At 73.8% G+C, this 48,450-nt stretch carries 48 protein-coding genes and 1 pseudogene; 26 read left to right on the top strand and 23 right to left on the bottom strand.

Annotated elements, in window-relative coordinates; genetic code table 11:
* From BLW04_RS17360 to BLW04_RS17375, 4 genes and pseudogenes are all read left to right on the top strand, one after another.
* Nucleotides 1-308 (top strand): annotated as a pseudogene (locus BLW04_RS17360) (hypothetical protein); the annotation flags it as partial.
* An 81-nt stretch (nucleotides 309-389) separates the two neighbouring features.
* Complete coding sequence (locus BLW04_RS17365; RefSeq protein ID WP_091544029.1) at nucleotides 390-1,355, top strand: NAD(P)H-dependent flavin oxidoreductase; 966 nt, start codon at nucleotides 390-392, stop codon at nucleotides 1,353-1,355.
* Between the two features lie 71 nt (nucleotides 1,356-1,426).
* A complete protein-coding gene (locus BLW04_RS17370; protein WP_091544032.1) occupies nucleotides 1,427-1,966 on the top strand; it encodes a hypothetical protein in 540 nt (179 codons plus the stop codon).
* Nucleotides 1,966-2,448: a DUF421 domain-containing protein gene (locus BLW04_RS17375; RefSeq protein WP_091544035.1), complete on the top strand. Its 483-nt coding sequence runs from the start codon at nucleotides 1,966-1,968 to the stop codon at nucleotides 2,446-2,448. Before BLW04_RS17370 ends, BLW04_RS17375 begins: the two co-directional genes overlap by 1 nt.
* A gap of 1 nt (nucleotide 2,449) precedes the next feature.
* Here the strand turns inward: BLW04_RS17375 and BLW04_RS28650 are convergent, their stop codons facing one another.
* The 3 genes from BLW04_RS28650 to BLW04_RS17390 all read right to left on the bottom strand — a co-directional run bounded on the left by BLW04_RS28650 (nucleotide 2,450) and on the right by BLW04_RS17390 (nucleotide 4,136).
* Entirely contained in the window at nucleotides 2,450-2,644 is a 195-nt protein-coding gene (locus BLW04_RS28650; RefSeq protein WP_139306886.1) for a hypothetical protein, read from the bottom strand.
* Complete coding sequence (locus BLW04_RS17385; protein WP_091544039.1) at nucleotides 2,641-3,678, bottom strand: cation diffusion facilitator family transporter; 1,038 nt, start codon at nucleotides 3,676-3,678, stop codon at nucleotides 2,641-2,643. Before BLW04_RS17385 ends, BLW04_RS28650 begins: the two co-directional genes overlap by 4 nt.
* 80 nt (nucleotides 3,679-3,758) lie before the next feature.
* A complete protein-coding gene (locus tag BLW04_RS17390; protein WP_091544043.1) occupies nucleotides 3,759-4,136 on the bottom strand; it encodes an FKBP-type peptidyl-prolyl cis-trans isomerase in 378 nt (125 codons plus the stop codon).
* A 139-nt stretch (nucleotides 4,137-4,275) separates the two neighbouring features.
* Between BLW04_RS17390 and BLW04_RS17395 the strand changes: the two genes are divergently transcribed.
* Nucleotides 4,276-7,080 (top strand): ATP-binding protein, encoded by a 2,805-nt coding sequence (locus BLW04_RS17395; protein ID WP_254781726.1) that lies wholly within the window; start codon nucleotides 4,276-4,278, stop codon nucleotides 7,078-7,080.
* 116 nt (nucleotides 7,081-7,196) lie between these two features.
* On the top strand, nucleotides 7,197-8,306 hold the full coding sequence (locus tag BLW04_RS17400; protein ID WP_254781728.1) for an MFS transporter: 1,110 nt from the start codon (nucleotides 7,197-7,199) through the stop codon (nucleotides 8,304-8,306).
* Nucleotides 8,307-8,329: 23 nt separating this feature from the next.
* Here the strand turns inward: BLW04_RS17400 and BLW04_RS17405 are convergent, their stop codons facing one another.
* Nucleotides 8,330-9,610, bottom strand: coding sequence for an acyl-CoA dehydrogenase family protein (locus BLW04_RS17405; protein WP_091544046.1), 1,281 nt, complete (start codon nucleotides 9,608-9,610; stop codon nucleotides 8,330-8,332).
* A gap of 115 nt (nucleotides 9,611-9,725) precedes the next feature.
* Here BLW04_RS17405 and BLW04_RS17410 point away from each other — a divergent pair, with 115 nt between their 5' ends.
* Entirely contained in the window at nucleotides 9,726-10,943 is a 1,218-nt protein-coding gene (locus tag BLW04_RS17410; RefSeq protein WP_091544051.1) for a hypothetical protein, read from the top strand.
* 9 nt (nucleotides 10,944-10,952) lie between these two features.
* Here the strand turns inward: BLW04_RS17410 and BLW04_RS17415 are convergent, their stop codons facing one another.
* Nucleotides 10,953-12,137 (bottom strand): amidase, encoded by a 1,185-nt coding sequence (locus tag BLW04_RS17415; protein ID WP_254781730.1) that lies wholly within the window; start codon nucleotides 12,135-12,137, stop codon nucleotides 10,953-10,955.
* Between the two features lie 89 nt (nucleotides 12,138-12,226).
* Nucleotides 12,227-14,221 (bottom strand): acetoacetate--CoA ligase, encoded by a 1,995-nt coding sequence (locus BLW04_RS17420; protein WP_254781732.1) that lies wholly within the window; start codon nucleotides 14,219-14,221, stop codon nucleotides 12,227-12,229.
* Nucleotides 14,222-14,326: 105 nt separating this feature from the next.
* Here BLW04_RS17420 and BLW04_RS17425 point away from each other — a divergent pair, with 105 nt between their 5' ends.
* A complete protein-coding gene (locus tag BLW04_RS17425) occupies nucleotides 14,327-14,770 on the top strand; it encodes a DUF1622 domain-containing protein (RefSeq protein ID WP_254781734.1) in 444 nt (147 codons plus the stop codon).
* The gene (locus BLW04_RS17430) at nucleotides 14,767-15,105 is read left to right on the top strand and encodes a DUF1622 domain-containing protein (RefSeq protein WP_091544059.1); all 339 of its coding nucleotides are present in this window, start codon (nucleotides 14,767-14,769) and stop codon (nucleotides 15,103-15,105) included. Before BLW04_RS17425 ends, BLW04_RS17430 begins: the two co-directional genes overlap by 4 nt.
* 27 nt (nucleotides 15,106-15,132) lie before the next feature.
* On the opposite strand, the gene BLW04_RS17435 is transcribed toward BLW04_RS17430, so the two are convergent.
* Both BLW04_RS17435 and BLW04_RS17440 read right to left on the bottom strand, forming a co-directional pair.
* On the bottom strand, nucleotides 15,133-15,897 hold the full coding sequence (locus BLW04_RS17435) for a CPBP family intramembrane glutamic endopeptidase (RefSeq protein WP_091544061.1): 765 nt from the start codon (nucleotides 15,895-15,897) through the stop codon (nucleotides 15,133-15,135).
* Nucleotides 15,894-16,832 (bottom strand): NAD(P)H-binding protein, encoded by a 939-nt coding sequence (locus BLW04_RS17440; RefSeq protein ID WP_091544169.1) that lies wholly within the window; start codon nucleotides 16,830-16,832, stop codon nucleotides 15,894-15,896. Before BLW04_RS17440 ends, BLW04_RS17435 begins: the two co-directional genes overlap by 4 nt.
* A 189-nt stretch (nucleotides 16,833-17,021) precedes the next feature.
* On the opposite strand from BLW04_RS17440, the gene BLW04_RS17445 reads away from it, so the two are divergent.
* The 3 genes from BLW04_RS17445 to BLW04_RS17455 are packed head-to-tail and all read left to right on the top strand — an operon-like array spanning nucleotide 17,022 to nucleotide 18,442.
* Nucleotides 17,022-17,453, top strand: coding sequence for a DUF2237 family protein (locus BLW04_RS17445; protein ID WP_254781736.1), 432 nt, complete (start codon nucleotides 17,022-17,024; stop codon nucleotides 17,451-17,453).
* Between the two features lie 36 nt (nucleotides 17,454-17,489).
* Nucleotides 17,490-17,981 (top strand): glutathione peroxidase, encoded by a 492-nt coding sequence (locus BLW04_RS17450; protein WP_091544064.1) that lies wholly within the window; start codon nucleotides 17,490-17,492, stop codon nucleotides 17,979-17,981.
* Nucleotides 17,978-18,442, top strand: a complete 465-nt coding sequence (locus BLW04_RS17455) for a nuclear transport factor 2 family protein (protein WP_091544067.1) — start codon at nucleotides 17,978-17,980, stop codon at nucleotides 18,440-18,442. Before BLW04_RS17450 ends, BLW04_RS17455 begins: the two co-directional genes overlap by 4 nt.
* Nucleotides 18,443-18,449: 7 nt before the next feature.
* On the opposite strand, the gene BLW04_RS17460 is transcribed toward BLW04_RS17455, so the two are convergent.
* The 3 genes from BLW04_RS17460 to BLW04_RS17470 all read right to left on the bottom strand — a co-directional run bounded on the left by BLW04_RS17460 (nucleotide 18,450) and on the right by BLW04_RS17470 (nucleotide 20,505).
* Nucleotides 18,450-19,403 carry an EamA family transporter gene (locus BLW04_RS17460; RefSeq protein ID WP_091544177.1) on the bottom strand — a complete coding sequence of 318 codons (954 nt, stop codon included), beginning with the start codon at nucleotides 19,401-19,403 and terminating at the stop codon, nucleotides 18,450-18,452.
* Nucleotides 19,404-19,458: 55 nt separating this feature from the next.
* The gene (locus BLW04_RS17465) at nucleotides 19,459-19,644 is read right to left on the bottom strand and encodes a VOC family protein (RefSeq protein WP_175484118.1); all 186 of its coding nucleotides are present in this window, start codon (nucleotides 19,642-19,644) and stop codon (nucleotides 19,459-19,461) included.
* A 75-nt stretch (nucleotides 19,645-19,719) separates the two neighbouring features.
* On the bottom strand, nucleotides 19,720-20,505 hold the full coding sequence (locus BLW04_RS17470) for an alpha/beta fold hydrolase (RefSeq protein ID WP_091544070.1): 786 nt from the start codon (nucleotides 20,503-20,505) through the stop codon (nucleotides 19,720-19,722).
* Between the two features lie 140 nt (nucleotides 20,506-20,645).
* On the opposite strand from BLW04_RS17470, the gene BLW04_RS17475 reads away from it, so the two are divergent.
* Both BLW04_RS17475 and BLW04_RS17480 read left to right on the top strand, forming a co-directional pair.
* Nucleotides 20,646-21,089 carry a hypothetical protein gene (locus BLW04_RS17475; RefSeq protein ID WP_091544074.1) on the top strand — a complete coding sequence of 148 codons (444 nt, stop codon included), beginning with the start codon at nucleotides 20,646-20,648 and terminating at the stop codon, nucleotides 21,087-21,089.
* Complete coding sequence (locus tag BLW04_RS17480; RefSeq protein ID WP_091544076.1) at nucleotides 21,086-22,348, top strand: glutathionylspermidine synthase family protein; 1,263 nt, start codon at nucleotides 21,086-21,088, stop codon at nucleotides 22,346-22,348. The genes BLW04_RS17475 and BLW04_RS17480 overlap by 4 nt, the downstream gene beginning before the upstream one ends.
* A gap of 11 nt (nucleotides 22,349-22,359) precedes the next feature.
* On the opposite strand, the gene BLW04_RS17485 is transcribed toward BLW04_RS17480, so the two are convergent.
* Both BLW04_RS17485 and BLW04_RS17490 read right to left on the bottom strand, forming a co-directional pair.
* Nucleotides 22,360-23,043: a DUF881 domain-containing protein gene (locus tag BLW04_RS17485; RefSeq protein ID WP_139306887.1), complete on the bottom strand. Its 684-nt coding sequence runs from the start codon at nucleotides 23,041-23,043 to the stop codon at nucleotides 22,360-22,362.
* Between the two features lie 48 nt (nucleotides 23,044-23,091).
* Nucleotides 23,092-26,466: a pyruvate carboxylase gene (locus BLW04_RS17490; RefSeq protein WP_091544084.1), complete on the bottom strand. Its 3,375-nt coding sequence runs from the start codon at nucleotides 26,464-26,466 to the stop codon at nucleotides 23,092-23,094.
* A gap of 145 nt (nucleotides 26,467-26,611) precedes the next feature.
* On the opposite strand from BLW04_RS17490, the gene BLW04_RS17495 reads away from it, so the two are divergent.
* Genes BLW04_RS17495 through BLW04_RS17505 form a run of 4 tightly spaced genes read left to right on the top strand, consistent with a single transcriptional unit; the run spans nucleotide 26,612 to nucleotide 28,764 of the window.
* Complete coding sequence (locus BLW04_RS17495) at nucleotides 26,612-27,547, top strand: SDR family NAD(P)-dependent oxidoreductase (protein WP_254781738.1); 936 nt, start codon at nucleotides 26,612-26,614, stop codon at nucleotides 27,545-27,547.
* Nucleotides 27,548-27,593: 46 nt separating this feature from the next.
* On the top strand, nucleotides 27,594-28,277 hold the full coding sequence (locus BLW04_RS17500) for a DEAD/DEAH box helicase family protein (protein WP_254781740.1): 684 nt from the start codon (nucleotides 27,594-27,596) through the stop codon (nucleotides 28,275-28,277).
* Nucleotides 28,274-28,432, top strand: a complete 159-nt coding sequence (locus BLW04_RS26865) for a hypothetical protein (protein ID WP_175484119.1) — start codon at nucleotides 28,274-28,276, stop codon at nucleotides 28,430-28,432. The genes BLW04_RS17500 and BLW04_RS26865 overlap by 4 nt, the downstream gene beginning before the upstream one ends.
* Nucleotides 28,429-28,764 carry a type II toxin-antitoxin system PemK/MazF family toxin gene (locus BLW04_RS17505; RefSeq protein ID WP_091544090.1) on the top strand — a complete coding sequence of 112 codons (336 nt, stop codon included), beginning with the start codon at nucleotides 28,429-28,431 and terminating at the stop codon, nucleotides 28,762-28,764. The genes BLW04_RS26865 and BLW04_RS17505 overlap by 4 nt, the downstream gene beginning before the upstream one ends.
* 59 nt (nucleotides 28,765-28,823) lie before the next feature.
* Here BLW04_RS17505 and BLW04_RS17510 read toward each other — a convergent pair whose 3' ends face one another.
* On the bottom strand, nucleotides 28,824-29,207 hold the full coding sequence (locus BLW04_RS17510) for a type II toxin-antitoxin system VapC family toxin (RefSeq protein WP_091544095.1): 384 nt from the start codon (nucleotides 29,205-29,207) through the stop codon (nucleotides 28,824-28,826).
* Nucleotides 29,204-29,440 carry a hypothetical protein gene (locus BLW04_RS17515; RefSeq protein ID WP_254781742.1) on the bottom strand — a complete coding sequence of 79 codons (237 nt, stop codon included), beginning with the start codon at nucleotides 29,438-29,440 and terminating at the stop codon, nucleotides 29,204-29,206. The genes BLW04_RS17510 and BLW04_RS17515 overlap by 4 nt, the downstream gene beginning before the upstream one ends.
* 118 nt (nucleotides 29,441-29,558) lie before the next feature.
* On the opposite strand from BLW04_RS17515, the gene ilvA reads away from it, so the two are divergent.
* Both ilvA and BLW04_RS17525 read left to right on the top strand, forming a co-directional pair.
* Nucleotides 29,559-30,809, top strand: coding sequence for a threonine ammonia-lyase IlvA (gene ilvA, locus BLW04_RS17520; protein WP_091544101.1), 1,251 nt, complete (start codon nucleotides 29,559-29,561; stop codon nucleotides 30,807-30,809).
* A 595-nt stretch (nucleotides 30,810-31,404) separates the two neighbouring features.
* Nucleotides 31,405-32,304 carry a hypothetical protein gene (locus BLW04_RS17525; protein WP_091544104.1) on the top strand — a complete coding sequence of 300 codons (900 nt, stop codon included), beginning with the start codon at nucleotides 31,405-31,407 and terminating at the stop codon, nucleotides 32,302-32,304.
* A 185-nt stretch (nucleotides 32,305-32,489) separates the two neighbouring features.
* Here BLW04_RS17525 and BLW04_RS17530 read toward each other — a convergent pair whose 3' ends face one another.
* Entirely contained in the window at nucleotides 32,490-34,286 is a 1,797-nt protein-coding gene (locus tag BLW04_RS17530) for a pyruvate dehydrogenase (RefSeq protein ID WP_091544107.1), read from the bottom strand.
* Nucleotides 34,287-34,416: 130 nt separating this feature from the next.
* On the opposite strand from BLW04_RS17530, the gene BLW04_RS17535 reads away from it, so the two are divergent.
* On the top strand, nucleotides 34,417-35,331 hold the full coding sequence (locus tag BLW04_RS17535) for an SCO6745 family protein (protein WP_091544111.1): 915 nt from the start codon (nucleotides 34,417-34,419) through the stop codon (nucleotides 35,329-35,331).
* 95 nt (nucleotides 35,332-35,426) lie between these two features.
* The gene (locus BLW04_RS17540) at nucleotides 35,427-36,653 is read left to right on the top strand and encodes a CaiB/BaiF CoA transferase family protein (protein WP_091544115.1); all 1,227 of its coding nucleotides are present in this window, start codon (nucleotides 35,427-35,429) and stop codon (nucleotides 36,651-36,653) included.
* A 40-nt stretch (nucleotides 36,654-36,693) separates the two neighbouring features.
* Here the strand turns inward: BLW04_RS17540 and BLW04_RS17545 are convergent, their stop codons facing one another.
* Both BLW04_RS17545 and BLW04_RS17550 read right to left on the bottom strand, forming a co-directional pair.
* A complete protein-coding gene (locus BLW04_RS17545) occupies nucleotides 36,694-36,963 on the bottom strand; it encodes a DUF2277 domain-containing protein (RefSeq protein WP_091544118.1) in 270 nt (89 codons plus the stop codon).
* 28 nt (nucleotides 36,964-36,991) lie between these two features.
* Nucleotides 36,992-38,170 carry an acyl-CoA dehydrogenase family protein gene (locus BLW04_RS17550; RefSeq protein ID WP_254781744.1) on the bottom strand — a complete coding sequence of 393 codons (1,179 nt, stop codon included), beginning with the start codon at nucleotides 38,168-38,170 and terminating at the stop codon, nucleotides 36,992-36,994.
* 126 nt (nucleotides 38,171-38,296) lie between these two features.
* On the opposite strand from BLW04_RS17550, the gene BLW04_RS17555 reads away from it, so the two are divergent.
* Nucleotides 38,297-38,887, top strand: coding sequence for a TetR/AcrR family transcriptional regulator (locus BLW04_RS17555; protein WP_091544124.1), 591 nt, complete (start codon nucleotides 38,297-38,299; stop codon nucleotides 38,885-38,887).
* 39 nt (nucleotides 38,888-38,926) lie between these two features.
* Here the strand turns inward: BLW04_RS17555 and BLW04_RS17560 are convergent, their stop codons facing one another.
* From BLW04_RS17560 to BLW04_RS17570, 3 genes are all read right to left on the bottom strand, one after another.
* Nucleotides 38,927-39,916 (bottom strand): acyl-CoA dehydrogenase family protein, encoded by a 990-nt coding sequence (locus BLW04_RS17560; RefSeq protein ID WP_217631092.1) that lies wholly within the window; start codon nucleotides 39,914-39,916, stop codon nucleotides 38,927-38,929.
* A gap of 37 nt (nucleotides 39,917-39,953) precedes the next feature.
* Nucleotides 39,954-41,690: a HAMP domain-containing methyl-accepting chemotaxis protein gene (locus BLW04_RS17565; RefSeq protein ID WP_091544132.1), complete on the bottom strand. Its 1,737-nt coding sequence runs from the start codon at nucleotides 41,688-41,690 to the stop codon at nucleotides 39,954-39,956.
* Nucleotides 41,691-41,857: 167 nt separating this feature from the next.
* Complete coding sequence (locus BLW04_RS17570) at nucleotides 41,858-43,561, bottom strand: BCCT family transporter (RefSeq protein WP_254781746.1); 1,704 nt, start codon at nucleotides 43,559-43,561, stop codon at nucleotides 41,858-41,860.
* Nucleotides 43,562-43,911: 350 nt separating this feature from the next.
* Here BLW04_RS17570 and BLW04_RS17575 point away from each other — a divergent pair, with 350 nt between their 5' ends.
* The gene (locus tag BLW04_RS17575; RefSeq protein ID WP_091544141.1) at nucleotides 43,912-44,799 is read left to right on the top strand and encodes a mechanosensitive ion channel family protein; all 888 of its coding nucleotides are present in this window, start codon (nucleotides 43,912-43,914) and stop codon (nucleotides 44,797-44,799) included.
* Nucleotides 44,796-45,314, top strand: a complete 519-nt coding sequence (locus BLW04_RS26045) for a hypothetical protein (RefSeq protein WP_139306888.1) — start codon at nucleotides 44,796-44,798, stop codon at nucleotides 45,312-45,314. The genes BLW04_RS17575 and BLW04_RS26045 overlap by 4 nt, the downstream gene beginning before the upstream one ends.
* 7 nt (nucleotides 45,315-45,321) lie before the next feature.
* Here the strand turns inward: BLW04_RS26045 and BLW04_RS17585 are convergent, their stop codons facing one another.
* Nucleotides 45,322-46,347, bottom strand: coding sequence for a zinc-dependent alcohol dehydrogenase family protein (locus tag BLW04_RS17585; RefSeq protein WP_091544148.1), 1,026 nt, complete (start codon nucleotides 46,345-46,347; stop codon nucleotides 45,322-45,324).
* Nucleotides 46,348-46,379: 32 nt separating this feature from the next.
* On the opposite strand from BLW04_RS17585, the gene BLW04_RS17590 reads away from it, so the two are divergent.
* Complete coding sequence (locus tag BLW04_RS17590; RefSeq protein WP_091544151.1) at nucleotides 46,380-47,006, top strand: LysE family translocator; 627 nt, start codon at nucleotides 46,380-46,382, stop codon at nucleotides 47,004-47,006.
* A gap of 19 nt (nucleotides 47,007-47,025) precedes the next feature.
* Here the strand turns inward: BLW04_RS17590 and BLW04_RS17595 are convergent, their stop codons facing one another.
* Nucleotides 47,026-48,168 carry a MalY/PatB family protein gene (locus BLW04_RS17595; protein WP_217631093.1) on the bottom strand — a complete coding sequence of 381 codons (1,143 nt, stop codon included), beginning with the start codon at nucleotides 48,166-48,168 and terminating at the stop codon, nucleotides 47,026-47,028.
* Nucleotides 48,169-48,450 lie beyond the last annotated feature (282 nt).

The following is a 48,450-nucleotide window of genomic DNA, read 5'->3' on the forward strand; positions in this document are numbered from 1 at the left end:
CAACACCTACCTCACGGCCGGTGCAGGCGGGGGACCGCCACCTCAACTTCCACGAGACCCGGGACAACCTCGTCCTGCCCGACGGCGAGGTCCTGCCGCTGTGCCGACTGCGCTCTGTCGGCTCGGCTACGGTCTGGGGCTTCGCGATCTACCGGGCCAGCCACGACGACTACGAAGACAACGTCCTGCCCAGCGGCTCACCCACCGGCACCGCCGAAGAGGCGCTCGACTGCGCCTGTGGCCTCTACCTCAACAACCCAACCGCCTGGACGGCGGACCCCCGACGTTCCAACGGCGGGGACCACTAGCCATGCCGGCAGTGACCGGGAAGGGGGACGACGGCGCGCCGACGTGCTGCGCGCCTGAGCTCTGGAGACCACCATGGTGCGGTGATCACGACCCCGCTCACCCGTTGGTTCGATCTGCAGGCCCCGGTTTTCGGCGCCCCGATGGCCGGCGTCGCCGGCGGTGAGATGGCTCGCGCGGTCTCGCTGGGCGGCGGGCTGGGGATGATCGGCGTCGGCAACCTCACCGACCCCGACTGGCTGACCGGGCAGGCCCGGCTGCCCGAGGAGTCCGACGTCTCCTTCGGCGTCGGGCTGATGGCCTGGGTGCTCGCCGACCGACCCGAGCTGCTCGCCGCCACCATCGCCGTCCAGCCGGCGCTGGTGTCGGTCTCCTTCGGCGACCCGGGGCCCTACGTCGGTCCGCTGCACGACGCCGGTATCGCGGTGGCGACCGCGGTGAACACCCGGGAGGACGCCGACCGGGCCACCGACGCCGGCGCGGACGTCCTGGTCGTGCAGGGCACCGAGGCCGGCGGGCACACCGGGCGCCGGGCCACGCTGCCCCTGCTGCAGGAGGTGCTGGCCATCACCGACCGACCGGTGCTGGCCGCCGGTGGCATCGCCACCGGGGCCGGGCTGGCCGCCGTGCTCGTGGCGGGGGCGGCCGGGGCGTGGATCGGCACCCCACTGCTGGCCTGCCCCGAAGGGCTCAACAACGCGGCTGCGCGCCAGCGCGTCCGGGCCGCCGGCGGGGACCGCACCGTGCTGACCCGTGCCTTCGACATCGCCCAGGGCTTGGCCTGGCCCGAGCGGTGGCCGGGCCGGGCGCTGGTCAACGAGTTCACCGAGACCTGGCACGGCCGGGAGGCCGAGCTGCGCGGCGACACCCGGGCGGCCGAGCAGGTGCGCGCCGCACGCCGGGACGGCGACCTGGACCACTCTCCCGTCTACGCAGGGGAGTCGGTCGGCCTGGTCACCGGCGAGGAGTCGGCCACCGACGTCGTCCGCCGGCTGGCCGCCGACGCGGAAGTCACCCTTCGGGGGGTGCCCCGGTTGCTCTCGACCTGACGGGTGCCGGCCGGATGTGATGATCACCTCCGGTCCGGCGCCGTGGACCACAGGCCGTCGAGAGGTCATCCGTGCAGAGCACCACCGCCGCACCCCCGAGCGACAGCTCACTGAGCGATGTCCGATCGCCGAGGCAGCAGCCGCCCAAGATCTGGGCACGGCGCCTCGCCATCGCCGTCCTGGTGCTGGTCGTGGCGGTCGGCGCGACCGGCTGGCTCGGCGTGCACAGCGCCGAGGTGACCGCCGAGGGCGGCGGCTACACGATGTCCGTCCAATACCCGCGAGTTGCCCGGGCCGGCTGGGACATCCCGTGGACGGTCACCGTCACCGCGCCGGGCACCTTCCCCGATGAGGTGACGCTGGCGGTGACGTCGGACTGGTTCGACCTCTTCGAGAGCCAGGGCATGAGCCCGCAACCGAGCGAGGAGTACTCCGACGCCACCATGTCCTACTTCGTGCTGGACACGCCGCCCACCGGGAACACGTTGACCTTTGACTTCGACACCTACGTGCAGCCCACGGCGCAGCTCGGCGCGTCCGCGGACGTCTGGCTGATCGTCGACGACCAACGGGTCGCCTCCGTCGAGTACCGGACCTGGCTGGTGCCCTGATGGAGGTCGTCGTCCGGGCGCTCGTCTTCGCCGTCTTCCTGTTCGTCGTCACCCGGGTGGTGGGCCGGGCCACGCTCAGCGAGCTGACGGCCTTCGAGCTCATCATGTACGTGGTGATGGGCGACCTGATCCAGCAGGCGGTGACCCAGCAGGACTACTCGGTGACCGGCGGCATCCTGGCGATCAGCGTCTTCGCGCTGCTCACCATCGCCGCCGGGTACGCCGTCCGGCGGTGGCGCCAGGTCCGGCCGACGCTGCACGGCGTGCCCTACGTGCTGATCCGCGGCGGCGAGCTGGTGGCGGAGACGATGCGGATGGAGCGGGTGTCGATGGACGACCTGCTGATCGCCGTCCGGCAGCAGGGCATCCTCCGCTTCAGCGACATCGACCTGGCCGTGCTGGAGACCAACGGCCGGATCTCCTTCTTCACCGGCAAGGGCACCAGCGACGGCGCCGCGGCGCCACCGGACCAGCTGGGCTGAATCAGACCGCGCAGGTGCCGTCCTCGCAGCCGCGGGCCTCCTCGGCGTCCAGCCCGGCCTCGGCGCCCAGCTCGACGAGGGAGTCGACGTCGAACACCGGGCGCTGCTCCTCGAAGTAGGCGTGCAGCAGCCGCCACGACGTCGGACCACACCTCGATCTGCCTGCCGCGCCCCACCGGACCCCGGCCGGGCTCATTCCAGCTCGCCGGCCTCCGGCGCCCGGAACCGCGCCTTCCCGTTCCCGGGGGTGGGGTCGAGGAAGACGTAGCGGACGCCGGGGTGCCGCGCGACCAGCCGCCGTTCGGCCTCGTCGGCGGCCCGCTCGATGTCGGCGACCGTGGCGCTGTCGGCGAAGTCCACCTTCGCCGACACGATCACCTGCCCGGGGCCGATCACCGAGGTGAGCAGGAACGGGACGTCGTCCACCAGGTCCATGCCGGCCAGCTCGTCCTTGAGCTCCTGCTGGGTCGTCCCCGGCAGGGACTGGCCGATCAGCAGGGACACATTGGCCTGCGCCAGGACGCCGGCCACCAGGATCAGCAGCAGGCCGATGAGGATGGCGGCGATGCCGTCCCACACCGGGTCGCCGGTCATCTGCTCCAGGAAGAGCCCGAGGGCGGCGAGGACCAGGCCGACGAGCGCGGCGCTGTCCTCGAAGGTGACCGCCTTGATGGTGGTGTCCGTGGTGTGCTGCAGGTACCGGCGGGACGTCGTCCCGTGCTCCTTCGCCTCGCCGCGGACCTGGCGCACGGCTTTCACCAGTGAGCCGCCCTCGAGCACGAAGGAGACGGCCAGCACGATGTAGGAGATCGTCGGCGAGCCCTGCTCCTCACCTCCCAGGATGGTCGTCACGCCCTGGTAGATCGAGAAGCCGGCGCCGACGCCGAAGGTGCACAGCGAGGCGATGAACGCCCAGAAGTACGTCTCCCGGCCGTAGCCGAACGGGTGCCGGGCATCCGCGGCCCGGTTCCCGCGCTTGAGGGCGACGAACAGCAGCACCTCGGTGACGGTGTCGGCCAGCGAGTGCGCCGCCTCCGACAACATCGCCGAGGAGTGGCTGATCAGGCCGCCGACGAGCTTGGCGACGGCGATGGCCAGGTTGACCGCGCCCGCCACGATCACGGTGCCGGTCGACTCCCCGCCGGAGCCCTTCTCCGCCTTGCCCCCACTACTGCCCCCGGTGGCCTCCTCGGCCAGTGCGTGCCCGGTGGTCGGAGCTGGTTGCGTCATGCGACCACCCGTGCCCCGCCGGGGGCGGGGGCAACCGCGACGTCATGCCCTCCTCGTCGGCGGGGGCAGGGGGTCCTTCGTCAGCGGACGCCGACGAGGTCGACGACGAAGACCAGGGTCGCGCCGGGCTTGATGACGCCGCCGGCCCCGCGCTCGCCGTAGGCCTTGTGCGCCGGGATGGTCAGCCTGCGGCGGCCGCCCACCTTCATGCCCTCGATGCCCTCGTCCCAGCCCTGGATGACCATGCCGACGCCGAGCTGGAACTCCAGCGGGTCGCCCCGGTCCCAGGAGGCGTCGAACTGCTCGCCGCCGTCGTGGGTGACGCCCACGTAATGGGCCTGGACCAGGCTGCCGCGGGTGGCCTCCGGGCCGTCACCCACCACCAGGTCCTCAACCACCAGGTCGTCGGGGACCGGTCCGGTCGGCGGTTCGACGTCGGGTCGGGTCAGCTCTGCCACGGAAGTGCTCCTCGGGTCGGTGCCGGGGCCGGTCCCCGGCGGCACTGGACCCATCCAAGCCGCCCGCGCCCTGCCCAGCCAGCGGGGGCCTGCCGCGCCGGGGTTCCGCAGGACCCGGCTGCACGGGACGGTAGGTTGCATGCGCGAGTGGGTCGACGCCGACCGCCGCCGGCGCGCTCGGCGAGCCGGACCGGGCCCGGTCCATGAAGGCGCGGCGATGGAGGTGGGTGTGGTCCCGGAGCTGCCCTCGGGACCCGCGGGCGACGACCTGTTCGCCGACGGCGGCGAGTGCGGCCGGCTGATGGCCACCCACGACTGGTCGGCCACCCCGATGGGCCCGGTGGCCTCCTGGCCGGCCAGCCTGCGCTTCGCCGTCCGCACGGTGCTCTCCTCCCGGTTCCCCATGGTGTTGACCTGGGGCCCCGAGTACCTGCAGTTCTACAACGACGGCTACGCCCCCTTCATCGGCGCCAAACACCCCGCCATCGGCGAGGACATCCGCATCACCCTGGCCGAGGGATGGGCGGCGCTGGAGGGGCCGGTCGAGCACGCCATGGCGACCCGGGAGGCATCCTGGCTGCCCCGGCTGCCGTTGCTCCTCGAACGCGCGGGCTACCGCGAGGAGACCTACTTCACCGTCTCCCACGCCCCGGCCTTCGCCGACGACGGGGCCGTGGCCGGCATGCTCGGCGTCTGCACCGAGGTCACCGGCGAGGTGCTGGGCGAGCGCCGCCAGCAGCTGCTGCGCGACCTGGCCACCGCCGGCGCCCAGCTGGGCGAGGAGAACCAGGTCATCACGGCGATGTGCGCGGCGCTGGCCACCGACCGGCTGGACATGCCGTTCGCCGCGGTCTACCTGCTGGACGCCGGCGACTCCCGCCTGCACCGGGCCGGCACCGTCGGCTGCCCGCCCGAGCTGCTGCCCGAGGTCTGCCGGACCTCCGCCGGGCTGCCCGACGACGTGACCGGGTTGGGCCTGCGCGGCGGCATCTGGGACGACGCCGTCACCGACGCCGTGGCGCTGCCGCTGCCGGCCGCCACCGGCGAGGAGCCGATCGGCTGGCTGCTGGCCGCGGTCAGCCCCAACCTGGCCCTGGACGAGGGCCTCCGCACCTTCCACCACCTGGTGGCCGGCCAGTTCGCCGGTGCCGTGGCCAACGCCCGGGCCTTCGACGCCGAGCGACGCCGCGCGGAGTCGCTGGCCGAGCTAGACCGGGCGAAGACCGCGTTCTTCTCCGACGTCAGCCACGAGCTGCGCACTCCGCTCACCCTGCTGCTCGGTCCCCTCAGCGACGTGCTCGCCGACGCCGCCGACCCGCTCCCGGCGTCCGCCCGCGACCAGCTCAGCCTGGCGCTGCGCAACGGCCAGCGGCTACAGCGCCTGGTCAACGACCTGATGGACTTCGCCTCGATCGAGGTCGGCCGGGCCAGCGCCGTCCGGGTGCACACCGACGTGGCCACCTTCACCGCCGAGCTGGCCGGCGTGCTGCGCGCGGCCGCTGAGCGGGCCGGGCTGCAGCTGCTCGTCGACTGCCCGCCGCTGGAGGGCCCCGCGTTCGTGGACCCGCGGCTGTGGGAGAAGGTCGTCCTCAACCTGCTGTCCAACGCGGTGAAGTACACCTTCGTCGGCAGCATCGCGGTGACGGTGCGCGCCGAGGGCGACCGGTTCGTGCTGACCGTCGCTGACACCGGCATCGGCATCCCGGCGGAGGAGCTGCCGTTGGTCTTCGACCGCTTCCACCGGGTCCCGGGCGCCGTGGCCCGCCACCGGGAGGGGACAGGCATCGGCCTGGCCCTCGTGCAGGAACTGGTCGGCCTGCACGGCGGCACGGTCGCGGTGGCCAGCGAGCCGGGCGTGGGCAGCACGTTCAGCGTGTCGATGCCCTACGGCAGCGCGGACGCCGTCGAGGCCGGGCCGGCGACGCCTTCGCAGACCGCATACGGCACCGCCGAGGCCTGGGAACGGGACGTCGCGCCGCGCGAGGACCCGCTGCTGGCCGCCGACACCGGCACCACCGTGCTGGTGGTCGACGACAACGCCGACATGCGGACCTACCTGATCCGGCTGCTGTCGCCGATCTGGGCGGTCCGGACGGCGACGAACGGCGAGGAGGCGCTGGCGAGCATCGGCCAGCACCGGCCCGACGTCGTCCTCACCGACGTGATGATGCCGCGGGTCGACGGCTTCGAGCTGCTCCGCCGGCTGCGGGCGGACCCGGCGACCGCCGGCATCCCGGTGGTCATGCTGACCGCGCGCGCCGGTCAGGAGGCCGCCGTCGAGGGATTCGAGGCCGGCGTCGACGACTACCTGGCCAAGCCGTTCCAGGCCGCCGAGCTGATCGCCCGGGTGCGGGTCGCGGTCGACCGGTCCGGCCGCGGAGCACCCCCGCGCCCGCCGGCCGCCGGGCGCGCCGCACCGCCGAGCGCCCCGCCGGTGCCCACGGCCGACGTCCGGACGCTGGTGCCGGCCAGCCGGCCCGCGGACTCCCTCCCCCCGCCGCCGGCAGCGCCCGAGGCGCCAGCGGAGCCGGTCCCGACCGTCCGGGAGCGCTGGCGCTTCGCCTCGACCGCCCAGACGATCCCCGCGCTGCGCCGGGCGCTGCGCCGGGCGCTGGCCGAGGCCGGGCTCGACGAGGACCAGGCCTATGACCTGCTGCTGGCGGCCTGCGAGGCGGCGACCAACGCCATCGAGCACGCCCAGGACCCCACCGAGCCGTTCTTCGACGTGACCGCCGAGGCGCTCGGAGGCGTCGTGACGATCACCGTCCGGGACTACGGGCAGTGGCGCGAGCGGGTGCCGAGCATGGACCGCGGACGCGGCTCCACGCTGATGAGCGCCTTCGCTGACATCACCGCCCGGCCCGGCCCGGAGGGCACCACCGTGACCATCCGGGCGCCGCGGGCGGCCGACACCGGCGACGGCGAGGAACCCACGCCGTCCTGAGGCGCGGAAACGTGCTGCGCCAGCCGGCCGGGAGGACTAGCTTTCCGGCCATGCCCCCCGATTGACCCACCGGTCCGCCCCCACCGCCGTTCACGGTCCGCTCGCTGGTCCGCCGCGTGCTGGCCTGGTCCGCCGTCGCCGAGTTCGTCCCGCTCTACCCGCTGTACGCGCTGCTGTTCGCCGACACCAGGCTCGACGACCGCGACATCTCGGCGCTGCTCGCACTCTGGTCGGCCACCGCCGTGCTCGCCGAGGTGCCCTCCGGCGCGTTCGCCGACCGCTTCTCCCGGCGCGGCGCACTGGTCACCGCGGGCGTCCTCCAGGCCGCCGGCTACCTGCTGTGGGCGGCGTTACCCGGCTTTCCGGGGTTCGCGGCGGGGTTCGTCGTGTGGGCGGTGGGTGGCGCCCTGGTGTCCGGGTCCTTCGAGGCGCTGCTGCACGACGGGCTGGCGGCGGCCGGGGCCGCCGGGCAGTTCGGCCGGGTGTACGGCTGGGTGAACGCCGTCGACCTGCTGGTGCAGGTGCCGACCGCCCTGGCCGCCGCCGCGCTGTTCTCCGTCGGCGGGTTCCCACTCGTCGGTTGGGCAAGCGTCGCGACCTGCCTGGCCGCCGCCGGCCTGGCGGCCCGGCTGCCGGAGGCATTCCATGGGACCGAGAACCCGGACGGCGACGGGCCGGGCTGGTGGGACATCCTGTCCGCCGGGGTCACCGAGGCCGCCGGCCGCCCGGCAGTACGGACGGCGGTGCTGCTGGTGGTGCTGCTCGGCGGACTGGACGCGATGGAGGAGTACTTCCCCCTGCTGGCCCGCGACTGGGGTGTGCCGGACGCGGCCAACCCGCTGGTCCTGCTGGGGGTGCCGCTGGCCGGGGCGGTCGGGGCCGCGCTCGGCGGGCGGGCGGCGTCCTGGCCTCGTTCGGCGGTCACCGTCGCGCTCGCCACGGCCGGTTTCGCCCTGGTTGCCGCCGCCGTGCTGGCCGTGCCGGCCGGCCTGGGCGCGGTGGCCGCGGGCTACGCGCTGTACCGGCTGGTGCTGGTGGTCGCCGAGACCCGGCTGCAGGAGGCGATCACCGGCCCAGCCCGAGCAACGGTCACCTCGATGGCCGGGCTCGGCGTGGAGCTCGCCGCGCTGGCGCTCTTCGCGGCCTACGCCACCGGCGGGCTCGTGCTGGTTGCCGGCGCCGTCCTGCTGCTGGCCGCAGCGCTCCCCCGGCTCATCCGGCCTTGAGCCCGGAAAGGTCCGGGGAGGGGTCAGCTCAGCGGGCTGCGCGGCAACATCGCATTGCTGATGATCCGCTTCTGTATCTCGCTGGTGCCCTCGAAGATCGTGGTCAGCCGGGCGTCGCGCCAGTGCCGCTCGACCTGGCGCTCGGTGGTGTAGCCGTTGCCGCCGTGCAGTTGCATCGCGGAGTTGGTGACCCGCACGGCCATCTCGGTGGCCTGCAGCTTCACCATCGCCGCCTCCCGCTCGCAGGGCACGCCCTCGTCGAGGAAGTGGGCGACCTGGCGGTAGAACGCGCGGGCCTGCTCCACCTGGGCGGCCATGTCGGCCAGCGTGAACCGCAGCGCCTGGAAGTCGCCGATCGGGTGGCCGAACTGCTCGCGCTCCTGCAGGTAGAGCACCGAGTCCTCGACCGCAGCGCGGGCCAGCCCGACCGCCCGGGCGGCGGTGTGCACCCGGGCGGTGTTCAGGAAGGCCTGCGCCTCCCGGAAGCCCGCACCCGAGTCCTCGCCGGCATCGGCGTCGCCGCCCTCCACGATCAGGTCCCCGGCCGGGACGCGGACGCCGTCGAAGGCGAGGTCCCAGGTCAGGAAGCCGTGGTAGCCGACCTTGTCGATCGGGGAGCCGGTCAGCCCGGCCGGGAACGACCCGCGCTCCTTGACGAGCAGCAGATTGCGCAGGCCGCGGGAGCGCGACTCCCCGGGCCGGGGAGCGGCCACCCGCACCAGCACCTGGATGAAGTCGGCGGCCTTCGCGTTGCCGCACCACCGCTTGTGGCCGGTCACCACCCACTCGTCGCCGTCCCGGACCGCCCGGGTCTGCACGTTCGCCAGGTCCGAGCCCGCGTCGGGCTCGGACAGCGCGACCGCGCCGATCCAGGAGCCTGCGGCGCTGCGGCGCAGCAGCTCGCGGCGCCGGCCGGCATCGGCCACCGAGGTGCCCATGCCCTGCGAGCGGGCCAGGATGCTGGCCACGCTCATCCAGGCCCGGGCCAGCTCCTCGCTGACCATGCAGTACTCGAAGACGCCCAGGCCCAGGCCGCCGTCCGCGGCCGAGATGGTGAGGCCGAAGTACCCCAGCTCGCCGAGCCGTTCCAGCAGGCGCTGCGGAATCTCCCCCTTCTGCGGGTCGAGCTCGTTCGCCACCGGGAGCACCTCGTCCATGGCGAACCGGCGGGCCTGCTCCTGCAGGTCAGCGCGCCCGGGCGTGTGCCACGGCGAGTGCAGGACGGGCGGCTCGGGCAGCCAGGTTCCGTCGGCGGGCCCCCCGGTCGGATCGGTCTCGGCGGGGCGGCTGGCGGGCGACGTCATCGTCGGGGCGCTCCTGAGGCTCGTCGGACCAGTTCGCACCTACTGTCCGGTAACCCCCTGCGCGGCGCACCCGCAAGTGATCCACTTAACACCGGAGAGGTCGCGAGGAGGGCCGGTGTCCATGGAGGATGCGTCGCTGCGTGGCTTCCGCCGGGGCCGCCGGGCCCGGCGGTACGCGACGGCGCTCCCGGCGGCACTGGGAACGGCGGCCGCGGCCGCCGCGGGGGGCGCCGTCTGGTGCGCCGCCCACGCGCAGGCACCTGCCACCGGGGCGCTGGCCGCCGTCGCGGTGCTGCTGGCCGGGCTCGCCTACCGGGCCGGCGGGCTGCGCGGCGCGGCGACGGCCGAGTACCGCTCCTGGCTGCTCGAGGCGGTCCGGCTGGCCAATCCGGGCGTGCAGTCCGTCTCCCGGGCGGAGCTGGCTCCCCGGGCCGGCGCGCACGGTGCGGCCGTGGTGACGCGGGCCGGAGTGGCCACCGCCGTCCGGCTGGAGCACCGCACGCTCGACTCTGGACCGCTGGTCGTGGGAACGGGCGGCCCGGCGACGTTCCTGCACCTGGCCGAGGACCTCAACTCGGCGGCGACAGCGCGGCGGTGGCAGCAGGCCGACCAGGTGCGCCAGCAGGCCGAGCTCGACGGGCTGCGGGCCGAGATCGAGCTGCTGGCGCGGCAGGTGCGGCAGCGGCAGGAGCTGCTGGAGAGGTTGGCGGCGGCGCTGACGGCCGGCCCGCTGTCGGCGGAGGTGCTGCGGCTCTACCGGGAGAGCCTGGCGCTGGCGCGCCGGCACCTCGCCGAGCGCCCCGGCGACCCGCTGCTGGCCGACGCCGTCACCCGGTACTCGGCCGCGGTGCGCCGCACGGAGCAGCAGCTCGCCGACACCGTCGACCCGCTGGCCTGCTACGAGCGGGAGCTGCGGGGGCAGCCGGCCGAGGACCTCGCGCCCGGAGAGCGCCACCTGTACTCGGCCGAGTGGCAACAGGAGGACGACGGATGGCACCGCGCGGCCTACGAGGGACGGTCGGTGGCCGGCAGCGACGGCGTCCGCTGGGCCACCACCCGCGCCGTCCTGACCGCCCTGGTGGAGAACTACATGACCGTCCACCGGCGCACCGACGACCCGGCCGCGCTCGGCCTGCCCCGGCTGCGGTGGGACGGCGACGACCTCGTCGTCGTGCTCGGTGACCGGGTGCTGTCCCGGAGCACGCCCGCGGAAGGGATGTACGAGGTGCCCCAGGTGCGCGGGCTCCCCTGGCACGTCCTGCCGGCGGGCGAGCGGGCCGGCACCGTGCATCACCTGGGCGTCGGAACGGCGCAGCCCCCGCCGGGGGTGTGACGGACCGGTTCAGCCCACCGAGCAGGGCGGCACCGCGGTGTGCCAGGAGGTGCGCTCCTGGAACCAGGCCCCGGCGTCCAGCAGCAGGTCCTCCCCGCCGACGGCGGCGGTGAGCTGGGCGCCGACCGGCATGCCGGAGACCGGGTGCCGACCCACCGGCAGCGCCAACGTCGGCCCGGCGTGCAGCGACCACGGCGCGGTGAACTGCCCGAGCCGGCGGGTCAGGGTCAGCACGTCGTCGCCCCCGGCGGCCCGGGGGACGTCGACCGGCAGGGTGGGGGTGAGCAGCACGTCGATGTCGGTGAACAGCTCGTCGAGCTCCTGCTGGTACTCCGCCCGGATGGCCAGCGCCTCGTCCCGGTGCCCCTCGGTGAGGCCCTCCCCCAGGTGGATGCGGGCCAGCGTGTCGGGCTGGAAGCGCCGCGGCTCGGCCAGCCGGTCGCGGTGCAACTCGAGGAGCTCGAGGTAGACGATCGTGTACAGCACGTCCTGCGCGGCACCGACCCCGCCGACCTGCACGGGCACCAGCTCGGTCCCGGCCTCGGCGAAGACCCGGCCGGCGGCCGCGACGACCTCGGCCACCCCGTCGTCCAGCCCATCGAACCACGACTCCGGCAGGCCGATCCGGCGCGGTCGGGCGGGCACCGGCTCGCGCACCGGGCGGCCGGCAAGGACGGCGAAGGCCCGGGCGACCAGCGGCACGGACCGGGCCAGCGGGCCCACGGTGTCGACCAGCTCGCAGACCGGGAAGGTGCCTCCCGACGGCACGGTGCCCACGCCCGGCCGCAGCCCGGTGACCCCGCAGGCCGCCGCCGGGAGCCGGACCGACCCGCCGGTGTCGGTGCCCAACGCCAGATCGACCAGGCCGGCCGCCACCGCCGCGGCGGGGCCGCCGCTGGACCCGCCCGGCACCCGGCTCAGGTCCCAGGGGTTGTGGCACGGGCCGGACGCCGAGTTCTGCGTGGTCAGGCCGACCGCGAACTCCGACATCGTCAGCTTGGCCACCATCTCCGCGCCCGCGCCGGCCAACCGGGTCACCACCACGGCGTCGGCGTCCGGCACCCGCTCCGCGAAGAAACCCGAGCCGCAGCTGGTGCGCACGCCGGCGGTGTCGATGTTGTCCTTCAGCCCGACCCGGACCCCGGCCAATGGCCCCTCGGCGGCGTGCGGCAGCGGTGGGTCGATCCAGGTCACGACAGCGTTCGTCGCCCCCGCCACCTCGCGCACCCGGGACTCGTCCCCCGTCCCGGTCCGACCGGGGCCAGCCCCCCGGGAACGGGTCGTCATGTGCCGGTCACCAGACTGCGCTCGCGGGCGAGCGCGACGTAGTGCTCGACCACTGCTGCGTCGTCCACCGCGCCCAGGTTGAGCGCCTTCTCCGGCGGCACGCCCTGGAACAGCCGTTTGAGCGGCACTTCCAGCCGCTTGCCGGTGCGCGTGTGCGGCACGCCGGGCACCACGGTGATCTCGTCGGGCACGTGCCGGGGGCTGGCGTTCGCCCGGATCGCGGCCTTGATCTCGGCGGTCAGGTCGTCGGTGAGCTCCGCCCCCGGCGCGAGCTGGACGAACAACGGCATCCAGTAGCCGCCGTCGCGCTGCTCCACCCCGAGGACGACGCAGTCGAGGACGGCGGGGATGGCCTCGACCGCGGCGTAGACGTCCGCGGTGCCCATCCGCACCCCGCCGCGGTTCAGCGTGGAGTCCGAGCGGCCGGTGATCAGGCAGGTGCCGCGCTCGGTGACCTCCAGCCAGTCGCCGTGCCGCCACACCCCGGGCCAGGGTTCGAAGTAGGACTCCCGATAGCGGACTCCGTCCGGGTCGTTCCAGAAGTACAGCGGCATCGAGGGCATCGGCTCGGTGATCACCAGCTCGCCGAGCTCGCCGACCACGGGGTGGCCGCCCTCGTCCCAGGAGGCGGCGGCCACCCCGAGCATCGGACGCTGCAGCTCGCCGGCGGTCACCGGCAGCAGCGGGGAGCTGCCGATGAAACCGGTGGCGACGTCGGTTCCGCCGGACAGCGAGCCCAGGAATACCTCGGGCGCCACGGCGTCGTAGACCCAGCGGAACGTGCTGGCCGGCAGCGGGGACCCGGTGACGCCGATCGCGCGCAGCGCGGAGAGGTCGTGGTCGTTCCCCGGGCGCACGCCGGCCTTCTCGCAGGCCCCGAGGTAGCCGGGGCTGGTGCCCAGGTAGTTCATCCCGGTGCGGGCGGCCAGCGCGAACTGCGCGTCGACCGTCGGGTACGTCGGGGCGCCGTCGTAGACGACCACCGTCGCGCCGGCCAGCAACGCGGAGGTGGCGATGTTCCACATGATCCAGGCGGTCGAGGCGTACCAGAACAGCCGGTCGCCGGGCCCGACGTCGATGTGCAGGCCGATCTGCTTGCGCTGCTCGAGCACCACGCCGCCGTGCCCGTGCACGATGCCCTTGGGCAGCCCGGTGGTGCCCGAGGAGTAGACGATCCACAGCGGAGCGTCGAAGGGCAGCGGTTCGGAGACCGGGTCCTGGACGTCGGCGACCGCCTCGGCCCACGGCAGCGCCCCCTCGGGCACCGTGTCGGCGTGCAGCCGCGGGACGGCGATCGTCGTCCGCACGCTGGGCAGCGCGTCGCGCAGCTCGGCGACGACGTCCCGGCGGTCGTAGGGCTTGCCGTTGAACCGGTAGCCGTCGACGGTCACCAGCACCACCGGCTCGATCTGGGCGAAGCGGTCCAGCACGCTGCGGGTGCCGAAGTCCGGCGCGCAGGAGGACCACACCGCGCCGATCGAGGCAGCCCCGAGGAAGGCGACGACGGCCTCGGGGACGTTGGGCAGGTAGCCGGCGACCCGGTCGCCGCGCTGGACGCCGAGCCGGCGCAGCGTCGCGGCGAAGGCGCCGACCTGGCCGCGCAGCGTGGCCCAGCTGACCTCCACCGGGTCGCCGTCCTCGGAGGCCGCGATCAGCGCGGGCTGCTCGTCGGTGGCGTACCGCAGCGCCTGCTCGGCGTAGTTGATCGTCGTTCCGGGGAACCACTGCGCGCCGGGCATCTCACGGCGGATGAGCACCCGGTCGTCGGGAACGCCGGGCAGCACGTCGGACCAGGCGGCGACGTCGGCCCAGAACTGGTCGAGGTGCTCGACCGACCAGCGCCAGATGGCGTCGTAGTCGGCCGGGCTGCCGAGGTCGATCCCGCGGCGCTCGGCGACCCAGGCGGCGAACCGGCCCAGCTGGGAGGCCGCGATCGACTCCGGCGTGGGGTGCCAGAGGACCTCGGGCTCGGGGGTCGTCGCAGCGGTCACGAGCGGAGCCTGCCATTCGCAGCAGCGGGCGTCAGCCCTGCCCTGCGTGGCAGGGGCCGGCGGCATCGAGGAGTACTCCCGGGACGACGGGGGAAGATCCGAGCGGTGACCGTGCTGACCATGGCCCGAGCGGCGGCCGAAGTGCCCGACTCGATCCTCTCCGAAGACCTGCTGCGTCGCTACGTCGACCTGCTGGTCAGGCTGGTGGAGGCGGCGGGCGCGATCGTCATCTTCCTGGGCGCGGTCCTGGCCGCGGTGAAGTTCGTGCGCGCTGCCTTCCGGGGACGGCGCAGCGAGGAGTTCGTCCGCGTGCGGCTCGGCCTGGGCCGCTACCTCACCCTGGGCCTGGAGTTCCAGCTCGCCAGCGACGTACTGAGCACCGCGATCGCGCCGACCTTCGGCGAGATCGGCAAACTCGCCGCCATCGCCGCGATCCGGACCCTGCTGAACTACTTCCTGGGCAAGGAGATCGACCACGAGCGGGCCGAGGTCGAGGAGGAGGAGCGCGATCCGGACAGGACCAGCCGGTCGTCGGCGACCGACACGTGACCGGGCCCTCCTGGTGGAGCGCGCTGCTGCAGGGCGGCGCCCTCCTGCTGACCGTCCTCGGCCTGGGATGCGGCCTGCTCGTGCTCGCCCGCCGGCGCGACGTCCGTCAGGCCTTGAGCGTGCTGCTGGAGTTCCTGCTCGCTGCCGGACTGCTGCGCCTGTCCGACGACCCGACCTACCGGGCCCTCGCCACCACCGCGGTGATCATCCTCATTCGCAAGCTGGTCGGCTTCGGCCTGCGCGCGAACCAGCGGGCCGGTGGGCCGGTGGGCCGTGCCCGGTCGACAGCCGGCGCCGTCCCGGTGTCCGAGCCGCCGTCCGGATCGGCGTCCTGACGCCTGGACGGCGACGGTCCCCTGGCGTCAGCGCTGCTGCTGCGCCCGCGGGTCGTCGATCGAGGAGGAGCCGGCGAACAACGGCGGCAGGTACCGCAGCATCAGCACCGACCAGGTGAGGTGGGTCAGCACCGGGGCCTGGATGCCGCCGGTGGCCCGGCGCTGCAGCCCGAACAGCAGGCCCATCGCCACCGACGCCAGCACCAGCGCCGGGTTGCGGGTCGCGGCGGTCGCCAGCGCGTAGACGGCTGTCGACTTCAGCACCGGGCCGCGGGTGCCCATAGCGGCGTAGAGCGCGCCGCGGAAGAACACCTCCTCGGCGAGGCCGTTGGCCAGCGTGGTGGTCAACACCAGCGGCAGCGAGCCCTGATGGGCGTACCGCAGCACCCGGGTGATGGCCGCGCCGAGCACCGGGACCCGGCGGGCGAGCAGCGCGGCGGCGTAGAGCAGGCCGAAGGAGCCAACGCCGAGCGCGACCGGGGTGAGCAACGGCCGCTCCAGGGTGTCCGCCGGCGACCGCATCCAGCCCAGGTGCAGCGGCCCGGACGCCAGGCCGCCGGCCACCCAGGTGCCGGCCACTCCCAGGGTCAGCCCGTAGAACGCCGGGGAGTCCGGCTTCTGCGACAGCGAGACGCCCAGCAGGCCGGCACCGGCCACCGCGACGCCGGCGGTCACCAGGCGGCGGCGGTGGAAGGCGGCGTCGGACTCGCGGTGGTCCCGCGGCACCTTCTCCGCCAGCCAGGACGGCAGCCGGCGCGCCACGGTCGCCCGTAGCGCCGCCGTCCGCGTCATGCCCGCACCCGCCGCAGACCGGTGCTGCGCCTACCGGCGCGTGCCTCGCGGCGCTCGCGGGCCCGCTCCCCGAGCGCGGTGAGCACCGCCTCGTCGTAGCTCATCGGCTCGAACGGGACGAGGGTGCGGATCGCGTCGTCGTGCACCACCACCTCGTTGCTCATCGAGTCGACCAGCGACCGGCCGGTCTGCACGTCGAGGTCGGTGACCAGCGACAGCCACCGCGAGGACAGCTGCGGCGAGAGCAACGGCACCGGGACGACGACCAGCCGGCGGCCCTGGATCTCCGCGACCCGGGTGAGCATCTCCACGTACTCCAGCACCTCGGGGCCGCCGACCTCGAACACCTGCCCCTCGGCCTCCGGCGCCTCGAGCACCCCGATCAGGTACCGGACGACGTCGGCGACGGCGATCGGCTGGGTCCGGGTGTGCACCCAGCGCGGGGTGACCATGGCCGGCAGGTGCGCCACGAGCTGGCGGGTCATCTCCCAGGAGACCCCACCGTGGCCCACCACGATCCCGGCCCGCAGGACGGTGACCGGCACGCCGGCCTCGCCCAGCAGCTCCTCCACCTGGCGCCGGCTGCGCAGGTGCGCGGACAGGTCGTCGGAGTCCTCGCCCAGCCCGCCCAGATAGACGATCCGCCGGACGCCGGCGTCCGCGGCAGCCCTCGCGAAGGAGCGGGCGGCCTGCGCGTCGCGCTGCTGGAAGTCCGCCGAGTCCAGGGAGTGCACCAGGTAGTAGGCGGCCGCGCAGTCCGCCAGCGCGCGACGCAGCGAGGCCTCGTCGCCGACGTCGCCGGCGACCGGCTCCCCCGCGCCGGAGTAGGTGTCCGGATGGCGGGTCATGGCCCGCACGGAGTGCCCGGCATCGGTCAGCGCGTGGCTGAGTCTGCTGCCGACGAACCCCGACGCTCCGGTCACCAGTACCTGCACGCGGCCAGCTTCGTTGCTCGCCATCGATGGCGCGACTCCGGCGTCCGCCGGTCCGGCGCCGCACGCGGCGTTGCACGCTCCTCAGCGGCGAAGCACGCGTTGCAACCCGGGCGATGCAGCAGGAACGCGGGCGATGCAGCCGCCGTCCCTCTCTGGGCGGCGCGCGGGCTCGGGCGGCATGATCGCTCCGTGAGCGGACCCGTGGTGCCCGGCGAGCGCAACGTGCTCGGCGGCGTTCTGGAGCCCTGCGGCACCGATCCGGTGACCGGCTTCTTCCGCGACGGGCACTGCAGCACCGGCCCGGAGGACCGCGGCAGCCACACCGTGTGCACCGTGGTGTCGGCGGAGTTCCTGGAGATGCAGCGCCGGCTGGGCAATGACCTGGCCACCCCGCGGCCGGAGTACGGCTTCCCGGGCCTGGCGCCCGGCGACCGCTGGTGCGTCGTCGCCGTCCGCTGGCTACAGGCCTACCAGGCCGGCGTCCCGGCGGGGGTGGTGCTGGCCGCGACCAACGCCCGCGCGCTGGAGATCGTCCCGCTGGAGGCACTGCGCTCGCAGGCCGTCGACGTCCCCGACGACCTCTCCGGCCTGGGGGAACAGCCTCCCGGCCAGGCCGGTTGAGCGTCGCAACCGCCCTGTTGCCCCGGAGGAGCTGCCATGAGCGATCTGCTGGATCTGCCCGTCACCACGCTGCAGGGGGAGGCGACCACACTCGGCGCCTTGACCGGCGGCCGCGTCGCGCTCGTCGTCAACGTCGCCAGCCGCTGCGGGCTCACACCGCAGTACACCCAGCTCGAGGCACTGCACCGGGAGTACGCCGAGCGTGGGTTCACCGTGCTGGGCGTTCCGTGCAACCAGTTCGCCGGGCAGGAGCCGGGCACCGCCGAGGAGATCGAGAGCTTCTGCTCGGCGACCTACGGCGTCAGCTTCCCGATGACCGGGAAGCTGGAGGTCAACGGCGAGGGCGCCGATCCGCTCTACGAGCGGCTGCGGGAGACCCCCGATCCGGCCGGTGCGGCCGGTGACGTGCAGTGGAACTTCGAGAAGTTCCTGGTCGCCGGCGATGGCGCCGTGCTGGCCCGGTTCCGGCCGCGGACCGGTCCGGACGCCCCCGAGGTGCGCACCGCCATCGAGGAGGCGCTCTCGTGAGCGGTCCCGACCGGCCGCCGCTGCCGCCGTTCACCGCCGAGACCGCCGCGCAGAAGGTGCAGGGCGCCGAGGACGCCTGGAACAGCCGGGACCCCGAGCGGGTGGCGCTGGCCTACACCGAGGACTCCCGCTGGCGGAACCGCGACACCTTCCTCACCGGCCGCGCCGAGATCGTCGCGTTCCTGACCGTCAAGTGGGAGCGCGAGCTCGACTACGTGCTCCGCAAGTCGCTGTGGGCCTTCACCGGCGACCGGATCGCCGTCCGCTTCCAGTACGAGTGGCACGACGCCGCCGGCCAGTGGTGGCGCAGCCACGGCAACGAGAACTGGGAGTTCGACGCGCACGGGCTGATGAGCCGCCGCGAGGCCAGCATCAACGACGTGGCGATCGCCGAGGGCGACCGGCGGTTGTTCGGCTCCCGGCCGGCCGAGGAGCACGGCCAGGACATCCCGCTGCGCTGACCCCGGGTCAGGTCAGCGACGCCTCCGGCAGCGGTCCGACCGCCGCCGTCCGGGCGGTCTGGGCCAGCACGATCCCGGCCAGGACGACGACGCCGCCGGCGATCTGCCAGCCGGTGAGCACCTGCTCGACCCACAGCCAGGCGACGATCGAGGCGATCACGGGTTCGACGGTGGCCACGATGCCGGCCGTGGTCGGGGGCAGGTGCCGCAGCGCGGCCAGCGACAGCCAGAACGGCACCGCCGCCCCGAGGACGACGATCCACCCGACCAGCGCCCACACCGGCAGCTCGAGGCCGCCGAGGGAGACCGGGGCGGTACGGCCCAGCATCCCGGCGTCGAACTGCCACCACGGCGCCGCCACCGCCCAGAACACGGCGGCGGCCACGAAGCTCCAGGTGGTCAGCGTGACCGGGTCGCGCACCGCGGTGCCCCGCTCGCCCAGCAGGTAGTAGGCGGCCAGGCAGAGCGCGGCGGTCAGCCCGGCGGCCACGCCCAGCGGGTCCAGCGAGCCGCCGCCCTGCCAGACCTGGGCGACGAGCACCAGACCGGACAGCGACAGGCCGAGAGCGAGCCACAGCCGGTTGCGCACTCGCTCCCGCCGTACGAGCCACACATACAGGGCGATGAACACCGGGGCGGTCATCTCGAAGACCAGCGCGATGCCGACCGGCAGCCGGCCGATCGCCACGTAGTAGAGGAACTGGGTCAGCGCGACCCCGACCACGCCGAACACCGCGACGAACGGCACCTCGCGCCAGCTGATCCGCAGCCGGCCCGGCGACGCCACGGCCAGCACGAGCACCAGGCCGAGGGCCGCGCCGGTGCACCGCAGGGCGGTCAGCCGCGGCGCCTCGATGCCCGCCTCGAGGGCGAGGGTGGACACGGTCCCGTTGACCGCGAACAGGCCCGCGGCGGCGACGGTCAGCAGGTAGCCGGTGACGGGCCGGACGGCGGGCTGCACGCCCACCAACGTAGCGGGTCAACCACCTCATGCCACCTACTGGTCGGCGGCGGCGTCACTGCGGGACCGACGGGTCCGTCCACAGCGTCTTCCAGACGTTGCCGTCGGGGTCGGTGAAGCTGGTGCCGTGCATGGACCCGTGGACCTGGGTGGGCAGCCACGGCTTCCCGCCGCCGGCCAGCACCCGGGCCAGCAGGTCGTCGACCTCGGCCCTGCTACCGGCCGACAGCGCGTTCAGCACGGCGGTGGCCTCCCCCGGGTCGGCGTCCCGTCAGCACGTCAGACCGCCCCCGGCACGGAACTCATCGGCGCGCGGTCACCCGCTGGTCCGATCCAGTACCAGGGCGACCGTGTCCGCAGGCACGTCCCAGATCGGGAAGTGCCCGGAGTGGTCGAACCAGTGCAGCTCGGCATCCGGGAACGCCCGCGTCGCCCGCGCCGCCTGCCGGGCCAGCGTGATCCGGTCGTGCCGTCCCCAGCCGATGGTCAGCCGGCCCGGCAGCGTCCCGGCCGGGGCGCCCTGCTGGCGGGGACCTCGCGCCAGGTCGGCGAGGACGGCGTCGAAGGACGGCGACTGCGCGTACCCCTCGATCTCCCGGGTCACGACGTCGGCGGGCAGGGCCCACGGGTGGGCGGAGAACTGCGCGAGCAGCGCCGTCCGGCCGGCTGGGTTGCCCAGCACGGCCGGCAGGGCCGGCCGGATCGCCCGGACCAGGGCGATCGAGGCGCGCAGGCTGGTGTGGAAGACGACGGCTTCCCGGTCGCTCCAGAACCCGCCCGGGTCCAGCGCAACGTTGTTGCCGCCCAGGCCCCGGCGGGACAGTTCGAGGACCATCCGCGCCCCGAGCGAGGTGCCCACCAGAGGTGCGTCGGCCAGCCCCTCGGTCCGGAGCCAGTCGGCCACGGCGTCGGTCAGCGCGGCGACGGTGGGGTCGGCCAGCGGAGGGGTGTCCCCGGCCATTCCGGGCAGGTCGACCGCGACCACCTCACGGTGGGCAGCCAGGCCGGGGCGGACCAGGTCCCAGGTGCGCCACGACCCGCCGAGGCCGTGGACGAGGACGAGCGGGGCACCGGAGCCGGTGCGATGAGCAGAGAGGGACATCCGTCACCCCTACCCACTGGCCGGCCGGGCACCCGGGGCGGGTACAGCGCGTTCTGCGGAGAGCCGGGTGCACGAGAGCGTCCCGCGTCCGACACGATGGGTGTCCGGTCGGGCGTCCAACACGCAGGGGAGACGGGTCCATGAGCACCGCGACGAGGGGCAACCGGGTACGCGCCGCGGTCGGCACGGTCACCCTGACCGGCGCCGCGATGGGCTTCCTGGCCGCGTGCGGTGCCGGCGACGCCGGTAACAACGGTTCGGACAGCGAGGCCCGCGAGGTCTACTGCGTCGACGAGCAGGACCAGGTCGTGGACGACAGCCAGTGCGAGGAGGCCGAGCGCAACGGCGGCTTCGTCGGCGGCCTGCCCTTCTTCTTCCTGCTCGGCGGCTTCGGCGGCAACCGCTACTCCGTCGGCCAGCAGATCCCCGCCCGGTACACCGGCGCGGCGACGCGGGTGAACCCCTCGAACAGCACGGCGCGCGCCCGCAATGGGCTGCCCCGCACCGGCACGGTCTCCTCGGGCACCCGGATCTCCGGCGGCCTCGGCTCCGGCGCGGGCCGAGTCGGGAGCGGCGGTTCGTGAGGCGTCTGTACGGCAAGGCCCGGCTCGGCTGGGAGGCCGAGATCGAATCGCAGGGCCTGGTCTACAACAAGACGACAGTCCCGGGCGGCGACGTCCGCTCGTACTGGCGGGAGGACGTCTTCTACGTCTTCACCGCCGAGGAGGTCGACCGGCTGGCCGACGTCACCGACCAGTTGTTCGCCGCTTGCGTGGAGGCCGGCGACGCCGCCCTGGCCGACGACCGGCTGCTGGACCGGATGCACGTCCCGCGCGAGGCGCGCGACGTGATCCGGGGCACCTGGGAGGACGAGCCGCCGAGCGTCTACGGGCGCTTCGACCTGCACTGGGACGGCGAGGGGCCGCCCCGCCTGCTGGAGTTCAACGCCGACACCCCGACCTCACTGGTCGAGGCCGCCGTCGTCCAGTGGTCGTGGCACCTGGAGACCGGCCAGGGCACCGACCAGTGGAACCAGCTCGACGACCGGCTGGTCGCCGCCTGGCAGCGCAATCTCACCCGCTGGCAGTCCGAGCACGGCCACAAGCCGCGGGTCCACCTCGCCTGGACCTCCGGGGACCCTTCCGGCGAGGACTGGATGACCGTGGCCTACCTCGCCGACTGCGTCACCCGGGCCGGCTACGAGGCCGTCGTCATCACCACCGAGCAGATCGGCCTGGACACCGGCGACGCCCGCTTCTACGACCCCGAGGGCAGGCAGATCGACGTCGTCTTCAAGCTCTACCCGTGGGAGTGGCTGCTCGACGACGCGTACGGGCCGTCCGTGCTGGCCGACCTGCGCCGGCCCGGCGGGACGACGTGGATCGAGCCGGTGTGGAAGATGCTGTGGTCGAACAAGGGACTCCTCCCGCTGCTGTGGCAGCGCTACGAGCACGACCCGGTCATCTCCCGGCTGCTGCTGCCGGCCTACTTCGCCGACGATCCGCGGGCCGCGGAGCTGCAGGCGACCGGCTTCGCCCGCAAACCGCTGCTGGGCCGGGAGGGCAACAACGTCGAGCTCGTCGGGCCCGGCGGTGAGGTGCTGGCCGGCCGAGGAGGCCGCTACGGCGCAGAGGGCTGGGTGGTGCAGCAGCTGTGCGAGCTGCCCGACTTCGCCGGCCCCGACGGGCCGCACCACCCGGTGCTGGGCACCTGGGTGGTCGACGGGGAGGCCGCCGGGCTGGGCATCCGGGAGTCGGACGGGCTGATCACCGACGACCTGTCCTTCTTCGTGCCGCACACGATCGGCCACCGGCGCCCGGCCGACCAGGCCTGGTCGGCCTGAGCCCGTCCGGCTCAGCCCCCGACGACCGCCGACACCTCGACCCGCTCCAGCCCGTCGACCTGGGCCGAACCCCCGGACCGGGCCACGTCGCTGACCAGCGAGCCCGAGGCGGTGAGTGCGGCCATCAGATCCTCGGTGGGACCGATGGCCAGCAGTTCGTACGGAGTGCTCAGCATGTTGCCGTCGACCTCGACGTCGCCGGGCGAGCCGATGACGTAGCTCGAGGCCACCACCCGCACGCCGTTGACCTGGATCGCCTCGGCGCCCGCGCCGCGCAGCTCCTCGATCGCGCTGAGCAACATGCTCGGCGGCACGGTGCCCTGCGGATCGGCGATGGCGACCCGCACGCCCGGCCCGCTGGCCGGAGCCGTCCCGTTGAGCAGCGCTATGGCGGCGGCCTGCTGCTGGACCTCGGTGAGCGCCCGCCCGGTGTCCGCGCCGCTGCGCCCGAGGGTGTCCACCGCCTGCTGGGCCTCGGCGATCTGCTGTCGGAGGCTGTCCTCCTCGGACTTCTGCGAGTCCAGGATCTCCACCAGGTCCTCCTGGGTGGCCCCGGTCAGCCCCTCGGGGTCCCGGGTCTCCCGGATCTGCACCGTCGCGGCGAAGCCGAGGACCAGGGTCAGCGCCCCGGTGAGCAGCCGGGACACCCACGCCCTCCGGGGGCGCACCGGGGCCTCGGATCCACTGCTGGACATCGCCGTCGAGGTTACAGAGCCGGCCTGTCCCGCGGGCCGGCTCCGGGGTCAGCCCAGGACGACGAGCAGGTCACCACCCTCGACCTGCGCGACGCCGTCGACGGCCACCCGGGCCACGGTGCCGGCCTGGGGTGCGGTGATGCCGGCCTCCATCTTCATCGCCTCGATGCTGGCGACCTGCTGACCGGCCTCGACGGTGTCACCCTCGACCACCGACAGGGTGACCACGCCGGCGAAGGGCGCGGCGACCTGGCGGGGGTCGCTGCGATCGGCCTTCTCCGCCGCCTTCACCTCCGCCGAGACGGACCGGTCCCGCACCGACACCGGCCGCAGCTGACCGTTGAGGGTGCACATGACGGTGCGCATGCCGCGCTCGTCGGCGTCGGCGATCGCCTCCACGCCGATCAGCAGCCGGACGCCGGGCTCCAGGTCGACCGAGTGCTCCACGTTCTGCCGGAGCCCGTAGAGGAACTCCTTGCTGGGCAGCACGCTGGTGTCGCCGAAGGCCTCCCGGTGGGCCGCCAACTCCTTCGTCGGACCGGGGAACAGCAGCCGGTTCAGGGTGGGGCGCGGCGCATCGGCGAGGCCCCGGACGTCGTCCTCGGACAGCGCGGCCGGCGGCTCGGCCGGACGGCGACCCTCCAGGGCCCGGGTGCGGAACGGCTCGGGCCAGCCGCCGGGCGGGTCGCCGAGCTCGCCGCGGAGGAACCCGACCACCGAGTCGGGCAGGTCGAACCGGGCCGGGTCGGCGGCGAAGTCGTCGACGGCGACCCCGACGCCCACCAGCTGCAGCGCAAGGTCGCCGACCACCTTCGACGACGGGGTGACCTTCACCAGCCGGCCGAGCAGCCGGTCGGCGGCGGCGTACATCGCCTCGACCTCCTCGAACCGCTGCCCCAGGCCCAGCGCGATGGCCTGCTGGCGCAGGTTGGACAGCTGGCCGCCGGGGATCTCGTGGGTGTAGACCCGCCCGGTCGGCGCCGGCAGCCCGGACTCGAACGGTGCGTACACCCGCCGGACCGCCTCCCAGTACGGCTCCAGGTCGTTGACCGCCCGCAGGTCCAAACCGGTGGCCCGCTCGGTGTGGTCGGTCGCCGCGACGATCGAGCTCAGCGCGGGCTGGCTCGTCGTCCCGGCCAGGGCCGCGCTCGCGCCGTCCACGGCGTCGACGCCGGCCTGCCAGGCCGCCATCAAGGTGGCCAGCTGGCCGCCGGGGGTGTCATGGGTGTGCAGGTGCACGGGCAGGTCGAACCGCTCGCGCAGTGCGCTCACCAGGGTGGCCGCGGCCGGCGGCCGCAGCAGGCCGGCCATGTCCTTGATCGCCAGCACGTGCGCGCCGGCGTCGACGATCTGCTCGGCCAGCCGCAGGTAGTAGTCGAGGTCGTAGAGGCGCTCGGCCGGGTCGGACAGGTCAGCGGTGTAGCAGAGCGCCACCTCCGCGATCGCCGTCCCGGTCTCCCGGACGGCGTCGATCGCCGGGCGCATCTGACTGACGTCGTTGAGGGCATCGAACACCCGGAAGACGTCGATGCCGGTGCGCGCCGCCTCGGCCACGAACGTCGTCGTCACCTGCTCCGGGTAGGGCGTGTAGCCCACCGTGTTGCGCCCGCGCAGCAGCATCTGCAGGCAGACGTTGGGAATCTGCTCGCGCAGCGCGGCCAGCCGGTCCCAGGGGTCCTCGGCCAGGAACCGCAGCGCCACGTCGTAGGTGGCTCCGCCCCAGGCCTCGATCGACAGCAGCTGCGGGGTGCTGCGGGCGACGTGCCCGGCGACGGCGAGCAGGTCCTTGCTGCGCACCCGGGTGGCCAGCAACGACTGGTGGGCGTCGCGGAACGTGGTGTCGGTGACCGCCAGAGCGGCCTGCGCGCGCAGGTCGGCGGCGAACCGCTCGGGGCCGAGGTGGCGCAGCCGGTCCCGCGAACCGGGCGGCGGCGGCTGCCGCAGGTCGACCGCGGGCAGCTTGTCGGCCGGGTCGACCAGGTGCGGCCGCTCGCCGTGCGGGTGGTTCACCGTCACGTCGGCCAGGTAGGTGAGCAGCCGGGTGCCGCGGTCGGCGGAGCTGCGGGCGGTGAGCAGCTCGGGCCGCTCCTCGATGAAGGACGTCGTCACCCGGCCGGCGGCGAAGTCCGGGTCGTCCAGCACGGCCTGCAGGAACGGGATGTTGGTCGACACGCCGCGGATCCGGAACTCGGCGACCGCCCGGCGGGCGCGGGCCACCGCGATGTCGAACGTCCGGCCCCGGCAGGTGAGCTTGACCAGCAGGGAGTCGAAGTGGGCGCTGACCTCAGCACCCAGCGCGGCGGCACCGTCCAGGCGCACGCCGGCGCCGCCGGGCGAGCGGTAGGCGGTGATCCGGCCGGTGTCCGGGCGGAAGCCGTTGGCCGGGTCCTCGGTGGTGATCCGGCACTGCAGCGCGGCCCCGCGGAGCACGATGGCCTCCTGGGTCAGCCCCAGGTCGGCGAGGGTCTCCCCCGCCGCGATCCGCAGCTGGCTGCTCACCAGGTCGACGTCGGTGACCTCCTCGGTCACCGTGTGCTCGACCTGGATCCGCGGGTTCATCTCGATGAACACGTGCCGGCCCGCGCGGTCGACCAGGAACTCCACGGTGCCCGCGCAGCTGTAGCCGATGGCCCGGGCGAAGGCGACGGCGTCGGCGCAAATCCGCTCCCGCAGGGCGGGGTCGAGGTTGGGGGCGGGCGCGAGCTCGATGACCTTCTGGTGGCGGCGCTGCACCGAGCAGTCGCGCTCGTACAGGTGGATCACGTTGCCCTCGCCGTCGGCCAGGATCTGCACCTCGATGTGCCGCGGGTCGATCACCGCCTGCTCGAGGAAGACGGTGGCGTCACCGAACGCCGACTCCGCCTCCCGCATCGCCGCCTCAATGGCGCCGCGCAGCTGGGCGCGGTCCTCCGCCCGGCGCATTCCCCGGCCGCCGCCGCCGGCTACGGCCTTGACGAAGACCGGGCCGTCGATGGCCTCGGCCGCGGCGACCAGCGCGTCGACGTCCTCGCTCGGCTCGGTGGAGGTGAGCACCGGCAGCCCGGCGTCCCGCGCCGCGGCGATCGCCCGCGCCTTGTTGCCGGTCAGCTCCAGGACGGCGGCCGACGGGCCGACGAAGGTGATCCCGGCCTGCACGCACGCCTCGGCGAGCTCGGGGTTCTCCGACAGGAATCCGTAGCCGGGGTAGACGGCGTCGGCGCCGGCGCGCTGGGCGGCCCGGACGATCTCGCCGACGTCGAGGTAGGTGCGCACCGGGTGCCCGGGCTCGCCGATCTCGTAGCTCTCGTCGGCCTTGAGCCGGTGCACGGAATTGCGGTCCTCGTGCGGGAAGACCGCCACGGTGCCGGCGCCGAGCTCGTAGGCGGCCCGAAAGGCACGGATGGCGATCTCGCCGCGGTTGGCGACCAGTACCTTCTCGAACACGGGGGACGTCCTCTCCTGCACGGGCCGGCTCTGAGTGGCAGCCCTCATCGAAGGCCGACCGTAGTGGCGTCGCGTTCCGGCGGGGTTGCGTCGGTCGCGGTCCGCGACCGTGCGTGCGGCGCATCTGCGGGGGTAGCAGGGCGGGGTGACAGTTGAGCAGCCGGCGACCACGGCCTCCTCCCCGTCCACCTCGCCGGCGCCCGGCGGCGGCCCGGCCGTGCTGGTGATCGGCGCATCCAGCGGCATCGGCCGCGCGACCGCCATCCAGTTCGCCGGGCAGGGCGCCTCGCTGGTGCTGGTGTCGAGGAGCGAGCAGACCCTGGGCGACGCGGCCGCAGACTGCCTCGCAGCGGGTGCGGCGGCCGTCGAGGTGGTGCCGGCCGACGTCCTGGACCGGGCGGCGCTGCAGGCCGCCGTCGACCGGGCGACCGGCGTCTTCGGCCGGCTGGACGTTGTCGTCCACGCCGCCACGGTGATGGCCTACGGCCGGCTGGAGGACCTCGACCCCGAGGTGTTCGAGCGGGTGGTCGACACCGCGCTGCACGGCACAAACAACGTCGTCCAGGCGGTGGTCCCGGTGTTCCGGCAGCAGCAGCGTGGGTCGCTGATCGTGGTCAGCTCGCTGCTCGCCTCGATCACTGCGCCGACCATGGGCGCCTACGTGGCCGCCAAGTGGGGCCAGCTGGGGATGATCCGTACCCTCCAGCAGGAGCTCCGCGAGCTGCCCGACGTGCACGTCTCGGCGGTCGCGCCGGGCGGGGTGAACACGCCGATCTACGACCAGGCGGCAACCGTGCTGGGCAACACCGGCCACCCGCCGCCGCCGGTCTACACCCCCGAGCGGGTCGCCCGGGCGATCGTCGCCCGGGTCGCCGACCCCCGGCGGCTCACGCAGTCCGGACTCGCCAACCCGCTGATCATCGCCGGGTTCCGGCTGTTTCCGCCGGTGTTCGACGCGCTGGTCGGGCCGCTGCTCAAGGTGTTCGGGATGGCCCGGGACTCGGCGCCGCCGACCACCGGGAACGTGTTCGCCCCGGTGCCGGAGAAGGAGGCCACGCGGGGGAAGTACTGGGGCATCTGAGTCCGCGATCGGCGTCCCGCCCACCGCGTGCGGCAGGCTGCGCAGTGTGGCGAGGGCCATTCACGCTGTTCTGGACCGGCTCCGTGAGGATGCACTTGACGAGCGGGACAAGGGCAGCGAGTTCGAGCAGCTGATCCGGGCATACCTCACCACTGACCCGGAGTGGACCACCCACCACCAGTTCACCCGGCGGATCGTGTTCGACACCGCCGCCGGGTGGTCGGCCAACGCCGAGGAGACGCTGGCCGGCGGGGTCGCGCAGCGGGTCGACATCGGCTACCTCGCCGACGCGGCCATCGACTGGTCGCAGTTCTCCTGGACGACGCCGGAGATCGTCGTCCCGACGGGCAAGAAGGCACTGCGCCCACACCAGCAGCACGCGCTGGACGACGTCCGCACCGGGCTCGCCGAGCACGACCGCGGCCAACTGGTGATGGCGTGCGGCACCGGCACAACCTTCACGAGCCCGCGGATCGCCGGGGACCTGATCGGCGCCGGCGGCACCGTGCTGTTCCTGGTGCCGAGCATCCAACTGCTGTCGCAGAGCCTGCGCGAGTGGATGGCCAACGCCGAGGTCGACATCCGAGCCTTGGCGGTGTGCTCCGACACGCCTTCCAGTCCATGTATGCAGAATGTATGCAATACCGCATGGCACAGGGTGACACCACCGTCCGGGTATCCCGCGAGACACGTGACGAGGTCCGCCGGCTGGCCGCCGAGCGCGGTGTGAGCGCTGACCAGGTGCTGGCCGACGCCCTTCGACTCACCCGCTGGGAGGCGCTCCGTCGCAAAGCGGAGCTGGAGATCGCCGCGGCCGCGGCCGATCCAGCCGATCGCGCCGCGCTGGCTGCCGCCGTTCGAGAGCTGACCGGCGCCGAGGAGTGAGGGGCGCCGTCCACCGACTCCGCGCCGACCGGCAGGCCCGGGGCCAGGAGCAGACCGGGCCGCGCTACGCCGTCGTGCTGCAGGCTTCACGGTTCGACCTGCTGTCCCGATGGATCGTTGCGCCAACCAGCACCGGGGTGCGCTCGATGGTCGTCCGACCGGACGTCGACTGGGGAGCCGGACCGACGCGCGTGTTGTGCGATGCCCTGACGGCGGTGGACCCGGGCGTGCGCCTCGGCGAACAAGTCGGCCACCTGACCCACGCCGAGCAGCAGCAGGTCGACCTCGCGCTGGCCCTGCTGCTGAATCTTGCGCCCCCAGCGAGTTTCTGAGGACAGCGCACGCCCCGATCCGGAGCAGGGTTGTGCGGAGCCACCGAACCGGAGGGTGGTCAGTTCGGGACGACCGTGATCGGGCACGCAGGCCCCGAGGCCCGGGCCAACCTCCGGTCAGCGGTCACCAGGGCGCAGCCGAAACCCTCGGCCAGGGCCACGTACGTCGCGTCGTATGCGGTGACGTTCTCCCGCAACTGCCAGACCCGCGGGAGCAGCGGGTGGACGGGGTGACGGGTCAGCCCCAGCGCGATCCACGCGCCCAGGGCCTCGCCGACGACCTCGGCCGTCAGCTGTCCGGTCGCGCTGAGCCGGCGGAAAGCATGCGCCACCTCGGCGTCCACCAGGTGCGGGGCGTGCACCTGCTGCTCGGCGAGTACCGCTCGCGCCGCTCCGTCGCGGAGCAACGCGGCCACCGCAGCGGAGGCATCGAGCACGATCACCGGCTCGCGCGACCGTCGTCCACGCTGCCGACGATCGCGTCGAGGACGATTCCGGTGTCCGGTAGCGCAGCCAGCAGCCGCGAGTTGTCGGCGCGGCGCGTCACCTGGTCGAGCTCACGCACCGCCACCGCACTGACCGACGAACGTTCGGCGGCCGCCAGCCGCTCCAGTCGCTCGAGGACGCTGTCAGGCACGTTACGCAGGTAAAGCGTGGGCATGTTGCCATGCTCCACGGATGCGTTGCATTCTGCAAGCTCGGATCCGCCGAGTGTTGGATCCGCCCGGTGGCGATACCGACGTGCCCAGAGGCCGCGACAACGGCTCCGGCAGCGTCGGGGATCATGTCCCGCCATGACCTCCTCCTTCACCGCCGAGGTCGAGCAGGCCGCGCGCCGGCTGGCCGGCGTGGCCGAGCGGACGCCGCTGCAGCGCAACGCCCGCCTCTCCGAGCTGACCGAAGCCGCGGTGTGGGTGAAGCGGGAGGACCTGCAGGTCGGCCGCTCCTACAAGGTGCGCGGCGCCTACAACACCCTCGCCCAGCTGGACGCCGCGGGCCGGGCGGCCGGCGCGGTCACCGCCAGCGCCGGGAACCACGGCCAGGGCGTGGCGTACGCGTGCCGGGTGCTCGGCGTCCGGGGGCGGGTGTTCGTGCCCGGGACGACGCCGCGGCAGAAGCGCCAGCGCATCGCCGCGCTCGGCGGGGACATGGTCGAGCTCGTCGTCTCCGGCGACACCTACGACGACGCGGCGGCCGCGGCGGCCGCGTGCGCCGCCGCCACCGGCGCGACCCTCGTGCCCGCGTTCGACGCGCTGTACACCGTCGCCGGCCAGGCCACGGTGGCCGTCGAGCTGCTCGACCAGCTGGGCACCGCCCCGGACGTCGTCGTCCTGCCGGTCGGCGGCGGTGGGCTGCTGGCCGGCTGCGCGACGTGGCTGCGCGAACACGCCCCCGGCACCCGGCTGGTCGGAGTGGAGCCGGCCGGCGCGGCCAACATGGCCGCGGCGCTGGCCGCCGGCCACCCGGTGGAGCTGGCCCAGATCGACACCTTCGTCGACGGCGCCGCGCTCCGCCGGGCCGGCGACGTCACCTTCCCGCTGGTGCGGGACGCAGGCTGCGAGCTGGTCACCGTGCCCGAGGGCCAGGTCTGCACCGAGATGCTGGACCTCTACCAGGTCGACGGGGTCATCGCCGAGCCCGCCGGGGCGCTGGCCGGCGCAGCCCTGACCGGCGGCGCCGTCGTCGTCGAGCCGGGGCAGACGGTCGTCTGCCTGCTGTCCGGGGGCAACAACGACGTCAGCCGGTACGCCGAGGTCGTCGAGCGCTCGCTGGTGCACCGCGGGCTCAAGCACTACTTCCTGGTGGAGTTCCCGCAGGAGCCCGGCGCGCTGCGCCGGTTCCTCGACGAGGTGCTCGGCCCGGACGACGACATCGTGCTGTTCGAGTACGTCAAGCGCGACAACCGGGAGACCGGGGCAGCGCTGACCGGCATCGAGCTGGGCAGCGTCGCCGGCCTGGCCCCGCTGATGGCCCGGATCGAGGCCGGCCCGCTGAAGATCCAGCACCTGGCGCCCGGGACGACGGCCTACCGCTTCCTGGTCTGAGCTCGCCCCCCAGGTAACGCCGCCCGAGTGCCCGAACGCCGTCCGACATGCCGACGCCCGCTGCCCCATCGGTGTGACCGAGCGTCGTCAGGGGCTCATTGCGGCCTGGAGCTGCATGGATGTCGACAAGATGACGGATGGGGAGCGGGTCATCGGCCAATTCATGGGCCGGCGCAACGATTGGGTGACGGAGCCACACTGATCGCTGTTGACAGCGTCGGACGAGGTCCCGTGGGACCTACTTTTCTGGCACGTCGGCGGCACTTCCCCTGCCGCGACTGACAGCCCCGAGGAGCCCCACGTGAATGCGCCCCCAGCACTGGACGATCGGCCGTCCTCCCCCGTCGACCCGCTGACCGCGGACGCGGCGCCGGAGCTGGCTGCACTGCTGGAGATGTTCACGCGCGAGGAAACTGTGACGGTCGCTCCGTCGGCGCGTCGCGTCCTCCGTACCGCCGGAGCTCGACTGCACGCGTGGACGCAGGAGTGGCTGCGCCGAGCGACCGCGTGGGGCGCCGGTCCGGAAGGTGCCTGGCGTGCTTGGTGACCTCGTCCGTCTGCCGTCCGGTCGACCGGCCTCGACGGAGGTGCACTGATGCTGTTCTGGCCGACGGTGGCCGTGCTGGGGTTCACTGTCCTGGCCTGCCTGGTCATCGCGCTGGGCACCAGTTCGACCGCGCGCTACGAGTTCGAACGCAACCTGCTGCAAGCGGCGCGGCAGCAGGTCGTCGTCGCCCCCGGGACCGGACACGCTCCCGCCGGTGGCGGGCCGGTGGGCCCGCCGGCCGATGACCACCCGCGCGGAACCACCAGGAGCGGCGGCGCGGCGGCGCAGGAGAGGCCCAACGGGCGGGGTGCGGCCGTCGGCCTGGCCGACCACCCCGCGGGCAAGCGGGTCGTCGAGCCCGGTCCGGCGGCGGCGTGGTGGCTGGTGGAGGAACTGGGTGAGCAGTCGGGCGAGATCATGAGGGGTCCGTTCCCCGACCGGATCGATGCCGACTGGGCCGCCCTGTCCGGCGGCCTGTCCGCGGTCACGCGAGCGGTCTACGGCGTGCAGCGCGCCGACGGCGCAGGGCTGGTTCGATGGCAGTTGCCGCAGGAGCGGGCCTGGCTGAGCGAACTCGGCGACCAGTTGGACCGGCTGGCCGATGACTGGGACACACTTCTGTCCGACGAGGACTCGCTCACCTCGTTGGTGGTCGAGGTGGCCGCGGCGCTGGTCGAGGCGGGGCTGACCCTGCACGACTGCACCAGAGACGGTCCGGCCGGCGGGGTGTGCCTCACCCCCGAAGCCGGACATCGCGGGATCGTGGTCAGCTGGCACCGGCACGACCGGATGAGCCTGCAACAGGCGCGCGGCGCTGCGCTGGACGCGGCGGTGCAGCGGACGATGAACGCCGCTCTCGCCGACCTGCTGACCCAGCTGGGCTTCGGGATCGTGCCGTTCGGCCCGTCCGGCTGCTCCCTCGTCCCGGTGACCGAGCAGGAGGCCTGACCGCACGGGTGACCACGCGGCCGGCCCTTCAGGGGCCCGCGCCGAGCATGCGAGGCGTGGGGGGAAGGCCCGGCCGGCCTTCAGGGGCCCGCGCCGAGCATGCGAGGCGTGGGGGGAAGGCCCGGCCGGCCCTTCAGGGGCCCGCGCCGAGCATGCGAGGCGTGGGGGGAAGGCCCGGCCGGCCTTCAGGGGCCCGCGCCGAGCATGCGAGGCGTGGGGGGAAGGCACCACTCGGTGTCCAGCGCGAACGCCGGTTCGTAGGTGACCACGCCCGGCTGCTCGAGCCCGATCGAGGGCGTGGTGATCGACTGGTGCGCCCCACCCTCGGGCGCCAGCGTCACCCCGGACGGCGTGCCGACCAAGATCGACTGCCCGCCGGCGTACACGCCGAACGACCAGGGTTCCAGGGCGCGCGCGACGAACGGGTCGTACATGACGCCGATCGGCAACAGCGGCTGGTCCCACCGGTTCCACGTGGAACCCAGTTCCCCCATCAGCCCCACGAGGTTGGTCTCGGCGATGCCGAGCTCGACGTGCTGCCCGCTGGGCCGCTCCCGCCAGTGCAGGATCGTCTCGGGGTCGTCGGAGAACCAGTCGCGGCGGTCCTCGGCCGACCAGACGCCCACCTTGTTGACCCACCCGCCCAGGTTGGTGCTGGAGCTGACGTCGGGGCTGACGGTGACGACGCGCGCGCCGACCTCGGGTGCGGCCCGGTTGAGGTCAAGCAGCGTGCGCCCCAGCGCGGCCTGCGTCGTCGCCGTCCCCGACGGGGTGCGGCCCAGGTCCGCCGGGACGGCGACGGCCGGGGCGCCCTCGAGCTCGGTCCGCCGCAGCCGGGCGGCGGCGGCGGCCAACAGCTCCGCGGGGGCGCTGCCCGGCTCGAACGTCGTCCACGGGTCGGCCGGGTCGACGCCGACCCGGGCGGCCAGCTCGCCGAGCTGGGCCTCGCTGAGCAGCGCCGAGTGGTTCTGCGGATGCCCCTCGGTGGCCAGCCCGTAGCCCTTGAGGGTGTAGGCGAGCACCACGGTGGGCCGGGTGTCGTCGATCTGGGCGAAGGCGGTCCGCAGTGTGGCCAGGTCGTGGCCGCCGAGGTTGCGGACCGCCGCCAGCAGGTCCTCGTCGGCGACGTCGGCGACGAGTCCACCGATCCGGGCCGCGGCGGCCCCGTCGCCGGGCAGCTGCGCGCGCAGCTCGGCCGGGGTGCGGCGCAGCATCCGCTGGTACTCGGCGTTGGTCATCTCGTCGATCCGGTCGCGCAGCTCGGCTCCCCCAGGACGGGTGAACAGCTCCTCCAGCAGGGCGCCGTACTTGACGGTGAGCACCTGCCAGCCGGCGGCGGCGAACATCCCCTGCAGCCGGGTCGCCCCCATGGTGGGCACCACCCGGTCCAGCGACTGCCGGTTGAGGTCCACGATCCACACGACCTCGCCCAGCTCGGCCACCATCGGGTCGAGCACGGCCTCCCAGACCGCGCCCTCGTCGAGCTCGGCGTCGCCGACCAGCGACCACTGGCGCCCGGCGCCGCCGGTGCCGAACTGGGTGTTGACGTAGCGGCGGGCGATGGCGCCCCAGATCGGCGCGGTGGCACCGATGCCGACCGAGCCGGTGGAGTAATCAGCCGGCACGGGGTCCTTGAGCCGGCTCGGATAGCTCTGCAGCCCGCCGAACTCGCGCAGCGTGGTCAGGTACGCCGGGTCCAGCTGACCGAGCAGGTACTCCAGGGCGTGCAGCACCGGGGAGGCGTGCGGCTTGACCGAGACCCGGTCCTCGGGCCCCAGCTGCTCCAACCACAACGCCGTCATCAGCGTGACGATCGAGGCGCTGGAGGCCTGGTGGCCGCCGACCTTGAGGCCGCTCGGGTTGGGTCGCACCCGGTTGGCGTGGTCGACGATCGCGGTGGCCAGCCACAGCACCCGCTGCTCGACCTCCCGCAGGGCCGCATCGTCGATGTCCGTGCCCGCGGGGACCGCCGTCAGCGTCATGCCAGCACCCGACCACGTGCGACGGGCGGACACAAACCGCGGGGTGGCCGGGTCCGGCGGGGCTCGCCTATCGTCCGCCAGGCGTGGCGCGGCTCACCCGCGCCGTGCACCGAGCTGGAGGACCGACCTCATGGACTACGCCGAGCTCCAGGCCGCCTTCCTCGGCGCGCCCGCCGAGGGCCAGACCCCGCCCCGGATCCCCGACCACCCCGCCCGGCGGCTGCGGGACGCCGCCGAGCCGATCGCCACCATCGGCTTCTGGGGTCGCCCGGCCTACGACCGCCTCGCCGAGCTGGGCCTGGACTTCCTCACCGGCTACGTCTGGGCCCGGACGGCGCCGCTGGGCGAGCCGTCGGCGCCGGTGGTGGTCGCCGCGTTCGGGGTCTTCGAGCCGAGCCTGGTGACGAGCCTGTACGAGCAGGCCCGCGCCCTGTGCAGCCGCGCGCAGGTGCTCGCCGCACGAGAGGCAGGCGCGGTGGCCTCGCTGCACGATCTGCTGCCCGACCTGCCCACCGGGGACGTCGCGGCCGCCGTCGCACTGCTGCGCCGGGCCACCGACGTCGCTGCGGCCGACGTCGCCGGGCGGCCGCTGTTCGCCGGACTCACCTCCCTGCCGTGGCCGGCGAACCCCTTGGGCCAGCTGTGGCACGCCACCAACCTGCTCCGGGAGTACCGCGGGGACGTGCACCAGGCGGCCAACGTCGCGGCCGGGCTCACCGGCGTGCAGATGAACCTGGTGACGGAGTACTGGATCGGCTGGGAGCCCACCGCCTATGCCGGCTCCCGCGGCTGGGCACCGGAGGTGATGGCCGCCGCCGACGACGACCTGGTCGAGCGCGGCTGGGTGGCCGACGGTGCGCTCACCGCCCGAGGACAGCGGCAGCGCGACGACATCGAGGCGCAGACCGACGCCGCGCTGGAACGGGTGCTCTTCCCCGTCGGCGACGAGCTGCCCGCCCTGACCGACCTGCTGGACCGCTGGTCGGCTGCGATCGTGGCCGGTGGCGCAGCCCCGCCCGATCCCTACAAGCGGGTCAGCGGATGAGCCCGGGTGAGCAGTGCTGGCCCGCTCTCCTCCGGGCGTCCCCACGCCCCCACTACCGTCGACGGCGTCCCGTTCGACGCTCGTGAGGAGACATCGTGCCCGCCCCGACCGCGCCCCATCCGCCCGCCGGCGCCCTCGACGGCATCCGGGTGCTGGAGATCGGCACTCTCATCGCGGGGCCGTTCGCCGGCCGACTGCTCGGTGACCAGGGCGCCGACGTGGTCAAGGTCGAGGCTCCCGACCGGCCCGACCCGCTGCGCACCTGGGGCCAGGTGTCCGAGGACGGCCGGGGCTTCTTCTGGACCGTGCACGCCCGCAACAAGCGCTGCATCACCCTGGACCTCCGGCAGTCCCGCGGCCAGGAGCTCTTCCTCCGGCTGGTCGAGGAGGCCGACGTCGTGGTCGAGAGCTTCCGGCCCGGCACCATGGAGCGCTGGGGGCTGGGCTACGACCAGCTCAGCGAGGTGAACCCGGGCGTGGTGCTGGCCCGGGTGTCCGGCTACGGACAGACGGGGCCGGCCGCGCACCGTCCCGGCTACGCCAGCGTCGCCGAGGCGTTGGCCGGCCTGCGTTACGTGACCGGTTTCCCCGGACAGCCCCCGGTCCGGATGGCGCTGTCGCTCGGCGACTCGCTAGCCGGCATGTTCGCCGCCCAGGGCATCCTGTCCGCGCTGGTGGCCCGGCAGCGCACCGGCATGGGGCAGGTGGTCGACACCGCGCTCACCGACTCCTGCCTCGCGCTGACCGAGTCGATGCTCCCCGACTACGACCGGGCCGGCCTCGTCCGCCAGCCCAGCGGCACGCGACTGGAGGGCATCGCGCCGTCCAACTCCTACCAGACCTCCGACGGCACCTTCGTCATCATCGCCGCCAACCAGGACACCCTGTTCCGCCGGCTCTGCGGCGCGATGGGCCGACCCGAGCTGGCCGACGACGACCGCTTCGCCACGCACGGTGCGCGCGGCCGGAACCAGGACGAGCTGGACAGGATCATCGCCGCCTGGGCGAGGGAGCACGACAGTGCCGACGTGCAGCGCCTGCTCGACGAGGCCGGTGTCGCCGCGGGCCCGGTGAACACCGTCGCCGACATCGTCGCCGACCCGCAGTTCCGGGCCCGCGGCATGGTGCTCGCCCATCACGACGAGGGGGTCGGGGCCGACGTGCTCGGCCCGGGCATCACCCCGAAGCTGTCGGCCACCCCCGGCGGTCTGCGTTGGGCCGGGCCGCCGCGACCGGGCAGTCACAACGCCGAGGTCTACGGCGAACTGCTCGGCCTGGACGCCACCGCCCTCGCCGGGCTGTCCGCCGCCGGCGTCGTCTGATACGTGCTCGGGCTCTCGGTACCGAACGCCCCGGGAGCGGTCAGCTGGGGTAGCGGGCGGCAGCGCGTTCGCGGGCCTGTGCGGCCAGTACCTCGCGGTCCTTCGGCGGCGCCGTCGTGACCAGGTCGGCGAGCAGGTGCCCGGTGACGTGCGCTATCTCCTCGACCGCCCGGTCGAACGCCGCCTGATTGGCCTGCGACGGCTTGGCCGACCCGCTGACCTTGCGCACGTACTGCAATGCGGCGGCACGGACCTCGTCGTCGGTGGTCGCCGGCGCGAGGTTGTGCAAGACGTGGATGTTCCGGCACATGGGGACGAGCCTAGGACGGCGCCGCGCGTCAGCGGGTAGCCGTCGGCGCCGGTGCGCCGACGACGGTGGTCGTGGTCGAGCCACCCTTGGCCAGCGCCCGGCTGATCACCATCCGTTGGATCTGGTTGGTGCCCTCGAAGATCTGCATGACCTTGGCCTCGCGCATGTACCGCTCGACCGGGAAGTCGCGGGTGTACCCGTACCCGCCGAGCACCTGGACGGCGTCGGTGGTCACCTTCATCGCGTTGTCGGTGGCCACCAGCTTGGCCACCGAGGCGAGCTCGCCGTAGGGCTGGCCGGCGTCCCGCAGCCGCGCGGCGGCCAGGTAGGTGGCCCGGGCGCTCGCTACCGCCGCGGCCATGTCGGCCAGCAGGAACGCCAGGCCCTGGTGCTCGATGATCGGGACGCCGAAGGTCTCCCGCTCCTGCGCGTAGGCCAGCGCGTCGTCCAGCGCGCCCTGCGCCAGCCCGGTCGCGACCGCGGCGATGCCCAGCCGGCCGGCGTCCAGCCCGGCGAGCGCGATCGGCAGACCCTCGCCCTCAGCGCCCAACCGGCGGTCGGCGGCCACCCGGACACCCTCGAAGCGCATCGTGGCCGTCGTCGAGCCGGTCAGACCCATCTTCCGCTCGGCCGGGTCGGCGGACAGCCCCGCGCTGTCGGCGGGGACGAGGAAACAGGAGATGCCGCGCGAGCGGTGGTCGGAGGTGCGGGCCATGACCTTGTAGAAGTCGGCCTGCCCGCCGTGCGTCGTCCACGCTTTGTCGCCGGTCAGCACGTAAGAGTCCCCGTCGCGCACCGCCGTCGTGCGCATGGCGGCCGGGTCGGAGCCGGCGTGCGGCTCGGAGAGGCAGTAGGCGCCCAGCAGCTCACCGCCGAGCATCTCGGGCAGCCAGCGCTGCTGCTGTTCGGGCGTGCCGGCGGTGGCCAGGCCGAAGCACGACAGCCCGTGCACGCTGACCCCGACCGCGACGCTGGCCCACACCGCGGCGATCTCCTCGAGGACCTGCAGGTACACCTCGTAGGGCTGGCCGCCGCCGCCCACGTCCTCCCCGTAGGGCAGACCGAGCAGGCCGGCCCGGCCGAGGGTGCGGAAGACGTCGCGGGGGAAGGCCTCGTGGGCCTCGTCCGCGGCGACCCGCGGAGCGAGCTGCTTGCGGGCGATGTCCCGGGTGAGGTCCAGCAGGTCCGCCGCCTCCTGGGTGGGCACGAGACGACGAACGGGCACAACACACCTCCGAAAGAGCGATCAGTACTGGACGACGGTACGCAGTACCGGCCGCAGTACTCAAGCGGATGCCGTTGTTACTGTCCGGTTCGCCGCGAGGAGGCCCGGATGACGTCGCTGGACAGCCGCACCACCCGCACCCAGGCGCGCCGCGACGAGCTGTTGGACCAGCTGGTCGCGCTCGTGCTGACCGACGGGTTCGCCGAAGTCACCCTCGACGAACTGGCCCGCCGGCTGCACTGCTCCAAGAGCACCCTGTACGGGATCGCGGCGAGCAAGGAACAGCTGGTCGTGGCCGCGGTCAAGCGGTTCTTCCAGCGCGCCACGGCGGCGGTCGAGGAGCACGTCGCCGCCCCCGCCGATCACCGCGAGCAGATCAGCGCCTACCTGCTGGCCGTCGCCGAACAGCTGCAGCCGGCGTCCCCGGCGTTCTTCGCCGATGTGGCGACCTTCGCCCCGGCCCGGGAGATCTACGAGCACAACACCCGCTCTGCGGCCGCCCGGGTGCAGCAGCTGGTCAGCGCCGGCGTCGCGGCCGGCACGGTGCGGCCGGTGCACGCCTCGTTCGTCGGCGCGGCGGTGGCGCAGGTGATGGCCGCGATCCACCGGGGCGATATCACCGCCACCACCGGCCTGGACGACGCCGCTGCGTACCGCGAGCTCGCCGGCCTCGTCGTCGCCGGGGTCGCCCCGCGCTGATGGTGGTGCGGGTCCGCCGGCTGCCCTGAACCGGCCGGTTCAGCCGCCCAGCTCGGCCACCAGTGCCGCCCTGATCGCCGGGCGCGAGCCGAAGACCAGCAGGAACAACGCTTCCCGGGCGGTGCGCTCGGCATCGGCGCCGGCGAGCACGGCGCGGCTGCCGGTTGCGGCGACGAGCAGGCCCGCGGCCCGATGGGCCAGCGCGGCGGCGGCCGCCCGAGCCGCTGCGAGCTCCTCGGGGGGAGCGGTGTCCAGCCGCACACGGACGGCGGCCAGGTCGGCGTCCAGCGGCGAGGAGCCCAGCAGCCGTGCGCACCGGACGACGAGCCCGAGGGCCAGGGAACCGTTGGGCCGGAGCCCTGCGGCGTCCCCGGCGCGCAGCTCGGCCAGCGGCACCGCGCCGGTCAGCCGGGCGGCCGGAACGCGGTGCCCACGTAGACCCAGCTCGACCGTCGCACTCGCCGTCACGGCGACCATGCGCTGCGGCCGGACGGTCATGGTCGGCCCGGCGACCGCGTCGACCAGCACGAACAGCACCCGCTCGTCGGACTCGTCCCGGCCGGCCACGAGCACCAGGTCGATGTGCCCCCAGCCGGTCACCCAGGGGACATCGCCGTCGAGCACCAGCTCGTCGCTCTCGCGGCGCACCCGCACCGCAGCCGGGCCGGGCCGGGTGGCCGCCTGCAGCGCCACCCCGGCCCGCCATCGCCCGGCGCACAGGTCGGCGAGCAGGTCCCCGCGGAGGGCCGCCGGCCCGGCGGCCACCGCGGAGACCACTCCGAGGTGCTGCAGCCAGACGAACGCGGCGGACAGGTCACCGGCAGCGAGTTCTTCCACCACGGCCGCCACCGTCGTCCGGTCGGCGCCCAGCCCACCGGCGTGGACCGGGCCGGTGAGCCCGTACAGCCCGGCCGCGGCGAGGGCGTCCAGGTGTCCGGCGGGCACCTGACCCGCGGCGTCCACCTGGCCGGCAGCGGGGAACAGCAGCTCCTGGGCGAGCCGGCGGGCGCGAGGGACGATGTCGATCACGCCGACCATCGTCCCGCGGGGTCTGGGGCGCGGCCGCTCAGTAGGTGAAGGCGCCCACGGCGCTGCGCAGGTCGGAGGCCATCCGGGACAGCTCGTCGACTGCGACCCGGGTCTGGCCCAGGGCCTGGGTGGTGGAGCTGGCCGCGGCGGACACACCGGTGATGTTGGTGGCGATCTCGGTGGACCCCCCGGCGGCCTCCTGCACCGACCGGGACATCTCATTCGTCGTCGCGGTCTGCTCCTCCACCGCCGAGGCGATGGTCAGCTGGTAGTCGTTGATCGACCCGATGACCTCCGAGATGCCGCCGATCGCCGCGATCGCCTTCGTGGTGTCACCCTGGATGGCCTCCACCCGACGGGCGATGTCCTCCGTCGCCCGCGCCGTCTCCTGCGCCAACTCCTTCACCTCGTTGGCGACCACCGCGAACCCCTTACCGGCCTCACCGGCCCGCGCCGCCTCGATCGTGGCGTTCAGGGCCAGCAGGTTCGTCTGCTCCGCGATCGAGGTGATCGCCTTCACCACCGCACCCATCTCCTGCGACGACGTCCCCAGCTTCGTGATCGTGATCGTCGTCGCCTCCGCCTCCGCCTCCGCCACCGCCGTCGCCGCCACCCGCGCCGCCTCGTTCGCGTTCTGCGAGATCTCCCGGATCGAAGCACCCATCTGCTCAGCACCCGCCGCCACCGTCGCCACGTTCCGGCTGACCTCCTCCGCCGCCGAGGACACCACCCCGGACTGCGCGCTGGTCTCCTCCGCCGACGCCGAGATCTGCGCCGACGACGCCGACAACTCCTCCGACGACGCCGCCACCGCATCCGCCGACGCAGCCACCCCGGCCAGCACCGACCGCAGGTGCTGCTGGGCTGCGCCGAGGGACTGGGCCATCCGGCCGAGGTCATCGGCGGAGCGGACCTCGGGGACGACCGTGAGGTCACCGGTGGCCATGGCCTCGACCGTGCGGCTCACGGTGGCGACGGTGCCGGTGATCTGCCGGATCACCCAGAGGGCGAGTGCCCCGGTCGCCAGCAGACTGGCGATCAGCACGGCCCACAGCAGCCGGATGGAGCTGGCCGCGTCTGCGTGGCCCTTGTCGTTGACCGCGCCGGCCGCGGCCGTCTGCGTGTCCAGCTCGGTCTGCATCTCGTCCATCAGGGTGTCCGTGGCGTCCTGCAACGGGCCGGTCACGACGCTCCCGCTGGCGGAGGAAGCCTGCGCCGCTTCCTCCGCGGCGGCCGCCGCCGCTGCCTGACTGCCCCGTCCGGTGCTCGCCGCCGACGTGTCCGCCGCCGCGGACGCCGCGCGCGCGGCGTCCGCGGCCGGCACCAGCTGCTGCGTCGCCACGGCGTACCAGCTGTCCAGCTGCTCGGTGAGCGCAGCGAACTCGTCGGGGCTGGTGGCCAGCGGCTCGTAGGCGGCGAGTTGCTGCTGGAGCGTGTCCTGCCGCTTGGCCAGCTCGGTGCGCAGCTCGGCCCGGCCCGCGTCGTCCACCAGGGGATAGGTGATGTAGCGGGCACGGTCGCCCTGGAAGGAGCGCTGCAGGTCGGACAGCTGGGTGAGCGGTTCGACGCTCTGGCTGTACAGCGCCTGCTGCTGGTCGCTCATGGCCCCGATCCGGGCAGTGGCCAGGCCGGTCAGCCCGACCGAGACCAGACCCAGCAGCCCGACGGTGATGCCGATCTTGACCGCGACGGAACGGTCGGCGATCCAGCCCAGTCCGCGCCCAGCTCGCACCGGCGCTTCGGTGGTGGGGCGGGGGGACTGGTCACGGACCATCGTCGAGCTCCTCGAGGTAGCCCGGACGGCGAGTGCAACCGTGTCCACGGATTCAGGACCAAGGTCCCGGGGACGGCGGCCGCTCCCGCGAGAGCACCACGGGCCGGCTGGTGCCTCCTGCCGTGCGAGGCAACGACCGGCCCATGGTGATCAGCGAGTGCGCCAGCTCAGTCGCGCGGCTCCTGTGGCCGCCCTGCTGACACGGGGTGGTCGGTCGGGCTCGGCATCGGCGAGCCCACCTCCCGCGTGCCCGCCGTCCCACCGGAGGCATCCGGCGTCACTCCGGCGGCCGGCACGTGCTCGACGACCAATGCGAAGTCATCACCGTGCCGGGTGATGCCCTCGACCACGGCCTGCTCGACGGCGTCGCTGGCGTAGGCGCGGCGCAACATCATCGGGTCCGAGCGCAGGTCCTTGGCCAGCGCGACGGCCAGCCCCACCATCACCAGCGCGAAGGGCAGCGCGGCGATGATCGTCAGGTTCTGCAGCCCGGTCAGGGCGTCGTTCCCACCGACCAGCAGCATGATGGCGGCGACTGCGCCCATCACGATGCCCCAGAAGATGACGACCCCCTTGCTGGGCTCCAGGGTGCCCCGCTGGGACAGCGAGCCCATCACGATCGACGCGGCATCGGCCCCGGAGACGAAGAAGATCGCGACCAGCACCATGACAAGCACCGTCATCACGGTGGCCAGCGGGTACTGCTCGAGCACGCCGAAGAGCTGGCCCTCGGTGGTCGACTGGCCGGCGATGTCCACCCCGTCGCGCTGGGCGGCGATGCCTGCGCCGCCGAAGATGGCGAACCACACGAGGCTGACCGCGCTGGGCACCAGCAGCACGCCGGTGACGAACTGGCGGATCGTGCGGCCACGGCTGATCCGGGCGATGAAGAGCCCGACGAACGGCGTCCAGCTGATCCACCACGCCCAGTAGAAGACCGTCCAGCCACTGAGCCACGTGGCCATCGCGTCCCCACCGCTGGCCTCGGTGCGGGCGGCCATGTCGCCGAGGTCGGAGAAGTAGCCGCCGATGGCGTCCGGGATCAGGTTGAGGATCAGCACGGTCGGGCCGACCACGAAGACGAACAGCGCCAGGACGGCGGCCAGCACCATGTTGATGTTGGAGAGCCACTGGATGCCCTTGGCCACTCCGGAGACCGCCGAGGCGACGAACGCCGCGGTGAGGATGGCGATGATCGCGACCAGCACCCCGTTGCCGACGCTGCCGGCCCAGCCGAGGATCTCCACACCGCTGCCGATCTGCAGCGCGCCGAGGCCCAACGAGGCCGCGGAGCCGAAGAGGGTGGCGAAGATCGCCAGCACGTCGATCAACTTGCCGATCGGGCCGGTGGTCCGCTTCTCGCCGAACAGCGGGGCGAACGCGGCGCTGATCAGCTGCTTGCGGCCCCGGCGGAACGTGCCGTAGGCGATGGCCAGCCCGACAACGGCGTAGATGGCCCACGGGTGCAGCGTCCAGTGGAAGAGCGTGGTGGCCATCGCGGTCTGGATGGCTTCGGGGGTCTCGCCGTCGACCGAGCGCGGGGGTGGTGACACGTAGTGCGACAGGGGCTCGCTGACGCCGTAGAACATCAGCCCGATGCCCATGCCGGCGCTGAACATCATCGCGATCCAGGAGACGGTCCGGAACTCCGGTTGCTCGCCGTCGTGGCCCAACGGGATGCGACCGTACTTGCTGGCCGCCAGCCAGATGACGTAGACGACGAAGCCCGATGCCAGCACGACGAACAGCCAGCCGAGGTTCGACTCGATCCAGGTCAGCGCGCCACCGCTGGCCGTACCGAGGTTCGACGGGGCGAGGAAGCCCCAGGCCACGAAGGCCAGCGCGACGACTGCCGCGGGCCCGAAGACCACCGTGTCGAGGGAGGCCTTGTGGTCGGCGGCCGCGGCCGGCGGCTCAGCGATCGCAGGATGCCGGGCCGTGAGCGGTCGGCGTCGCTTCGTGCTCGACTCGCGGACTTCGCGCCCGGGTGGTGCGCTGGATGAACTCGACAAGGATTCGGTATGGCGCCCTGATCCGGCGCCTCTCCCTTCACATCGGTGGCTGGGGCGGCCGCCCCCTGGTGCAGGAGCGCCTGCCCTCCCACCGTGCGCGCCATAACCGCCCAGCGCAAACAGACAACGATCACAACCCGGTCACCCGGGAACGTCGGCGCCGAGCCCCCGCCCGGGTCGCTCGCCGGTTCCAGGCACACTGGTCGGCGATGGACGTACTCGCACTCCCACCGGTCTCCGAGTTCCTCCCGTGGCTGCGCGGCCGCGGTCTGGGCGTCGTGCTGATCATCCTGGGCGCGGTGCTGCTGGCCCGGTTCGTCAGCTGGCTGGGCAACAAGGTCACCACGAGGATCGACGCCAAGGCAACCGACTCCGACGCCCTGGTCCGGTCCGAGGCGGCCAAGCACCGGCACTCCCTCGCCCAGGTGCTCACCTGGGTGGCGCTGGTGCTGATCTACACCAGCGCCGTCTACGTGCTGCTGGACTGGATCGGCATCCCGGTCACCGGCCTGGTCGCTCCGGCGACCGTGCTGGGCGTCGGGCTCGGCTTCGGCGCGCAGCGCATCGTCGGCGACGTGCTGGCCGGGTTCTTCCTCATCACCGAGCGGCAGTACGGCTTCGGCGACGTGGTCTCCATCCAGGTGGTCGGCGGCGGCGACCCGGCCACCGGCACCGTCGAGGACGTCACGCTGCGGATCACCCGCATGCGGTCGGCCAACGGCGAGGTCATCACGGTCCCCAACGGCCAGATCGTGAAGGTCGTGAACCTCTCCCGCGACTGGGCCCGCGCCGTCATCGACGTCCCCGTGGCGGCCGGCACCGACGTCACCCGGGTCAACGACGTGCTGCGCGCCGTGGGCCAGCAGGCCTTCGACGATCCCCAACTGCATCCGCTGCTGCTGGACGCCCCCAGTGTCATGGGCGTGGAGAGCCTCGGCCTGGAGCAGGTCAACGTCCGGGTGGTGGCCCGCACCCTGCCCGGCAAGCAGTTCGAGGTGGGCCGGGACCTGCGGGCCCGCATCGTGCTGGCCTTCCGCCGCGAGGGCATCAAGGTGTCCACCATCGCCGAGCCCGCCACCACCGGGGTGACCCCGTGAGCACGGCACCACCCGAGGACGTCCCCGGCGAGGGCAGCGCGGACGCCGAGTCCCGCGCGACCACGTCCCCTCAGGTCAGCACGGCTCCGGCGACCAACCGGCGGCGCCTGTGGCCGCGGTCGGTGCCCGCCCGGATCGGCCGGGCCCGCACCTCCACCGTCGCCCTCGGGACCCTGTTCGTCATTGCCGGGCTGCTGTACGTGCCCCCGGTGTCCACCGACACGACGTCGGGGACGCCGGCCGGGAACATCGCGCCGGTGACCACTCCCGCGGAGGCGCCCGCACCGACGACGTCGGAGGCCCCGGTCGCGACCACCTCGGGCCCCACCCAGAGTCCGACCACCCCGTCCCGGACGACGACGTCGGGCGCGGAGACGACCGGGCCCGCGGACACCGGCGCCCCGTCATCGGGGACGACGTCGGGGGCCCCGGCGACGACCACCCCGGCGCCGGCGACCCCCAGCCAGGCGCCGGCTCCGTCGTCCGCGCCGGAGTCGGCGGCCCCGAGCTCCTGACGCTCGGTCAGGAAGTGACGACGGCGATGCCCGGCTCGCGGCCGACGGCGATCAGCGCCGGCCCGGCGTCGGCAAGGCCGAGCTCGCGGGTGACCAGCAGCTCGGGGTGCAGTCGCCCGGCGGCGATGAGGGAGAGCATCGCCGGGTAATCGGCCGCGGCCATGCCGTGGCTGCCGAGCACCGCCAGCTCCCGGCCGATCACCAGCTCCATCGGCACGGCTGCCCGGCCCTGCGCCGGAGGCAGCAGGCCGACCTGCACGTGCCGGCCCCGCGGTCGGAGGCTACGGATCGAGTTCTCGCAGGCGACCGGGGAACCGAGCGCGTCCAGCGAGACGTGCGCGCCGCCGCCGGTCAGCTCCGCGACCGCGGCGGGCACGTCGGCCATTCCGTCGACGACGGCCTCGGCGCCCATCCACCGGGCCAGCTCGAGTGCGCCCGGCGAGACGTCGACGGCGACGACACGGGCGCCCGCGGCGACCGCGACCTGGACGGCGGACAGGCCGACACCGCCGCACCCGTGCACGGCCACCCACTCCCCCGGCCGCACCCTTCCCACTTCGGTGACGGCGCGGAACGCGGTGGCGAACCGGCAGCCCAGGCTGGCCGCGGTGGCGAACGGCATGCCCTCGGGCAGGGCCACCAGGTTGACGTCGGCGGCATCCAGGGCGACGAACTCGGCCAGCGAGCCCCAGTGCGTGAAGCCGGGCTGGGTCTGGTGCAGGCACACCTGGCCCGCGCCCTCCCGGCACGGCGCGCAGCGCCCACACGCGCAGACGAAGGGCACCGTCACCCGGTTCCCGACCGACCAGTTCCGCACCCGCGCGCCGACCGCCGCGACGGTGCCGGCCAGCTCGTGGCCGGGCACGTGCGGCAGGACGACGTCGGGGTCGTGGCCCGACCAGGCGTGCCAGTCGCTGCGGCAGATCCCGCTGGCGCCCACGGCGACGACGACGCCGTCCGGCACAGGGGTCGGCTCGGGCACCTCCTGGACGGTCAGCGGGCCACCGAACTCCTCGAACACCAGGGCGCGCACGCCCGATAGCCTGCCGTGCGCCACGATCAGGCATGACATCGACCGGCTACGTCACGTTCCTTGTCTTCGCCACGGTGCTCGTCCTGGTGCCGGGACCGGACTTCGCGGTGGTCGTGCGCAACACGCTGGCCGGCGGCCGGGCCCGGGGCATGTGGAGCACGCTCGGGGTGGTCAGTGCCGCTGTGTTGCAGGGCGTGGCGGCCGCGGCCGGGCTCGGCGCGCTGGTGCTCCGGGTGGAGCCGGTCTTCCAGGCGATCCGCTGGGCGGGCATCGCCTACCTGGTGGTGCTCGCCGCCCAGTCGCTGCGCTCGGCGGTGCGCGGCGACTACGCACCGCTGGACGGCGGCCGGGCCGGTCGCGGCTCGGCCTGGGCCGGCTGGCGGCAGGGCTTCCTGTCCAACATCACCAACCCGAAGGTGCTGGTCTTCTACCTGGCGGTGCTGCCGCAGTTCCTCTCCCCCGGCGCCGGCATCGGCCTCCTGATCGGCTACGCGCTCAGCCACGCGGCGCTCGGCCTGATCTACCTGACCGGACTCACCCTGCTGCTGTCCCGCGCGCGCCGGCTGCTGGCCCGGCGAGCGGTGCGCCGCGGCCTGGACGCTGCGACCGGCGTCGTGCTGCTCGCCTTCGGCGCCCGGCTGGCGCTGGAACGGAGCTGACCGGCGCCGACCCGGCGGGTCACCGCAGCGCGGTGGCCATCCGGGCGACGCCCTCTGTCAGCAGCTCGGGGCTGGTGCCGACGTTGAGCCGGACGAAGCCCGAGCCGGGCGCGCCGAACTTCAGCCCGGGCTCGACGGCGACCCGACCCCGATCGAGGAACTGCTGGAACGGCGCGTCGCCCTCGCCCACCTCCCGGCAGTCCAGCCAGGCGAGGAAGGTGGCCTGCGGACGCCGCCAGCGCACCTGCGGGAGCTGCTCGGCGAGCAGGTGACCCAGGACGTCGAACCGGTCGGCCAGTGCGCCGCGCAGGGCGTCGAGCCAGGCGTCGGCGTCGGTGAAGGCGGCGATGCTGGCCAGCACGCCCAGATGCCCCGGCCGCCACCGCACGTCGGGCGGCATCCGCTCCAGGACGGCCTGCATCGGCGCGGAACCGGACACCACAGCGGCGCACTTGAGCCCGGCCAGGTTGAACGCCTTACTGGCCGACACCACGGCCAGCGCGACGTCCGCAGCGCCGGGGACCGTCAGCAGCGGCGTGACGGTCTCCCCCGGCAGCGTCAGGGGGGCGTGGATCTCGTCGCTGACCAGCGGCACGCCGTACCGGGTCGCCAGCTCCACCAGGGCGGCCAGCTCAGCGGGCCCGGGCACCCACCCGACCGGGTTGTGCGGGTTGCACAGCAGGTAGGCGGCCGGGCGCTGCGCGAAGGCGAGCTCCAGCGCGGGGAGGTCGAGCCGCCACGAGCCGTCGTCGGTGAGCGGGACCTCCACCGCCTGTCCGCCCACCTCCGCGACCCAGTTCCAGAACGGCGAGTAGACCGGCGGGCTGAACACCACAGGTCGGCCGGCGGCACCCAGCAGCCGGAGCACCTCGACCATCCCGACGCCGACGTCGGGGACCGGCGCGACGCGCCCCGGGTCGATGGTCCAGCCCCAGCGGCGCTCGGCGAAGCCGGCCAGCGCCTCGCCCAGCGCCGGCACCGCCATCGCGTAGCCGGTGTCCGAGCCGGCCACCGCGTCGGCGAGCACCCGCTGCACCGGCGGAGCGAGGGCGACGTCCATCTCGGCGACGAACATCGGCAATACGTCGGCCGGGTGGGTGCGCCACTTGGCGCTGCGCCGGCGGCGGGCGGCGTCGGGCGAGTCGAAGACCGGGGTCGTCACCGGCCCACCGTGCCACGCAACCGTCGACCCCCGCATTGCACGCCGTCTGCCCGCATTGCACGTGCTGCACCACGCGCAGTGCAGCCGAACACCGTGCAATGCGAAGGGGGCCGCGTCGCCCCGGACAGCGCCCGCGGTGGCCGTCGTCCTAGCCTCGAGATTTCATACCAGCCGGCCTCGACGGGAAGTTGATCAAACGGAAAGTGCCCCTGACCTGCGAGAATGGGACTTGTCGAGAGTCCATGCCACGCTGATCGAGGAGCACCTTCCAGGTGAAGAAAC

It is taken from the genome of Modestobacter sp. DSM 44400 (assembly GCF_900107175.1).
In the GTDB taxonomy this organism is placed as follows: domain Bacteria; phylum Actinomycetota; class Actinomycetes; order Mycobacteriales; family Geodermatophilaceae; genus Modestobacter.

Coding starts and splice junctions, on each gene's coding strand:
- BLW04_RS17470 (WP_091544070.1), bottom strand. CDS start 20,505: ATGTCCCTCTCTGCTCATCGCACCGGCTCCGGTGCCCCGCTCGTCCTC.
- BLW04_RS17485 (WP_139306887.1), bottom strand. CDS start 23,043: ATGTCCAGCAGTGGATCCGAGGCCCCGGTGCGCCCCCGGAGGGCGTGG.
- BLW04_RS17555 (WP_091544124.1), top strand. CDS start 38,297: ATGACGTCGCTGGACAGCCGCACCACCCGCACCCAGGCGCGCCGCGAC.
- BLW04_RS17395 (WP_254781726.1), top strand. CDS start 4,276: ATGCGCGAGTGGGTCGACGCCGACCGCCGCCGGCGCGCTCGGCGAGCC.
- BLW04_RS17525 (WP_091544104.1), top strand. CDS start 31,405: ATGCTGTTCTGGCCGACGGTGGCCGTGCTGGGGTTCACTGTCCTGGCC.
- BLW04_RS28650 (WP_139306886.1), bottom strand. CDS start 2,644: ATGAGCCCGGCCGGGGTCCGGTGGGGCGCGGCAGGCAGATCGAGGTGT.
- BLW04_RS17450 (WP_091544064.1), top strand. CDS start 17,490: ATGAGCGATCTGCTGGATCTGCCCGTCACCACGCTGCAGGGGGAGGCG.
- BLW04_RS17475 (WP_091544074.1), top strand. CDS start 20,646: ATGAGCACCGCGACGAGGGGCAACCGGGTACGCGCCGCGGTCGGCACG.
- BLW04_RS17435 (WP_091544061.1), bottom strand. CDS start 15,897: ATGACGCGGACGGCGGCGCTACGGGCGACCGTGGCGCGCCGGCTGCCG.
- BLW04_RS17375 (WP_091544035.1), top strand. CDS start 1,966: ATGGAGGTCGTCGTCCGGGCGCTCGTCTTCGCCGTCTTCCTGTTCGTC.
- ilvA (WP_091544101.1), top strand. CDS start 29,559: ATGACCTCCTCCTTCACCGCCGAGGTCGAGCAGGCCGCGCGCCGGCTG.
- BLW04_RS17405 (WP_091544046.1), bottom strand. CDS start 9,610: ATGACGTCGCCCGCCAGCCGCCCCGCCGAGACCGATCCGACCGGGGGG.
- BLW04_RS17590 (WP_091544151.1), top strand. CDS start 46,380: ATGACATCGACCGGCTACGTCACGTTCCTTGTCTTCGCCACGGTGCTC.
- BLW04_RS17535 (WP_091544111.1), top strand. CDS start 34,417: ATGGACTACGCCGAGCTCCAGGCCGCCTTCCTCGGCGCGCCCGCCGAG.
- BLW04_RS17565 (WP_091544132.1), bottom strand. CDS start 41,690: ATGGTCCGTGACCAGTCCCCCCGCCCCACCACCGAAGCGCCGGTGCGA.
- BLW04_RS17575 (WP_091544141.1), top strand. CDS start 43,912: ATGGACGTACTCGCACTCCCACCGGTCTCCGAGTTCCTCCCGTGGCTG.
- BLW04_RS17530 (WP_091544107.1), bottom strand. CDS start 34,286: ATGACGCTGACGGCGGTCCCCGCGGGCACGGACATCGACGATGCGGCC.
- BLW04_RS17545 (WP_091544118.1), bottom strand. CDS start 36,963: ATGTGCCGGAACATCCACGTCTTGCACAACCTCGCGCCGGCGACCACC.
- BLW04_RS17385 (WP_091544039.1), bottom strand. CDS start 3,678: ATGACGCAACCAGCTCCGACCACCGGGCACGCACTGGCCGAGGAGGCC.